The organism is Bradyrhizobium sp. USDA 241 (assembly GCF_049739505.1).
Classification (GTDB): Bacteria; Pseudomonadota; Alphaproteobacteria; order Rhizobiales; family Xanthobacteraceae; genus Bradyrhizobium; species Bradyrhizobium liaoningense.
Genome location: NZ_JBMGPZ010000005.1, coordinates 3,415,323 through 3,472,503, shown reverse-complemented (window position 1 = coordinate 3,472,503; position 57,181 = coordinate 3,415,323). Strand labels below are relative to the sequence as shown.

45 protein-coding genes and 3 pseudogenes (2 of these 48 only partly in view) are annotated in these 57,181 nt (G+C 65.4%); 23 read left to right on the top strand and 25 right to left on the bottom strand.

Going from position 1 to position 57,181, the window contains the following annotated elements; translation table 11 throughout:
• From accC to ABIF91_RS38575, 6 genes are all read right to left on the bottom strand, one after another.
• Window positions 1-1,079: the 5' portion of an acetyl-CoA carboxylase biotin carboxylase subunit gene (accC, locus tag ABIF91_RS38600; RefSeq protein WP_028177211.1), read on the bottom strand. Its footprint begins 280 nt before the window's first position; only the first 1,079 of its 1,359 coding nucleotides appear in the window; its start codon is at window positions 1,077-1,079; the stop codon falls past the left edge of the window.
• 97 nt (window positions 1,080-1,176) lie between these two features.
• Complete coding sequence (gene accB / locus ABIF91_RS38595) at window positions 1,177-1,665, bottom strand: acetyl-CoA carboxylase biotin carboxyl carrier protein (RefSeq protein ID WP_028177212.1); 489 nt, start codon at window positions 1,663-1,665, stop codon at window positions 1,177-1,179.
• Window positions 1,666-1,700: 35 nt separating this feature from the next.
• Window positions 1,701-2,168 carry a type II 3-dehydroquinate dehydratase gene (aroQ, locus tag ABIF91_RS38590; protein ID WP_028177213.1) on the bottom strand — a complete coding sequence of 156 codons (468 nt, stop codon included), beginning with the start codon at window positions 2,166-2,168 and terminating at the stop codon, window positions 1,701-1,703.
• Window positions 2,169-2,394: 226 nt separating this feature from the next.
• Entirely contained in the window at window positions 2,395-3,225 is an 831-nt protein-coding gene (locus tag ABIF91_RS38585) for a DUF1236 domain-containing protein (protein ID WP_028177214.1), read from the bottom strand.
• A gap of 225 nt (window positions 3,226-3,450) precedes the next feature.
• Complete coding sequence (locus tag ABIF91_RS38580; RefSeq protein ID WP_028177215.1) at window positions 3,451-4,218, bottom strand: DsbA family protein; 768 nt, start codon at window positions 4,216-4,218, stop codon at window positions 3,451-3,453.
• A gap of 98 nt (window positions 4,219-4,316) precedes the next feature.
• The gene (locus ABIF91_RS38575) at window positions 4,317-5,717 is read right to left on the bottom strand and encodes a M48 family metalloprotease (RefSeq protein WP_028177216.1); all 1,401 of its coding nucleotides are present in this window, start codon (window positions 5,715-5,717) and stop codon (window positions 4,317-4,319) included.
• Between the two features lie 192 nt (window positions 5,718-5,909).
• On the opposite strand from ABIF91_RS38575, the gene ABIF91_RS38570 reads away from it, so the two are divergent.
• The 3 genes from ABIF91_RS38570 to ABIF91_RS38560 all read left to right on the top strand — a co-directional run bounded on the left by ABIF91_RS38570 (window position 5,910) and on the right by ABIF91_RS38560 (window position 9,165).
• Window positions 5,910-7,097, top strand: coding sequence for a pyridoxal phosphate-dependent aminotransferase (locus ABIF91_RS38570; RefSeq protein WP_424579720.1), 1,188 nt, complete (start codon window positions 5,910-5,912; stop codon window positions 7,095-7,097).
• A gap of 92 nt (window positions 7,098-7,189) precedes the next feature.
• Window positions 7,190-7,747, top strand: coding sequence for a biotin transporter BioY (locus ABIF91_RS38565; protein WP_028177218.1), 558 nt, complete (start codon window positions 7,190-7,192; stop codon window positions 7,745-7,747).
• Window positions 7,748-7,830: 83 nt separating this feature from the next.
• Window positions 7,831-9,165: a dicarboxylate/amino acid:cation symporter gene (locus ABIF91_RS38560; protein WP_028177219.1), complete on the top strand. Its 1,335-nt coding sequence runs from the start codon at window positions 7,831-7,833 to the stop codon at window positions 9,163-9,165.
• A gap of 32 nt (window positions 9,166-9,197) precedes the next feature.
• On the opposite strand, the gene ABIF91_RS38555 is transcribed toward ABIF91_RS38560, so the two are convergent.
• Window positions 9,198-9,332: a hypothetical protein gene (locus ABIF91_RS38555; protein ID WP_283805371.1), complete on the bottom strand. Its 135-nt coding sequence runs from the start codon at window positions 9,330-9,332 to the stop codon at window positions 9,198-9,200.
• A 54-nt stretch (window positions 9,333-9,386) separates the two neighbouring features.
• Between ABIF91_RS38555 and ABIF91_RS38550 the strand changes: the two genes are divergently transcribed.
• Window positions 9,387-11,444, top strand: coding sequence for a tetratricopeptide repeat protein (locus ABIF91_RS38550; RefSeq protein WP_051052529.1), 2,058 nt, complete (start codon window positions 9,387-9,389; stop codon window positions 11,442-11,444).
• Here ABIF91_RS38550 and ABIF91_RS38545 read toward each other — a convergent pair.
• Both ABIF91_RS38545 and ABIF91_RS38540 read right to left on the bottom strand, forming a co-directional pair.
• Window positions 11,441-12,673, bottom strand: a complete 1,233-nt coding sequence (locus ABIF91_RS38545; RefSeq protein WP_028177221.1) for an NAD(P)/FAD-dependent oxidoreductase — start codon at window positions 12,671-12,673, stop codon at window positions 11,441-11,443. The genes ABIF91_RS38550 and ABIF91_RS38545 overlap by 4 nt on opposite strands.
• 63 nt (window positions 12,674-12,736) lie before the next feature.
• Window positions 12,737-15,886 (bottom strand): Rne/Rng family ribonuclease, encoded by a 3,150-nt coding sequence (locus ABIF91_RS38540; RefSeq protein WP_035672949.1) that lies wholly within the window; start codon window positions 15,884-15,886, stop codon window positions 12,737-12,739.
• A gap of 706 nt (window positions 15,887-16,592) precedes the next feature.
• Between ABIF91_RS38540 and ABIF91_RS38535 the strand changes: the two genes are divergently transcribed.
• The 4 genes from ABIF91_RS38535 to ABIF91_RS38520 all read left to right on the top strand — a co-directional run bounded on the left by ABIF91_RS38535 (window position 16,593) and on the right by ABIF91_RS38520 (window position 22,844).
• Window positions 16,593-17,888 carry an N-acetylmuramoyl-L-alanine amidase gene (locus ABIF91_RS38535; protein WP_424579719.1) on the top strand — a complete coding sequence of 432 codons (1,296 nt, stop codon included), beginning with the start codon at window positions 16,593-16,595 and terminating at the stop codon, window positions 17,886-17,888.
• 228 nt (window positions 17,889-18,116) lie between these two features.
• Window positions 18,117-20,618 carry a penicillin-binding protein 1A gene (locus ABIF91_RS38530; protein ID WP_028177224.1) on the top strand — a complete coding sequence of 834 codons (2,502 nt, stop codon included), beginning with the start codon at window positions 18,117-18,119 and terminating at the stop codon, window positions 20,616-20,618.
• Window positions 20,619-20,831: 213 nt separating this feature from the next.
• Window positions 20,832-21,963, top strand: a protein-coding gene (prfB, locus tag ABIF91_RS38525; protein ID WP_100213528.1) for a peptide chain release factor 2 whose coding sequence is annotated in 2 segments (ribosomal slippage) — window positions 20,832-20,900 and window positions 20,902-21,963 — 1,131 coding nt in all. Because the reading frame shifts where the segments join, the coding sequence is not laid out codon by codon here.
• A gap of 2 nt (window positions 21,964-21,965) precedes the next feature.
• Window positions 21,966-22,844 (top strand): NAD(P)-dependent oxidoreductase, encoded by an 879-nt coding sequence (locus ABIF91_RS38520; protein ID WP_028177226.1) that lies wholly within the window; start codon window positions 21,966-21,968, stop codon window positions 22,842-22,844.
• A gap of 31 nt (window positions 22,845-22,875) precedes the next feature.
• Here the strand turns inward: ABIF91_RS38520 and ABIF91_RS38515 are convergent, their stop codons facing one another.
• Window positions 22,876-23,145 carry a hypothetical protein gene (locus ABIF91_RS38515; RefSeq protein ID WP_028177227.1) on the bottom strand — a complete coding sequence of 90 codons (270 nt, stop codon included), beginning with the start codon at window positions 23,143-23,145 and terminating at the stop codon, window positions 22,876-22,878.
• Window positions 23,146-23,153: 8 nt separating this feature from the next.
• Entirely contained in the window at window positions 23,154-23,315 is a 162-nt protein-coding gene (locus ABIF91_RS38510) for a hypothetical protein (protein ID WP_162832034.1), read from the bottom strand.
• 123 nt (window positions 23,316-23,438) lie between these two features.
• Between ABIF91_RS38510 and ABIF91_RS38505 the strand changes: the two genes are divergently transcribed.
• Together ABIF91_RS38505 and ABIF91_RS38500 are read left to right on the top strand one after the other, a co-directional pair.
• Window positions 23,439-24,317: a DUF6502 family protein gene (locus ABIF91_RS38505; protein WP_035672920.1), complete on the top strand. Its 879-nt coding sequence runs from the start codon at window positions 23,439-23,441 to the stop codon at window positions 24,315-24,317.
• A complete protein-coding gene (locus tag ABIF91_RS38500; protein ID WP_028177229.1) occupies window positions 24,314-25,507 on the top strand; it encodes a DUF5666 domain-containing protein in 1,194 nt (397 codons plus the stop codon). The genes ABIF91_RS38505 and ABIF91_RS38500 overlap by 4 nt, the downstream gene beginning before the upstream one ends.
• A 133-nt stretch (window positions 25,508-25,640) precedes the next feature.
• Here ABIF91_RS38500 and ABIF91_RS38495 read toward each other — a convergent pair whose 3' ends face one another.
• Window positions 25,641-26,996 carry a M23 family metallopeptidase gene (locus ABIF91_RS38495; protein WP_028177230.1) on the bottom strand — a complete coding sequence of 452 codons (1,356 nt, stop codon included), beginning with the start codon at window positions 26,994-26,996 and terminating at the stop codon, window positions 25,641-25,643.
• 111 nt (window positions 26,997-27,107) lie between these two features.
• Window positions 27,108-27,797: a peroxiredoxin family protein gene (locus ABIF91_RS38490; RefSeq protein ID WP_080659875.1), complete on the bottom strand. Its 690-nt coding sequence runs from the start codon at window positions 27,795-27,797 to the stop codon at window positions 27,108-27,110.
• A 195-nt stretch (window positions 27,798-27,992) separates the two neighbouring features.
• On the opposite strand from ABIF91_RS38490, the gene ABIF91_RS38485 reads away from it, so the two are divergent.
• The gene (locus tag ABIF91_RS38485; RefSeq protein ID WP_424579718.1) at window positions 27,993-31,802 is read left to right on the top strand and encodes a DUF3971 domain-containing protein; all 3,810 of its coding nucleotides are present in this window, start codon (window positions 27,993-27,995) and stop codon (window positions 31,800-31,802) included.
• A 99-nt stretch (window positions 31,803-31,901) separates the two neighbouring features.
• Here the strand turns inward: ABIF91_RS38485 and ABIF91_RS38480 are convergent, their stop codons facing one another.
• The 5 genes from ABIF91_RS38480 to tyrS all read right to left on the bottom strand — a co-directional run bounded on the left by ABIF91_RS38480 (window position 31,902) and on the right by tyrS (window position 39,164).
• On the bottom strand, window positions 31,902-33,596 hold the full coding sequence (locus ABIF91_RS38480; RefSeq protein ID WP_284277876.1) for a methyl-accepting chemotaxis protein: 1,695 nt from the start codon (window positions 33,594-33,596) through the stop codon (window positions 31,902-31,904).
• Window positions 33,597-33,866: 270 nt separating this feature from the next.
• Window positions 33,867-35,561, bottom strand: coding sequence for a methyl-accepting chemotaxis protein (locus ABIF91_RS38475; RefSeq protein WP_284277878.1), 1,695 nt, complete (start codon window positions 35,559-35,561; stop codon window positions 33,867-33,869).
• Window positions 35,562-35,925: 364 nt separating this feature from the next.
• The gene (locus ABIF91_RS38470) at window positions 35,926-36,363 is read right to left on the bottom strand and encodes a DoxX family protein (RefSeq protein WP_028177234.1); all 438 of its coding nucleotides are present in this window, start codon (window positions 36,361-36,363) and stop codon (window positions 35,926-35,928) included.
• A 218-nt stretch (window positions 36,364-36,581) separates the two neighbouring features.
• Window positions 36,582-37,853 (bottom strand): MFS transporter, encoded by a 1,272-nt coding sequence (locus tag ABIF91_RS38465; RefSeq protein ID WP_028177235.1) that lies wholly within the window; start codon window positions 37,851-37,853, stop codon window positions 36,582-36,584.
• Between the two features lie 57 nt (window positions 37,854-37,910).
• A complete protein-coding gene (gene tyrS, locus ABIF91_RS38460; RefSeq protein WP_028177236.1) occupies window positions 37,911-39,164 on the bottom strand; it encodes a tyrosine--tRNA ligase in 1,254 nt (417 codons plus the stop codon).
• 165 nt (window positions 39,165-39,329) lie between these two features.
• Here tyrS and ABIF91_RS38455 point away from each other — a divergent pair, with 165 nt between their 5' ends.
• The 3 genes from ABIF91_RS38455 (at window position 39,330) to ABIF91_RS38445 (ending at window position 41,541) form a co-directional block, all read left to right on the top strand.
• Entirely contained in the window at window positions 39,330-40,433 is a 1,104-nt protein-coding gene (locus tag ABIF91_RS38455; protein ID WP_028177237.1) for an anhydro-N-acetylmuramic acid kinase, read from the top strand.
• 97 nt (window positions 40,434-40,530) lie between these two features.
• Window positions 40,531-41,208: a glutathione S-transferase family protein gene (locus ABIF91_RS38450; RefSeq protein ID WP_028177238.1), complete on the top strand. Its 678-nt coding sequence runs from the start codon at window positions 40,531-40,533 to the stop codon at window positions 41,206-41,208.
• Window positions 41,209-41,217: 9 nt separating this feature from the next.
• Window positions 41,218-41,541 carry a DMT family transporter gene (locus ABIF91_RS38445; protein ID WP_028177239.1) on the top strand — a complete coding sequence of 108 codons (324 nt, stop codon included), beginning with the start codon at window positions 41,218-41,220 and terminating at the stop codon, window positions 41,539-41,541.
• On the opposite strand, the gene ABIF91_RS38440 is transcribed toward ABIF91_RS38445, so the two are convergent.
• Both ABIF91_RS38440 and ABIF91_RS38435 read right to left on the bottom strand, forming a co-directional pair.
• The gene (locus tag ABIF91_RS38440; RefSeq protein WP_024337874.1) at window positions 41,538-42,185 is read right to left on the bottom strand and encodes an alpha/beta hydrolase; all 648 of its coding nucleotides are present in this window, start codon (window positions 42,183-42,185) and stop codon (window positions 41,538-41,540) included. The genes ABIF91_RS38445 and ABIF91_RS38440 overlap by 4 nt on opposite strands.
• Window positions 42,186-42,520: 335 nt before the next feature.
• Window positions 42,521-43,369 (bottom strand): LytTR family DNA-binding domain-containing protein, encoded by an 849-nt coding sequence (locus ABIF91_RS38435; protein ID WP_244430099.1) that lies wholly within the window; start codon window positions 43,367-43,369, stop codon window positions 42,521-42,523.
• Between the two features lie 182 nt (window positions 43,370-43,551).
• On the opposite strand from ABIF91_RS38435, the gene ABIF91_RS38430 reads away from it, so the two are divergent.
• The 9 genes and pseudogenes from ABIF91_RS38430 to ABIF91_RS38390 all read left to right on the top strand — a co-directional run bounded on the left by ABIF91_RS38430 (window position 43,552) and on the right by ABIF91_RS38390 (window position 52,423).
• Window positions 43,552-44,745, top strand: coding sequence for an acyltransferase family protein (locus tag ABIF91_RS38430; protein WP_028177241.1), 1,194 nt, complete (start codon window positions 43,552-43,554; stop codon window positions 44,743-44,745).
• A 48-nt stretch (window positions 44,746-44,793) separates the two neighbouring features.
• Window positions 44,794-45,933, top strand: coding sequence for a cysteine desulfurase family protein (locus ABIF91_RS38425; RefSeq protein ID WP_028177242.1), 1,140 nt, complete (start codon window positions 44,794-44,796; stop codon window positions 45,931-45,933).
• 113 nt (window positions 45,934-46,046) lie between these two features.
• Window positions 46,047-47,543 carry a Fe-S cluster assembly protein SufB gene (sufB, locus tag ABIF91_RS38420; RefSeq protein WP_028177243.1) on the top strand — a complete coding sequence of 499 codons (1,497 nt, stop codon included), beginning with the start codon at window positions 46,047-46,049 and terminating at the stop codon, window positions 47,541-47,543.
• Window positions 47,544-47,675: 132 nt separating this feature from the next.
• A complete protein-coding gene (gene sufC / locus ABIF91_RS38415; RefSeq protein WP_028177244.1) occupies window positions 47,676-48,425 on the top strand; it encodes a Fe-S cluster assembly ATPase SufC in 750 nt (249 codons plus the stop codon).
• A gap of 12 nt (window positions 48,426-48,437) precedes the next feature.
• A complete protein-coding gene (gene sufD, locus ABIF91_RS38410) occupies window positions 48,438-49,742 on the top strand; it encodes a Fe-S cluster assembly protein SufD (RefSeq protein WP_424579717.1) in 1,305 nt (434 codons plus the stop codon).
• Window positions 49,739-50,986 (top strand): cysteine desulfurase, encoded by a 1,248-nt coding sequence (locus ABIF91_RS38405; protein ID WP_028177246.1) that lies wholly within the window; start codon window positions 49,739-49,741, stop codon window positions 50,984-50,986. Before sufD ends, ABIF91_RS38405 begins: the two co-directional genes overlap by 4 nt.
• Window positions 50,983-51,354, top strand: a complete 372-nt coding sequence (locus ABIF91_RS38400) for an SUF system Fe-S cluster assembly protein (protein ID WP_028177247.1) — start codon at window positions 50,983-50,985, stop codon at window positions 51,352-51,354. The genes ABIF91_RS38405 and ABIF91_RS38400 overlap by 4 nt, the downstream gene beginning before the upstream one ends.
• A gap of 48 nt (window positions 51,355-51,402) precedes the next feature.
• Window positions 51,403-51,801 (top strand): HesB/IscA family protein, encoded by a 399-nt coding sequence (locus tag ABIF91_RS38395; protein ID WP_028177248.1) that lies wholly within the window; start codon window positions 51,403-51,405, stop codon window positions 51,799-51,801.
• Window positions 51,802-51,959: 158 nt separating this feature from the next.
• Window positions 51,960-52,423, top strand: a pseudogene (locus ABIF91_RS38390) (TfoX/Sxy family protein).
• Window positions 52,424-52,483: 60 nt separating this feature from the next.
• On the opposite strand, the pseudogene ABIF91_RS38385 reads toward ABIF91_RS38390, so the two are convergent.
• From ABIF91_RS38385 to ABIF91_RS38365, 5 genes and pseudogenes are all read right to left on the bottom strand, one after another.
• Window positions 52,484-53,032: pseudogene (locus ABIF91_RS38385) on the bottom strand (GGDEF domain-containing protein); the annotation flags it as partial.
• A gap of 33 nt (window positions 53,033-53,065) precedes the next feature.
• Window positions 53,066-54,334 (bottom strand): IS256 family transposase, encoded by a 1,269-nt coding sequence (locus tag ABIF91_RS38380; protein ID WP_038952271.1) that lies wholly within the window; start codon window positions 54,332-54,334, stop codon window positions 53,066-53,068.
• Window positions 54,335-54,428: 94 nt separating this feature from the next.
• Window positions 54,429-54,959: pseudogene (locus ABIF91_RS38375) on the bottom strand (GGDEF domain-containing protein); the annotation flags it as partial.
• A gap of 165 nt (window positions 54,960-55,124) precedes the next feature.
• Window positions 55,125-56,639, bottom strand: a complete 1,515-nt coding sequence (locus ABIF91_RS38370) for a DEAD/DEAH box helicase (protein ID WP_028181847.1) — start codon at window positions 56,637-56,639, stop codon at window positions 55,125-55,127.
• Window positions 56,640-56,937: 298 nt separating this feature from the next.
• Window positions 56,938-57,181: the end of a helix-turn-helix domain-containing protein gene (locus tag ABIF91_RS38365; RefSeq protein WP_028181846.1), read on the bottom strand. The gene runs 734 nt beyond the window's last position; the window shows 244 of its 978 coding nt (coding positions 735-978); the start codon falls outside the window, past its right edge — the gene reads right to left on this strand; its stop codon occupies window positions 56,938-56,940.

Below are 57,181 nucleotides of genomic sequence, written 5' to 3'. Positions count from 1 at the left end.
CCGGGCGGATGATATTGCAGGATCCGGCCAGGCGAGGGGCGGAAGGTCTGCGGATTCTCGGCGTTGATGCGGCACTCGATCGCGTGGCCGATGACCTGGATTTCGTCCTGCCTGGCGGGCAGGTCGCCGCCGGCGGCGATGCGGATCTGCTCCAGCACGAGGTCGATGTCGGTGATGCTCTCGGTGACGGGATGCTCGACCTGGATGCGGGTGTTCATCTCGATGAAGTAGAACTCGCCGTCCTCGAACAGGAACTCGATGGTGCCGACACCGAGATATTTCATCTCGCGCATCGCTTTCGCGCAGGTCTCGCCGATCCTGGCCCGCGCCGCGGCGGACAGCACGGGCGAGGGGCCTTCCTCCCAGACCTTCTGGTGACGGCGCTGCAGCGAGCAGTCGCGCTCGCCGAGATGGATCGCGCCGCCGCGGCCGTCGCCGAGGATCTGGATCTCGATGTGGCGCGGCTTCTGGAGATATTTTTCCAGATAGACGGACGCATCGCCAAAGGCGGACCTGGCCTCGTTGGCCGCCGTCGACAGCGCCAGCTGGAGGTCGGCCTCGCTGTGCGCGACCTTCATGCCGCGGCCGCCGCCGCCGGCCGCCGCCTTCACCAGCACCGGGAAGCCGATCTTCCTGGCGATCGCCATCGCGTCGTCATCGGGGCCGACCGCGCCATCGGAGCCGGGCACCACGGGAATGCCGAGGCGCTTCGCCGTCTTCTTGGCCTCGATCTTGTCGCCCATCAGGCGGATGTGCTCGGCCTTCGGGCCGATGAAATGCAGATTGTGCTCGGCGAGGATTTCCGCAAAGCGCGCGTTCTCGGAGAGGAAGCCGTAACCGGGATGCACGGCATCGGCGCCCGTGATCTCGCAGGCCGCGAGCAGCGCGGGTACGTTGAGATAGCTGTCCTTGGATGAAGGCGGCCCGATGCACACGCTCTCGTCCGACAGCCGCACATGCATGGCGTCGGCGTCGGCCGTGGAGTGCACGGCGACGGTCGCGATCCCGAGCTCCTTGCAGGCCCTGAGGATGCGAAGGGCGATCTCGCCGCGATTGGCTATGAGGATCTTGTCGAACATGGTGCCTCAGCGGGCGAATAGGGAGTAGCGAATGGCGAGTGGCGAATAGCGAGCAGCGATTGGTGACACCATTCGCTATTCGCTACTCCCCATTCGCCTACTCGATGATCACCAGCGGCTCGCCGTACTCGACCGGCTGGCCATCCTCGACCAGGATCTGCGTCACCGTGCCGGCGCGCGGCGAAGGGATCTGGTTCATCGTCTTCATGGCTTCGATGATCAGCAGCGTCTGGCCGACCGAGACCTTGGTGCCGACCTCGATGAACGGCTTTGCGCCCGGCTCCGGCGCCCAATAGGCGGTGCCGACCATCGGCGAGGTCACGGCGCCGGGATGCTTCGACAGATCGGAAGCGGCAGTGGCGGTCGCGCTTGCAGCCGCCGTCATGGCGGCAGGAGCGGCCGCCACCGGCAGCGGCATGGTCGCGGCCACGCTGATGTTGCGGGCGACGCGCAGGCGCAGCCCCGCCCGCTCGATCTCGATCTCGGTCAGGCTGGTCTCATCGAGCAGCAAGGCAAGCTCGCGGATGAGCGCCGAATCCTCGCTGGAAAACTTTGCGGCTGCTTTGTCGTCTGGCTGGCGCGCCATGTTGTTTGATCCGAATGTTCTGTTGGAAGGGAGCGTCAGGCGTTGGGCTTGATGCCGAGCTTGGCGGCAAGGCCCTGAATGGCGAGGCGGTAGCCTTCGATGCCGAAACCGCAGAGCGAGGCGAAGGCCGCGCGTGCGGTGTAGGAATGGTGACGAAAGCTCTCGCGGGCATGGATGTTGGTCACGTGCACCTCGACCGTCGGGATCTGCACCGCGAGCAGTGCGTCGTGCAGCGCGATGGAGGTGTGGGAATAGCCGCCGGCATTGATGACGATGCCCTTCATCTTGCGCCGGTGCGCCTCATGGATGAAGTCGATCAGCTCGCCTTCGCGGTTGGACTGCCGGCAGTCGGCCTTCAGGCCGAAGGTCGCCGCTGTCTCCCGGCACAGCGCCTCGACGTCGGCCAGCGTCGCATGACCATACTTTTCGGGCTCGCGCGTCCCCAGCATGTTGAGGTTCGGCCCGTTCAGGACGAGGATCGTGTCGGTTGCAGGTTCGGCCATTCCAATCCCGGAAGAGGTGTTTCGGCGTGGCGGGGTTATAGGTAACAAAGCGCGTGAGGGGAAGCCTCGAAGGGCCTCAGGGGCGGGTTCAGGTACCTCACCCAGTGCGCAAAAATCTGTGCGGAAACTACGGAAATTGCTTGTTAACCAGTCCGAAGCATGGCTGCGGGCCGAATGCAAAGGGGCGGGCATTGCTGCCCGCCCCCGAAGTTGCCGCTGTCCTGCCTTAGACGTTCAGGACCGCCACGATCTCGTAGGTGTCCGGATCGATGATCACGATCTCATCGCGGACCAGGACGTACCTGTAGCTCCGCCACTCCGGATAAATGCTCACGACCCGCGACGGCAGGGCGTGCAGCGTAATGCCCTCCCGCGGGATGCGGGTGCCGACCGAGATCGAGAAGTTCACGTTCGTCACCGGAGCGACGCGCTGCTCGCGGATCACCGACGTGATCTGCGTCCGCTGCTCGGTCGAGAGCTTTGCAGCGGCACCGGCCTGGCCGACCGTGGTCGAGCTCTGGCCCTGCGCATTCTGGTTGGTGCCGGTGCCCGGCCGGTTCTCGGCGTTGTTGGTCGAGGTGCCGCTCTTGCTGCCCTCAGCCTTCATGTCCTTCTGGTCCTTGCTGCCGGACTTGCTGGTGTCCTGGCTCATGCTCTTGGACTTGTCCTGCTGGGACTTGTCCATTTGACCCTGCGCGCGATCGTCGGTGCGCTGGCCCTTGGTGGCGCCGGCCTTGTCCTCGGCCGCGTTCTTGTTCATCGCGCCGCCCGGGCGCTCGTCCTTCATCGCACCGGACTTGTCTTCCGAGGCGCGATCGGACTTCATCGTGCTGGAGCCGCCGGCCTGGCCGACAGTACCCTTGTCATGGCTCATGGAATCGCGACCCATCGAGCCACCGCGCTCCGCGGCGCCGCCGGAAGGCTGCGATTGCTGCATCTGCTGCGAGCCACCGGCGCTGCCACCGCTGTCGCGGCCCATGGTGCCCTGTGCGTTTGCCAGACCGGTCCCCGCGACGAGTGCGACTGCGGCAACCGAGATCATAAAGCGGTTCAACATCGAAATTCTCCTCACGTGTTTCTTGCGTCATTGCCCGCGCCGACAACGAAAGGAGATTTGAGTTGTTCCGGAACTTCGTCTGTTCCGCGGCATTTGTTTGTTGAACGCCAGATGAACGACTTCGCACGAAGACGCCAACGTTTGGCGCGCGAAAAAAAAGAGGCCGGCTCTTCAGCCGGCCCTTTGCATGCACGAGTTGTGCAAGGCGCGATCAGCAAGTCGCCTTCAGCAAGTCGCCTTGCCGCAGCGGGCGATGCCGATCTTTTCCCTGAGGCCTTCGACACCGACGGCGCCGATCACGATCTGCTTGCCGATGACGTAGCTCGGCGTGCCGTTCATGCCCATCGCTTCGGCAAGCTTGAAGTTCTCCTCGATGGTGGCGCGCACCTCGGGGCTGGCGATGTCCTTCTCGATTCGAGCCGTGTCGAGGCCGGCTTCCTTCGCCGCCTGAATCGCGCGCGCCTTGTCGGCGGCGCCCCGGCCGCCGAGCAGTCTCTGGTGGAAGTCGAGATATTTCTTGCCCGAGGGATCCTGCATGCGCACCGCGACTGCGACCTGGGCCGCTTCGACCGACCCCTGGCTCAGCACCGGAAACTCTTTCAGCACGACCTTCAGCTTCGGATCGCTCTTCATGAGAGTGAGCATGTCGTCCATGGCGCGCTTGCAGTAGCCGCAATTGTAGTCGAAGAACTCGACGAAGGTGACGTCGCCGTCCTTGTTGCCGAGCACAACCTGGCGCGGCGAGTTGAAGATCGCATCGGCATTCTGCGCGATGCTGGCCTCGTGCTTCTGCGTTTCGGCCGCGGCCTGACGCTTGCTGAGCTCGGCCATGGCCTCCTCGAGCACCTCGGGATGGCTGACGAGGTAGTTCTTGATGATGGCCTCGATGTCGGTGCGCTGGGCATCGGAGAAGCTGTCGGCCGACGCGGGCACGGCTGCGCCGAACATGGCGAGCGCGAACAATGCGGGAGCAAGCAGGCGCAGCGAAGGCATAGGTAAATCCTCTTATCCAAAGCAGGTTTCGATAAACGTCCCGGCGGACTTAAGCTCGGTGTCGTGACGTCGTGGTATCGGGCGTCGTTCGAGTTGCGTCAGTTGCGCGGCGGCTTCGCCGCCACGATGTCGTCGGCCTTGACCCATCCGGGCGTGCCGATGGCGAAACGGGTTTTCGCGCGCGTTGCTAGCTCGCGGGCGGTCTTGTTGTCGCCGCGCAAGTAAGCGGCCTGGGCCGAGGCGAGATCTGCCTCGGCGTAATCTCCCTTCCGGCCATAGGCCATTGCGAGCTGGGTATAACCGAGCGATGCCTCGGGCTCTCGAGCTACCGCAGCGCGGAGAATCCGAACGGCATCGTCGGTGTAGGCTTTATTATCGGTTCCAACCAGAGCCTGCCCAAGTAACATCTCGATGAGGGGGGCATTGTTCGAGAGCTGCGCTGCCTTGCGCAGGGGAGCGATCGCTTCGCCCGGCTTGCCGCTCTCCAAAAGCGCCTGGCCGCGCACTTCGTAGAAGTACGGGTTGTTCGGCTGAACCTGGATCAGCGCGTCGATCTGAGTGAGCGCGCTGCGCAAATCCCCGTGCAGATAGGTGCTGATGGCGCGGGCATACCGCGCCGGCAGGCTGTCGTTGGTCTGGGGATAGCGGCGGTACACCGTCTCCGGCCGCTCCATGAAGGCTGATATCTTGGCGCGGACCATGTCGTGCCGGAGCTGAAGCGCGGGATCGTCCTTCTTGCTCCAGTATGGGCTGGTGCCTGCGAATTCCTGGAGTGCGGCGACGCGCTCGGCCGGCATCGGATGCGACTGGAGATAGGGATCGGCGCCGCGCGAAGCGAACAGGCTCTCGCTGGTGAAGCGCTTGAAGGTCTCGTACATGCCCTTCGGCGATTGCTGGGTCGCAGTCAGGAATTTCACGCCGGCGCGGTCGGCGTTCTCCTCCTGCTGGCGCTGGTAGGATAGCAGCGTACGGCGGATCATCTCCTGCGGAGCGGCGATCGCGGCTGCGCCGGCATTGGCCAGCCCGTTGTTGCCGGCGCTCGAGCTGCGGGTGCTGCCGGCGGCGATCGCGCCGGCGCCGAGCAGCATCGCAATGATCATCTGGGTCTGGGCCGTGGCGAGCTGCTCGCGCAGCTTGGACAGGTGACCGCCGGCCAGATGTCCGGTCTCGTGCGCGAGCACGCCGATGATTTGGTTCGGCGTCTCCGACTGGAGGATCGCGCCCCAATTGACGAAGATGCGGCGGCCGTCCGCGACGAACGCGTTGAACGAGCCGTCGTTGATGATCACCATCTGGATGTTCTGCTTCTCCAGACCCGCGACGCGCAGGATCGGACGGGTGTATTCGCGCAGCAGCTGCTCGGTCTCGGTGTCGCGCAGGACCGGCGGCCCCTTGGCCTGTGCCCGCGCGGCCGAGAACGGCGTCAGCGCGATGGCCGCAGCCGTGACGAGGGCGGTGAGAGCGGAGGCCTTCTGGCGCAATGCGATCCTGAGCAACATCGAGCGGTCTGGGTCAAACGGTCTTGGTCAGCAGTTTCGTGATTGGTTTGGCGATTGGCGGCGGACCGGATCCGCGATATGCCCCTTGTGAGCCGTGCCCTTTATGAGCCGTACAATACGGCCAGTCTGGGGCGCAAGCGCCCTGTTTTCCGGACCGGACGGATCCGGTCCGCCAGCGAATAGCAGAAATCGATGCACGATGCGACCTTGAGGAACCGGTTGGGGCAGTGGCTCGAGCCCTCCCGCCGCAGCGATGTTCCCCCGTTCATGGTGATGGACGTCATGGCGGCGGCAGCCCGAATCGAGGCCGCCGGTGGTCGTGTCATCCATATGGAGGTCGGCCAGCCCGCGGCCGGCGCGCCCAGGACCGCGATCGCAGCCGCTCATGCGGCGCTCGAGGCCGGACGGATCGATTATACCTCCGCGCTTGGCATCCCCAGCCTGCGCGAGCGCATCGCGCGCCATTATCGCGACACGTACCGCTGCGACGTCAGCCCCGAGCGGATCGTGGTGACCACAGGTTCCTCGGGCGGTTTCATCCTGGCTTTCCTGTCGATGTTCGAGCCCGGCGATCGCGTCGCCGTGACGGTGCCGGGCTATCCACCGTACCGTCATATCCTCACCGCGCTCGGCTGCGAGCCGGTGCTGATCGAGACCACGAACGAGACGCGCCACGCGCTCACCGGTGAGGCGCTCATCGCCGCCCATCGCAGGGCGCCGCTGAAGGGCGTGCTGGTCGGCAGCCCGGCCAATCCGACGGGCACGATGATGTCCCGCGAAGCGCTCGCCGGTCTCATCGCGGCCGCGGAAGACGCTGGCATCCGTTTCATCTCGGATGAGATCTATCACGGGCTCGACTACGCATTTCCAGCCGTGACGGCGGCGGCGCTGTCCGAGCACGCACTCGTGATCAACTCGTTCTCGAAGTATTTTTGCATGACGGGCTGGCGCGTCGGCTGGATGGTCGTGCCCGAGATCCTGGTGCGGCCGATCGAGCGGCTCCAGCAGAACCTCTCGATCTCGGTGCCGTCGCTGTCGCAGATCGCGGCAGAGGCTGCCTTCGACGGCGCGGCCGAGATGGAGGAGATCAAGCACGGCTATCAGGAAAACCGGCGTATCCTGATCGATGGATTGCCCAAGGCCGGACTGACGAGATTCCTGCCCGCCGATGGCGCCTTCTATCTTTACGCCGACGTCTCGGATTTCACCCCGGACAGTTTCGAGTTCGCCAAGCAAATGCTGGAGCTGGCACGCGTGGCGGCAACGCCCGGCGTCGATTTCGATCCCATCCATGGCCGTTCATTCATACGGTTTTCCTATGCCCGCTCGCCCGACGAGATGCGAGAGGCAGTTGACCGGATTGCTGAATGGCTTAAATAACTGCGCCAGTTTTCTTCAGCCTTCCGGAGTTCAACTTGTCAGACCGTTCCGTCCCGTCCGCCGCTGCGCCACATTCCTCTCTCGCCGCTTTGATGTGGCCGACCCGGCCGGGCGAAGCCGTCGGCGCGCTGCGTGCCGTCGTGCTGATTGCGCTCGGCACCGCGCTGATGGCGCTGTCGGCCAAGGTGAACCTGCCGCTGCCCTATGTGCCGATGACGCTGCAGACGCTGGTGGTGCTGATGATCGGCGCCGCCTATGGCTGGCGGCTTGGCAGCGCAACCATGATTGCCTACCTCGCCGAGGGCGCGATCGGGCTGCCGGTGTTCGCCGGTCCCGTGGGTGGGATTGCGCCGCTGGTCGGCCCGACCGCGGGCTATCTGTTCGGTTTCGTGCTGGCTGCCTTCGTGACCGGCTGGCTCGCCGAGCGCGGCTGGGATCGCAGCGTGATGCTGCTGTTTGCGGCGATGGCCGTTGGCCATATCGCCATTCTGGCCGCCGGCTTCGGCTGGCTGGCTTTTGGCCTGGGTCTCGGCGCCGCCAAGGCCTGGCAGGTCGGCATCGTGCCGTTCATTGCGGCCTCACTGGTCAAGAATGCGCTCGGCGCGGCCCTGATGCCGGCGGCGCGTCGGATCGTCGAGCGCCGCGGGTAAAACGCGCTACAACCAGCAGTTCCAATTGACAGGGCCGGCCAAGTTGATCTTGGCTGGCCGGTGTTTTGAGGGGGAGTGAAACCATGACGACGACAACGATGGCGGGAGCGCCGGTCGCGCCGCCCGTCGCCAAACCGTGGTACAAGGTCCTCTACGTCCAGGTGCTGATCGCGATCGTGCTCGGTGCCATCGTCGGCTGGCTATGGCCGCAGGTCGCCACCAACGAATGGATCAAGGCGCTCGGCGACGGCTTCATCAAGCTGATCAAGATGGTGATCGCCCCGATCATCTTCTGCACCGTCGTTTCCGGCATCGCGCACATCCAGGACGCCAAGAAGGTCGGCCGCATCGGCGTCAAGGCGCTGGTCTATTTCGAGGTCGTCTCGACCTTCGCACTGGTGATCGGTCTCATCGTCGGCAATCTCGTCAAGCCGGGCTCCGGCTTCGGCAATGCGGCGGCGAACGAGGCGGCCGTTGCAGGCTACGCCAAGCAGGCCGCCGGCCAGAGGTCCGTCGACTTCGTGCTGCACATCATTCCCGACACCGTGGTCGGCGCCTTCGCACAAGGCGAAATTCTGCAGGTGCTGCTGTTCGCGGTGCTGTTCGGCTTTGCTTTGATGAGCCTCGGCGAGCGCGGCCATACGATTCGCAGCTTCATCGACGATGCTGCGCACGCGGTGTTCGGCGTCATCTCGATCGTCATGCGCGCAGCGCCGATAGGTGCGTTCGGTGCGATGGCCTATACGATCGGCAAGTTCGGTACCGGCGCCATCCTCAACCTGCTCGGTCTCATCGCCACGTTCTATGTCACCGCGGCGCTGTTCGTGTTCGTCGTGCTCGGCCTCATCGCGCGCATGGCCGGCTTCTCGATCTTCAAGTTCCTGGCCTACATCAAGGACGAGTTGCTGATCGTGCTCGGCACCTCGTCCTCGGAAAGCGCGCTGCCGTCCCTCATGGAGAAGCTGGAGCGGCTCGGCTGCTCCAAGTCGGTGGTCGGCCTCGTGGTGCCCACGGGCTACTCGTTCAACCTCGACGGCACCAACATCTACATGACGTTGGCGACCCTGTTCATCGCGCAGGCGCTCGGCGTCGATCTTTCCTTCGGCCAGCAACTCACGATCCTGGTCGTGGCGATGCTGACCTCGAAGGGCGCCTCCGGCATCACCGGCGCGGGCTTCATCACGCTGGCGGCGACGCTCGCCGTGGTGGATCCACGCCTCGTGCCGGGCATGGCGATCGTGCTCGGCATCGACAAGTTCATGAGCGAGTGCCGCGCGCTGACCAATCTGTGCGGCAACGGTGTCGCCTGCGTGATCGTGGCCTGGTGGGAAGGCGAGCTCGACCGCGACAAGCTCAACGCGAACCTCGCCAAGCAGATCGATCCGACCGACATGGAGACGGCGATCACGACGGACTGATCCGGCGATCGCCTGCGGCGGCGCATGCGCCGTCAGGTCCTGAAGTAACCGGGCTGGTCGATATCCTCGATCAGCCCTTTTTCTTTGGGCGCTTGCTCCGGCGATTTCGATATTGCGCCGTGCGCGCGGACCGACGGAATTTTCGACCTCGCGCGTTCAACCTGCATCTCGGATCTCGAAAGGGTGGGGGTATCGTGGGCAATGCGGCTGTGAATCCGATCATGGTGCAGGCGGCGGAGCATTTTGCGGCGGGCCGGGCGGAGCAGGCGGATGCCTTGTGCGCGGAGGTCCTGAGGGCCGAGCCGGATCACCTCCCGGCGCTGCATCTGGCCGCCGTCGCCGCCTTCGTCACGGATCGTGCCGCCGACGGCGCGGTGCTGCTGGGCCGCCTCTTCGACATCGATCCCGACCACGCGCCGGCGCTGGTCACGCTGGGCGATGCGCTGGCGGTGAAGGGCGAACATGAGGGGGCCGTGGCCGCGTTCGAGCGGGCGCTCCGCCGACGCCCGGACGACGCCGGCCTTCACAACAAGCTTGGCGTGGCGCTCGGCGAGCTCGCGCGTTTCGGCGAGGCCGAGGTCGCCTATCGCCGTGCGATGATGCTCGATACGCATCTGACGCGGGCGTGTTTCAACCTCGCCGTCGCGCTGGCCGAGCAGGGACGGCTGGCCGAAGCGGAAGAGGCCTATCGCGCGCTGATTGCGCGCGAGCCCGCTTATCGCGGCGCCTGGCTCAATCTCGGCAACGTCCTTGCGGACCAGAACAGGCTGGGCGAGGCCGCGGCCGCCTATCGTCGCGCCCTTGACGCCGATCCGGACAATCCGGGGCTGCTCTGCAGTCTTGGCGCGGCGCTCTATCGGCAGGGTTTGCTCGGGGACGCCATCGAGCAGTACCGCCGCGCCGTCGCGCTTGCGCCGGACAACATCGCGGCGCTGCGCCTGCTCGGCCTCGTCCTGCACGAGGATGGTCAGCTGCGCGAGGCCGCCGAGGTCTACAGACGGACATTTGCGCTCGATCCGGCGGACCACGTGATCGCGACCAATCTCGGCGCCTGCTACTCCGAGCTCGGCGCGCTCGATGAGGCGATCGCATGCTGTGAACACGCTCTGCTGCTCAAGCCCGATCACGCGCCGGCCTACACCAATTTCGGCATCATCTGCGAAAAGCAGGAGCGCTTCGCCGACGCGGTTGCCGCCCATCGCTGCGCGGTTGCCGCGGATCCCGGCTATGCCAAGGGCCACGCCAATCTGGCGGTGGCGCTGCGCAATGCCGGAGAGATCGACGAGGCGCTCGCGGTCTCGCGCCATGCGGTTGCGCTCGATCCCGAGCAGCCGCTCGCCCAGTACAATCACGCACACTTCCTGCTGATGAACGGTGACTTCGCCAATGGCTTCGAAGCGTATCGGTGGCGGCACAAATCCAAGACGCTCTCGGACGGTGACCCCACATTCAGCGAGCCGGAATGGCAGGGGGAGCCGCTCGATGGCCGCACATTGCTGCTGTTTGCCGAATACGGGCTCGGCGACGCCCTGCATTTCGTTCGCTATCTGCCGATGGTGACGGCGAGGGGCGGAAATATCGTCCTCCAGGTGCAGCCCGCACTCGCCTCCCTGCTGCGAACGCTGCCCGATGTGATCGTGATCGCGCGCGGCGAGCCGCTGCCGCCGTTCGACCTGCAACTGCCGCTGATGAGCCTGCCGCGCGTGTTCGGCACTACGCTCGACACCATTCCGGCCGACGTTCCGTATCTGCATGCCGAGCCCGCAAGACTTTTGCGCTGGCGGTCTGCGCTCGCCGACGTGACGGCCCTGAAGGTCGGCGTGGCCTGGGCTGGGAATATCAGGCACAAGGGCGACCGGCAGCGCTCGCTGTCGGCCGAGGCCGTGCTGCCGCGCCTGGTGATGCCGGGCGTGCAGCTCTACAGTCTGCAAAAGGAGCCGCGCCCCGAGGATGGTCCGATCCTTGCGGCTCTCAACCGCGATATCGTCGATCTTGCCCCCGCCCTCGGCGATTTCGCCGATACGGCGGCGGCCGTCGCGTCGCTTGATCTCGTCGTCGCCGTCGACACTTCGGTCGCGCATCTTGCCGGCGCGCTCGGCCGTCCGGTGTGGATGCTCACGCCTTACGCGCTCGACTGGCGCTGGCTGCGCGATCGCGAGGACACTCCCTGGTATCCGACCATGCGGCTGTTCCGCCAGCGCAGGCCGCGCGAATGGGACGACCCGCTGATGCGCCTGTCGGCCGCGCTCGCAGTCGTCGCCGCGAAAGCAGGGAGTTAGAACCGCTCGGGCCGGTATGGCGTGGGATCGACCGCCGGCGTCTCGCCGCTCATGATCTCGGCGAGCAGGCGTCCGGTCGCGGGTCCCAGCGTAAAGCCCTGATGACCATGGCCGAAGTTCATCCAGAGGCCCGGGTGGCGCAGGGCGCGGCCGAGCACCGGGAGCATGTCGGGCGTGCAAGGCCGAGTGCCGAACCACGGGTCCGGCTCGACCCGCTTGCCGAGGTCGATCAGCTCGCGTGCCGAGGCTTCGGCGCTGGCGAGCTGCACCGGTGTTGCCAGCACATCCGGTCCCGTCAGCTCCGCTCCCGTCGTGATGCGAATGCCCTTGGCCATCGGACCCATGGCATAGCCGCCGGTCTTGTCGATCAGCGGCAGGTCGAGCGACGCGCCGCCGCTGTAATGCATGTGGTAGCCGCGCTTGCGCACCAGCGGGATGCGATAGCCGAATTTGTGGAGGAGGTCGGGCGACCACGGCCCGAGCGTCACGACGGCGTCGGGAGCATCGAGGCGTCCGCGGTCGGTATCGACCGACCAGCCGGTCGCGGTCTGCTGCAGCGACTGCGCATCACCGAGCACGATCGTGCCGCCGAGGCGCTCGAACAACTCGGCATAGGCGGTGACCAGTGCGCCGGGATCCGACACGGTCCAGGTATCGAGCCAATGGATCGCGCCGGGGAGATCGTCGCGCAGGATCGGCTCGGCCTTGGCAAGCTCGCTTCCGGACAGCACGCGAAAGTTCACGCCGAATTCGCGCTGATCCTCTTCCGCGGCCTTGATCGAGAGATCCAGTGAAGCGGGGTCGCGAAACAACGCTCGGTAGCCGGCACGGCGGATGAGATTATCGGCATGCGCCTCGCGGATCAGGATGTCGTGCTCGGCCGTCGCGTAGGCGATCAGCCGTGCCCACGCCTCGATCGCCTCGCGATGCCGCTTCGGCGCGGAATGCCACCAGTAGCGGAGCAGGGGCTCGATGTGGAGATGGAGGGAGGAGAGGCTGTAGCGCACGTCGTTGGTGCGGCCGGTCGCGATCTTCAAGAGCGAGGCGAGGTCGCGCGGCATGGGATAGGGGCGCACCGCTTCCGCCTGGATCATCCCGGCATTGCCGTAGCTGGTCTCGCGGCCCGGCTCCCTGCGGTCGACGAGCGTGACGGACCAACCGCGCTGCTGCAGGTGCAGCGCCGCGCTCACACCGACCATGCCGCCGCCGAGAACTATTGCACGTCGCATCGAAACTGACCTCGCCAACCAAAAACCGCCCGGTTTGGCCGGGCGGTTTCATGGATGTCCCTGTTATTCGCCGCCGCCGAAGCGGCGCGACCACCAGCCGGCGCGGCGCGGGGCCGCCGGGGTTTCGCTTGCGGACTCCGGCGCAGGCTCGGGTGCCGGCGCGGGCGCAGCGACCGGTTCTTCGGTCACCTGCGCCACCGGCTCGGGCTGGCTGTTCAGCAGGAAGCTCACCTTTTCCCGGACGGTGGAGCGGCGCCGCGCGGCCTTGTCGCCGGCGGACTCCTCTTCTGACGTTGCCGTCGTCGTGGCGGAAGCCGGCTCCGGCTGGGCCGGCGCCTCGGTCCGCACCTCGGCGCGCGGTTCGGACTGCACGATTTGCGGCTCGGCGATGTGCTCGGCCTCGATGTGCTCGGCCTGTGCGATGGAGGGCGCAGGCTCGCTGCCGAAGCCGTCGAAATCGGCAACCGCATCGGTCGCCTCCGACGGCTGACTGGCGCCGAGCTCGTCGCCGATGGAGCCGGCGAGACCTTCCTCGCCGCCACCGCGACGGCGGCGTCCGCCGCGGCGACCACGCCGACGCCGGCGCTCGCCGCTGCCCTGCTGCTCGCCACGGGCTGCCTGTTCCTCGCCGTCTTCGCCGTCCTGCTCGGACTCGGTATCGTCTTCACCTTCACCGGCCATCACGGCCGCTTCGGGAAGCGTGGGGGCGGTATCCTCGCGCAGCTCACCCTCGCGCGGGCCACCGCGGCCGCGCCGGCGGCGACGGCGCTTGCGGCGCTGGCCGTCCTGCTCGGAGGCTGCCTCGCCGGCAGCCTGCTCGTCAGCAAGACCTTCGGTCTCGTCGGTCTCAACCTCGGATTCGGTCTCCAGGTCGAAGCCATCCTCGTCGTCATAGGCTTCTTCGGCCTGTGGCGGCGGGCTCGCAGCAACTTGCGCAGCGAGCAGCGCCTTGGCGGCTTCGAGCGTATGCACCTGCTCGCCGCGGTCGATCACATATGCCTGCGGTCCGCTGACGGTGGGATCGGCGATGACCGACAGCGTGACCTTGAAGCTGTTCTCGAGGTCGCGCAGATGGCCACGCTTGTGGTTCAGCACGTAGAGCGCGACGTCGGTGCGGGTGCGGACCACGAGATTGTGGGTCGCGCCCTTCATCAGGATCTCTTCGAGGCCGCGCAGCAGCTGCAGCGCCACCGAAGACACCGAGCGGACGTGGCCGGTGCCGCCGCAATGCGGGCACGGATCGGTCGAGCTCTCCAGCACGCTGGCGCGGATGCGCTGGCGCGACATCTCGAGCAGGCCGAAATGCGAGATGCGGCCGACCTGGATGCGCGCGCGATCCTGCCGGAGGCAATCGGACAGCTTGCGCTCGACCGCGCGGTTGTTGCGCTTCTCGTCCATGTCGATGAAGTCGATGACGATCAGGCCCGCGAGGTCGCGCAGCCGGAGCTGGCGGGCGACCTCTTCAGCCGCCTCCAGATTGGTCTTGAGCGCGGTGTCCTCGATATGGTGCTCCCGCGTCGATCGTCCGGAGTTGACGTCGATCGAGACCAGCGCTTCGGTCTGGTTGATCACGATGTAGCCGCCGGAGCGCAGTTGCACGGTCGGCGAGAACATCGCGTCCAGCTGGCTCTCGACGCCCATGCGCGAGAACAGCGGCTGGCCGTCGCGATACTGCTTCACCGCGCCGACATTGGCGGGCATCAGCATCTTCATGAAATCGCGGGCTTCGCGGTAGCCGGATTCGCCGGCGACCTGAATCTCGTCGATCTCCTTGTTGTAGAGGTCGCGCAGCGAGCGCTTGATCAGCGAGCCTTCCTCGTAGACGAGGGTCGGGGCCTGCGACTTCAGCGTGAGGTCGCGTACCGTTTCCCACATCCGGATCAGATATTCGAAGTCGCGCTTGATCTCGGGCTTGGTGCGGGAAGCGCCTGCCGTGCGCAGGATGATGCCCATGCCCTCGGGCACGTCGAGATCCTGCACCACTTCCTTCAGGCGCGAACGATCCTGCGCGCTGGTGATCTTGCGGCTGATGCCGCCGCCGCGCGCGGTGTTGGGCATCAGCACGGCATAGCGGCCGGCGAGCGAGAGGTAGGTCGTCAGCGCGGCGCCCTTGTTGCCGCGCTCTTCCTTGACCACCTGCACCAGCATCACCTGGCGCCGCTTGATGACTTCCTGGATCTTGTACTGACGGCGCGGACGGAAGGTGCGCTCCGGCACTTCCTCCAGCACATCGTCGCCGCCGACGGATTCGACGACTTCCTCTTCGGCTTCCTCGCCTTCCTCGTCCTCGTCTTCGTCGTCTTCGTTGGTTGCTTCCGCAGCCTCGGCGGACGTCTCGGCATTCTCGCCGTCGGCGTACATCGCATCGGCCGGCTCGGCCGCCGATGTCACGGCCTCCGCCAGAGCTTCCGCATGCGCTTGGGGAACGTGAGCTTCGAAGGTTGGGGCATCCTGCGGCTCGGCAACGGCCTCGGTCGCGACCATGGGCTCGGCGCCGACGGCCGCGACAGGCGCGGGCGTCTCGTCGGCATGATCATGGTCGTGATGATCATGGTGGTGGTGATCGTGGTCGTGATGATCGCGCTGATGATCGTGATCACGGGCGTGCACGTCATCATGGGCATGATGATCGTCGTGATCATGCTCGCCATGAGCATGTTCGCCCTGATCGTGGTCGTGATCGTGGCCCTCGTGCTCGCCGCGGTGCTCCGCATCGGCGTGCAGATGCTCGCCCTCGTACGGCGCGCCTTCGGTGTGCGGGGCCTCGCCCTCCGAGGGCTGGGCTGCGGGATCGGCGCCGACCTCGAGTCCTTCGACGATGTCGCTGCGCACGCGCTCGCCATGACCGCGGCGGCGGGCGTTGCGGTGGCGCGAACGGCGGCGGCCGTGCGAGCGGTTCTCGCTCTCTTCCTCGGCCTCGCGATGGGCCTGTTCCTCGGCCTCGATCAGCGCCTGCCGGTCGGCGACCGGAATCTGATAATAGTCGGGATGGATTTCGCTGAAGGCGAGGAAGCCGTGGCGATTGCCGCCATATTCGACGAAGGCGGCCTGGAGCGAGGGTTCGACCCTTGTGACCTTGGCGAGGTAGATGTTCCCGCGCAGTTGCTTGCGTTGCGCGGTCTCGAAATCAAACTCTTCGACGCGATTGCCGCGGACCACGACGACCCGGGTCTCTTCCGGGTGGGTGGCATCGATCAACATCTTGTTGGGCATGTCTTAGCTCTTGGCGGCGGCGGACGCGATAAACCGTGGGCGCGTATGGCGCCGCCGGGTGACGCGACGGTCCACCTGATTCGGGGGTGAGGGGAAGGCCGAAACGCCGTCTCTCGCGCCTTGCCGAACCGGAAGCTTCTGGACCGTTGCGACGCGCGGGATTGTCACTCCGCAGCGTCGCGAATGGTCCTTCAGATTTCGTCGGCACAGTCTGGCGCATCAAGCGTCGGCCCGTATGAAACATTGGGCGGCGAGGCCGCCCTTCAATCAGTTGCTGCTGGCCAGGCACGGCGCGAGCGCGCTCGCCTTGGGGATCACGAACCGCTCCCTTGGGATCAAGGGACCGGGTAATGGGTTACGCCGCCGTCAGAACCGTCCCGGTAACATGAGTGGTAACCCGAGACCGTCCACCGCCGGTGCCTGACCCGCTCCACCTCGCTGCCGCGCACCGCGCTGGTCTTAGAGGGAAACGGAAAACGCTGGAATCCCCAAATCTTGGGAGTTCCGGCGCAGCGCCGGGAGGCTGAATGCGACACAACCTGAAATATCGGCCGTCAGCATTCCGTACATACGAGGAATGAGCCATCCGTGCAAGGGAAGCGTCGCACGGCGGTCACAGTCGCCGAGTTTCGCGCTTCTGTCATTAAGGAGCGATTAACCCTGCGGTTCTATTGCGTTAAGAGAGCTGCTCGGAGGCACGGAATCGGTGGCGAGTCGCACAAATCGACGGGTTTTGCTGGGAGGCGTGTTGCTGTGCACCGCGGCATTGCCGTGTGCTGATTCCTCGCGCCTCATTGCTGCGGAAAGTCAGCCGCAGCCCGTTGTTGCCGCAGCGAATTTTCCGGTAGCCTCGGCCGCCCGGCTGGCCGGCGATGGCAAGCAGACCCGCTTCATCCTCGACCTCGACCGGACCGTTACCCCCCGCACCGCCACGCTGGCCGACCCGTTCCGCGTGGTGGTGGACGTGCCGCAAGTCAATTTCCAGCTGCCCGCCGGCACCGGAAGCGGGGGGCGGGGGCTGATCAAGGCTTTCCGCTATGGGCTGGTCATGCCCGGCGGCTCGCGAATCGTGCTCGACCTGACGGGGCCGGCAAAGATCGCCAATTCCTACGTGGTCGAAGCCGCCAACGGCCAGCCGGCCCGGCTCGTGCTCGAACTGGAGGAGATCGAGCGCGCCGCCTTCGTGGCATCGCTTCCCCCTGAAAACCGTCCCGAGTTGCGGCCCGCGATCGCCGAGGCGCCGCCGGCCACGGTTCCCGCCAAGGCAACCGCGGACGCCGCGCAGCAGAAGGCCGACGGCCGTCCGGTGGTCGTGATTGATCCCGGCCATGGCGGCATCGACAACGGCACGCAGTCGGGGGGCGAGAGCGAGAAGAATCTGGTGCTCGCTTTTGGTCTGGCGCTCCGCGACAAGCTGGAAAAGGCCGGCAAATACCGCGTGGTGATGACGCGGGACGACGACACCTTTATCCCCCTCAATGACCGGACCAAGATCGCCCGCAACCACAAGGCGGCTTTGTTCGTCTCGATTCATGCCGATGCGCTGCCTCGTGCCGAGGGCGATGCGCAGGGCGCGACCATCTATACGCTCTCAGATAAGGCGTCCGACGCCGAGGCCCAGCGGCTGGCGGATGCCGAGAACCGGGCCGATGCGATCGCCGGCTTCAACCTCGCCGAGGAGCCCAACGACGTCGCCGATATCCTGATCGACCTCACGCAGAGGGAAACCCGCACATTTTCAAGCCGTTTCGCCCGCCTCTTGATGGGTGAAATGAAGGCGACGGTGCGGATGCACAAGCATCCCCTGAAGTCCGCAGGCTTCCGGGTGCTGAAGGCGCCCGACGTGCCCTCGGTGCTGGTCGAGATCGGTTATGTCTCCAACAAGGGGGATCTCGAGCACCTGGTCTCCGAGGGGTGGCGGTCGCGTGCCGTGGGCTCGATGGCACAGGCGATCGACGGATTTCTGACCAAGCGGATGGCCACGGCCGGAACTCCGAACTGAATGGGTTGATCCCGCCCGATCCAAAGGCCCTAGTTTGGCCACAGCGGACGCTCTATAAAAACCCCGCAGGGGGTCGGAATCGGCGAGAATCCTGCTCGGCAAGCGTCGGAAGTCCGGCACTGATGTGATTGCGTAGGCCGGCGAATTCGCGACGTGAGGTTGGCGGCCATTTGGGGCGCCATGGGGCTGATACTGGACTGATCCAGAGTTTGAACGGATAAACAGATAATGCGCTTGCTGGTGCGGTTCATGGGCTTCCTGTTCGCCGCGGGAACGGTGGTGTTCCTTGTCGGTGTCGGGGCCGTGGCAGGCCTGATCTGGCATTTCTCCAAGGACTTGCCGGACTACTCTCAGCTTCAGGATTACGAGCCGCCGGTGATGACCCGCGTGCACGCGGTCGACGGTTCGCTGCTTGGCGAATACGCCAAGGAGCGGCGGCTGTATCTGCCGATCCAGGCCGTGCCCAAGCTCGTGATCAACGCGTTCCTGGCCGCCGAGGACAAGAATTTCTACGAGCACGGCGGCATCGACTACACCGGCATGGCGCGTGCCGGATTGCTTTATCTCCAGAACTACGGCTCCAACCGCCGCCCGCAGGGTGCGTCCACCATCACCCAGCAGGTCGCCAAGAACTTCCTGCTGACCAACGAGGTCTCCTTCGCCCGCAAGATCAAGGAAGCCTTGCTGGCGATGCGCATCGAGAAAACCTACTCGAAGGACAAGATCCTCGAGCTGTACCTGAACGAAATCTATTTGGGCCTCGGCGCCTATGGCATCGCGGCCGCCTCGCTGGTCTATTTCGACAAGTCGGTGAACGAGCTGACGGTGGCCGAGGCGTCCTATCTGGCGGCACTGCCGAAGATGCCGGCGACGCTGCATCCGGTCCGCAACCGCGACCGCGCCATCGAGCGCCGCAACTACGTGATCGACCGTCTGCTGGAGAACGGCTGGATCAAGCAGGCCGACGCCGACAAGGCGCGCAAGGAGCCGCTGGCCGTCACCAGCCGGTCCAACGGCGCCCACACCTTCGCCGGCGAATATTTCGCCGAGGAAGTCCGCCGCGACATCTTCGAACGCTACGGCGAGAAGAAGCTGTATGAAGGCGGCCTGTCGGTTCGCACCACGCTCGATCCGAAGATCCAGGTCATGGCGCGCAAGGCCATGGTCGCCGGCCTCGTGAATTATGACGAGCAGCAGGGCTATCGCGGCGCCATGAGCAAGCTCGATGTTTCGGGCGACTGGGGCGTGAAGCTCGCCGAGATCAAATCGCTCTCCGACATCTCGCCATGGCGCATGGCGGTGGTGCTGGAGACCAGCGACCAGTCGGCGCGCATCGGCTTCCAGCCGAGCCGCGAGCTCGGCGGCGCCATCAGCAAGCAGCGCGAGACCGGCATCGTCACTGTCGACGGCGTGCGCTGGGCGCGGGCCTTGCAAGGCGGCACAAAGGGCAAGACGCCGACGGCGGTCTCGCAGGTGCTTCAGCCCGGCGACGTGATCTATGCCGACCCGCTCTACAAGGACGGCCAGCCCGTCGAGGGCCAGTACCGGCTCCGCCAGATCCCGGAGGTCTCCGGCGCCATGGTGGTGATGGATCCCTGGACGGGCCGCGTGCTCGCCATGGTCGGCGGCTTCTCGTTCGACCAGAGCCAGTTCAATCGCGCCACGCAGGCCTATCGGCAGCCGGGTTCGTCGTTCAAGCCGATCGTCTATTCGGCCGCGCTCGACAACGGCTATACGCCCTCGACCGTCGTGCTCGATGCGCCGATCGAAATCGATCAGGGCCAGGGCGCCGGCGTGTGGCGGCCTGAAAACTTCTCCTCGGGCAAGTTCCAGGGACCGGTAACGCTGCGCAACGCGCTGCGACAGTCGCTCAACACCGTGACGGTGCGCCTCGCGCAGGACATCGGCATGCCCCTGATCGGCGAATACGCCCGCCGTTTCGGCGTCTATGACGAGCTGCCGAACTATCTCTCCTATGCGCTGGGCGCCGGCGAGACCACGGCGATGCGCATGGTCACGGCTTACTCGATGCTCGCCAATGGCGGCCGCCGCGTGAAGCCGACGCTGATCGACCGCATCCAGGACCGCTACGGCCACACCATCTTCAAGCACGACCAGCGCGAATGCCGCGGCTGCGACGCGCCGGGCGGCTGGAAGAACCAGCCCGAGCCGCAGCTGATCGACCGTCGCGAGCAGGTGCTGGATTCCATGACCGCCTATCAGATCACCGAGCTGATGGAAGGCGTTGTGCAGGCCGGTACGGCCACGGTCATCAAGGACGTCGGCAAACCCGTCGCCGGCAAGACCGGCACCACCAACGAGGCCAAGGACGCCTGGTTCGTCGGCTTCTCGCCCGATATCGCCGTCGCCATCTACATGGGCTACGACAAGCCGCGTCCGCTGGGTCGGGGCAATGCCGCGACCGGCGGTCATCTGGCAGCTCCGATCGCGCGCGATTTCCTCAAGCTCGCGCTCGCCGACAAGCCGGCCGTTCCGTTCAAGGTGCCGGCCGGCATTAAGCTGGTCCGCGTCGTCGCCAAGACCGGCATGCGCGCCGGCCCGGGAGAAACCGGCGGGACCATCCTCGAAGCCTTCAAGCCGGGCACGGCCCCGCCGGACAATTATTCGGTTATCGGCGTTGCCGACGCCGACGGACGCATGCCGGCGTCGCAGCAGCAGCAGCCGGATTCCGGCTTCTTCATGCGGCCGGGCACCGGCGGGCTGTACTAAGCATGATCCGGAAAAGTGCGCAGCGGTTTTCCGAAAAGATCATGCTTAGACAACAACCTAAAGCGCGATGACGATTGATCCTGATCGCTTCGCGCTTTAAGGCTCAGGACAAGACAGACGATCGCGGTTCCGGCGGTTGCGCTTTGCAGCCGCCGCCGCTACATCCCAACCTCAATTGCTTGCGGAACCAGTTCCGCGAAACCAGAGAACGACATGCGCGCCGAAATCGAACGGTTGGTAGAAGAGATCAAGCAGTCAGTCGGGCTGCTGAGGAGGCATCTTTGACGTCGAGAAATCGACGGCGCGCCTCGCTGAGCTGAACAAGCTCGCAGAAGATCCCAACCTCTGGAACGATCCCCAGAAAGCCCAGAAGCTGATGCAGGAGCGCACCTCGCTCGAGGATGCGCTCTCAGGTATCGGCAAGGTCGAGCAGGAGCTCGAAGACGACATCGGCATGATCGAGCTCGGCGAGGCCGAGGGCGATGACGGCGTCGTCGCGGAAGCCGAAGCTGCGCTGAAGAACCTCAAGAAGGAAGTCGCGCGGCGCGAGCTCGAGGCGCTGCTGTCGGGCGAGGCCGACCGCTTCGACTCCTATCTCGAAGTCCATGCCGGCGCCGGCGGCACCGAGAGCCAGGACTGGGCGCAGATGCTGCTGCGCATGTACACGCGCTGGGCCGAAACGCACGGCTTCAAGGTCGAGTACCTCGAGGAGTCCGAGGGCGAAGAGGCCGGCATCAAGTCGGCGACCATCCAGGTCTCCGGGCACAACGCCTATGGCTGGCTGAAGACCGAGGCGGGCGTGCATCGCCTGGTGCGTATCTCGCCGTTCGATTCCAACGCGCGGCGGCACACCTCGTTCTCGAGCGTGCAGGTCTTCCCCGTCATCGACGACAGCATCAAGATCGACATCAAGGAATCCGATGTCCGCGTGGACACCATGCGTTCAGGCGGCGCCGGTGGCCAGCACGTCAACAAGACCGAATCCGCAGTGCGCCTGACGCACATTCCGACCGGTGTTGCCGTGGTCTGCCAGGCCGGACGCTCCCAGCACAAGAACCGGGCGCAGGCCTGGGACATGCTGCGCGCGCGGCTCTACGAGATGGAGCTGAAGAAGCGCGAGGAGAAGGCTGCCGCCGATCAGGCGGCCAAGACCGACATCGGCTGGGGCCACCAGATCCGCTCCTACGTGCTGCAGCCCTACCAGATGGTGAAGGATCTGCGCACGGGCGTGCAGACCTCCGACACCGCGGGCGTGCTCGATGGCGAGCTCGACGAGTTCATGGCCGCGACGCTGGCGCAGCGCGCATTCGGCACCGCGACCGGCGAGATCGAGGACGTGGACTAGCCATGCCCCGTGTCGCCTTCATCGGATTGGGGCGGATGGGTCATGGCATGGCCGGCCGCTATCTCGATGCCGGCTTCACGGTCAGCTTGTGGAATCGCAGCAAGGCCAAGGCGGAAGACCTGATCGCGCGCGGCGCGCATTGGGCGACCTCGCCGGAGGACGCGGCGATCGATGCCGACGCGGTCGTGACCATGGTCGCCGACGACGAGGCCTCGCGCGCAGTCTGGCTCGGACCCAAGGGTGCGGCCAAGACGGCGAAAGCCGGCACCATCGCGATCGAATGCTCCACCGTCTCCTATGACCACGCGCGCGAGATGGGCCGCGAGCTCAACGCGCGCGGGCTGATCTATATCGACTGCCCGGTGACGGGATTGCCGGACGCGGCGGCCGCCGGGAAGTTGACGCTGCTTGCCGGCGCCGATGCGGCCGATCTCGAGCGTGCGCGGCCTTATCTCGAACCGATCGGCTCGACCATCCGCCATTTCGGGCCGGTCGGTTCCGGCACGGTCTACAAGCTCATCAACAATCTCATGGGCGCGATCCAGATCGCCGGCCTGGCCGAGGGGCTTGCGATCGCCGAACAGGCCGGGCTCGACATGAACCTCGTGCTGGAATCGATCCAGGCGGGCGTGGCCGCAAGCCCGCAGGTGCAGCGTCACTCCAAGCGCATGGTCGCCCGCGATTTTTCCGGCGCGACGTTCACGACGGCGCTGCGGCACAAGGATGCCGCCTATGCCGTGAAGCTCGCCGAGAGCCTGCTGGCCGACAAGCCGCTGGTCGCGCGCGCCGCGGTCGAAGCCTATGCGCAGGCGAAGGCGGAGATGCCGGATGATGACGAAGGCAGGATGATCGAGCTGGTGTCACGGCCGAAGACGCCGTAGCTGCTCGACCCGGGCATTTGGATCGTCGCGTTCATTTTCGCGCATCGGTTTTGCAAACCTCTGTTTCATCGGAATTCGGGTGGCGCCCTCGATCGCGCCGGTCTACGCGGACGTCGTTGACGACGATCTCGCGCCGTTCGGCCGATTGCGAGCAGACCAGCACGGCGGAGGCGAAGGCATCCTTTAGGCTCGCGCAGATGTCGCGGATCACCGTGAGCGTCCCGCCGAACAGGTCGGGATAGTAGACCTTGAAGATGTGCAGCACCGACGGGCGGGGCGGGGCGTCGCTGGTGTGATGCATGATGGCGGTCAGCCTGCGAGAAGCGCTGCGAGGAACGGTGCGGCCAGCACCGAGATGAAGATGACGCCGCGCAGCAGCGCCGGCAGCATCGGCTCGATCGCGCCATGTCCCCAGTCGGGAGCCGGCACAGCACGCGGTGAACTGGAAATGCGGACCAAGCGGTCAGCCATGGTGAAGTCCTTCTATGTCGCGCCCTCAGTGCGTCTCGTATATGTGGGAAAATTTACCACGTCAATCGCAGCGCAGGAAAATGTGGGATTGTGTCCCACGTGTTGCATTGGTACAATTCAGACATGAATGCCAAGTCCGGGTCCAAAGCAGCGGCACCGCAGCCGAATGCCGCCGCGAAGCTGCACGCGCCGCTGGCGCGGCTGCTGCGCCCGCTCGTGCGGCTCTGCATCCGAAGCGGCATGACCTTTCCGGCGTTGGCGCAGCTGCTTCGCGAGCTGTTCGTCAACGTCGCCGAGCACGATTTCGCGCTGGAAGGAAAGGAGCAGACCGACAGCCGGGTCAGCCTGCTCACCGGCATACATCGCAAGGAAGTGGCGCGGCTGCGCGGCGCCGGCGCGCCTGTGCACGAGGCGCCGGCGGCGGTATCGCTGACCAGCGCGGTGATCGCGCGCTGGCTCGCCGCGCCCGAGTTCACCGATGCCAGGGGTGAGCCGCTCGCTTTGCCGCGCACGGCCGAGGGTGATGCGCCCTCGTTCGAACAGCTGGTCGCCTCGGTGACCAAGGACGTGCGCCCACGCGCGGTGCTCGACGAGTGGGTCGACCGCAAGCTCGTTACCATCAACGAGGCCGACGAGATCGAGCTGGTCGAGGCCGCGTTCGTGCCGAGCGGCGAGGACGACGGCAAATGGCACTATCTCGGCCGCAATCTGCACGACCACATCGCGGCCGCCGCGGAGAACGTCTCCGGGCCCGCGCCACGCTTTCTCGAGCGCGCGGTACACTACAACAACATCTCGCCGAAGCTGGCGCGGCGGCTCGAAGCGCGCTCGCGAGAGCTCGCCATGGACGCGCTGAAGACCGCCAACCGCGAGGCCAACCGCGCGCTGGCCAAGGACAAGGGCGGCAATGCCCGCTGGAATTTCGGCATCTACATCTACAGCGAGGGTGCCGACGAGGAGGGTGAAGGGAAGGTGCGTGGCAAGGAAGGTGATCCTTCATGAGCCGGCCGCCGGTCATCTCCCGTCGCCTGCTGCTGGCTGGATTCTGGCTCGCCGGCACGGCCATCGCCCGTGCACAGGTCAAGCGTGGCACCGATCAGGGCATCGGTGGCACCGGGATCACGCGCGGTGATGATCACGGCATCGGCGGCACCGGCATCGTCGGCGTGATCCAGCGTTTCGGCAGCATCTACGTCAATGGCGAGCGCATCACTTACGCGAGCGACGTGCCGGTCCGGATCGACGGGGAGGCGGCCAGCCCCAGGGCGCTGCGCATCGGCCAGCTCGTGCGTGTGGTTGCGATCCGTCAGGCCGACGGCACGCTCGTCACGCGCAACATCACGGTCGCGAGCGAGGTCTCTGGTCCGATTGAGCAGGTGAAGGGCAACGAGCTGACCGTGCTCGGCCAGAAGATCTTCGCCGGTGACAAGGCGAGCAAGCTGCGGACGGGTACGCAAGTCGCCGTCTACGGCTTGCGCCGGACTGACGGTGTCATCGTCGCAAGCCTGGTGGAGCCGAGGCGCAACGCGGCCGCGCGCGTGACGGGCTTGGTCGAGCGCGGGCCGGACGGCTTGCGAATCGGCGGATTGAAGCTGCGCGGCGTCGATCCCCTGCTGGTCGGCCAGCGCGTCCAGATCGAGGGCAGCGCGAGCCAGGGGGCGATGCAGGCGGCGCGCACGCGGATCGACGATTTTTCGGATCTCGTCGGCGCCAGCCGCCTGTCGATCGAGGCCTATGTGCAGCGGGCGGGTTCGAACCTCCAGCTCGGCTCCGGGCTCATTGCCCGTGACGGCTCGCGCTTCGGCCCAGCCGCCGGTGAAGCGCGCATGGTGGTCAATGGCGTGTTCGACCGGTCGCGCGGGCTTCAGCTCGATTCGGCGCAGGCTGTTGGGCAATTCCCGGGGTCGCCGGGGCAACCACCCGGCGGAGCGGGGCATCCCGGGCGCTCGCCGGGCGGCTCGATCCTGCATCCAGATCGCGGCACCACCCCTGGCGGCGGCCAGCCCGGCGCACCGGGTGCGCCTGCGCCAGGCGCGGGGCCTGGCGGGCCATCCGGCTCTGCGCCGACAGGACCGACCGGCCCGTCAGGTCCCGGCGGTCTGGGCGCGCCCGGCGGGCCCATGGGACCCGGTGGTGGAATGGGTGGTGGCGGCTTTGGCGGTCCCGGAGGCGGAATGGGTGGCCGGCGCTGAGGGCCGCTGACGGGACAGGGAGAAGCGCGGGACTAAGGCACGATCCGGAAAAGTGCGCAGCGGCTTTCCGGAAAGATCATGCTTGAACAACAACCTGAAGCGCGATGACGATTCATCCCAATCGCATCGCGCTTTAGCCCGCGCTGAGACGCACGCCGGCGCGCAGGAATTTCTGCGGGTCGACTGCTTCGCCCTCAATGCGGGTCTCATAATGCAGATGCGGACCGGTGGAGCGGCCGGTCGAGCCGACGAGGCCGACGACCTGGCCGATCTTCACGATCTCGCCGACCCTGACATTGATCTCGGAGAGATGGCCGTAGCGGGTCGACAGCCCGTTGCCGTGGTCGACCTCGACCATGCGGCCATAGCCGCCGGACCAGCCCGCCGAGACCACCTTGCCGTTGGCTGTGACACGAACAGGATCGCCGGAGGCGGCGCGGAAGTCGAGCCCGGTGTGCATCGCGGGCCGACCCAGGAAAGGATCGCTGCGCACGCCGAAGCCGGAGGTGAACTCGACCTCGCCGATGACGGGCTTGCGGTAGGGCACCAGCGCGAGCGTGCGGTTGAGACGGTCCATCTCGGCGCGCGTGGTGTTGATGCGATACAGCTGCTTCTCGAACGGTCCGGCATTGGCCGTCAACTTGACCGGTACGAAAGGCCCGCCCATCGCGCTGCGCGGCACGGCGGCTTCGAGACCGGCGAGGTTCAGGCCGAGATCGCTGACCACGCCGCGCATCCGGCGCATGCGTGAATCCATGCTTTCCTCGACGGCGTTGAGCGTCGCCATCTGGCGCCGCTCGACCTGATCGAGCGAGTTGGTGAGCCGGGCCAGCACGTTGTCGAAACCGTGGTTCCTGGCGAACTGGCTGGTCGGCGGCGCCGCGACGGTCGGGGCGCGCGTTTCGAGGCGAGCTTCGCGGTCCGGCGGCGCCACGAAAATGACGGTGTCGCTGATCGGCGATGGCTTCGGCGTGGCCTGGCTAGCATCGCCGCGCTGCGGGGCGGAGCGGGGAATCGAGCCGGTCACGTCGGGCATGGCTCCGAGCGCCGTGGCCCGGGACTCCAGCGCCGTTTGGCGCTTCATGATCTGGTCGAGCTTCTGGTCGAACTGTTCCTGGTCGAGCAATTGGCGGCTGGTGGCGCGGTCGACCTTGGCGCGCAGCTCGGCGATGCGGTCCTCATAGGCATATTGCATCTCGGCCTGTCGGGCGATCAGCCGGGTCAGGACGTCGTCACGGAACGCAAAATAGGTGGCCGTCGCGGCCGACCACAGCCCGAGCAGCACCACGGTGCCGACCACGATCCAGAATACCACAGGGCCAAAGCGGACCTGCTTGCCGGCATGGACGATGGTGTAGGCGTCGTCGGCGGCGGGCAGGGGAATCGCGGTTACCGCCGCCGGGGCGGCCGGACGGCGATGGAGGACGCGTCCGTGGTCATGAGGATGATGTTGGGGGTAGTGCGAGTATTGGGCAGAACTTTTCGACATCGGCACTCCCGCGCCGGTCGGATGGGCTCCTTGCGGCTCAATTGCCGCAGCAATCTGGGCCGGTCATGGTTAATTTTCTGGAAACGGGAACGAGCGAATTCAACGGACTGGTTAAAGGCTTCTTGCCGCTTCCAGCACCTCGTCGGCATGGCCGTCGACCCGGACATTGCGCCAGATCCGGGTCACCCGGCCATCGGGACCGATCAGTATCGTGGTGCGAAGAATTCCCAGGAAGCTTTTGCCATACATGGATTTTTGGCCCCAGGCGCCATAGGCCTCCAGCATCTCATGTTTCTCATCCGAGATGAGGGGTACGCCGAGCTTGTGCTTGTCGCGGAACTTCTCCTGGGCCTTTAACGGATCGGCGGAGATGCCGAGCACGGCCGTCCCTGCGGCAGTGAAGGCGCCGGCCAGGCGGGTGAAGTCGATCGCCTCCCGCGTGCAGCCGGGCGTGTCGGCCCGGGGATAGAAGAACAGGACGAGCTTTCGCCCGGCATAGTCCGCCAGCGTGACCACGTCGCCGCCGTCGCGGGGCAAGCGGAAGGCGGGGGCCTTCTGGCCCTCAGCCAGGCCGGACTTCGCCTGCGCGGGCGGAGACGCCGTTTTGGATGAATTTAACTGTTTCGACGCGGCCTTATGTGATCCTGCTTTTGCTATGGTCCCGGTTGATTTGCCTGCCGGTGTCCGCTGTGTTTTCGCGGACTTTGCTTGAGTCGATGCCCGCGTTTTCGCGGTCTTCTTTTTGGCGGTCGAACTGCCGGAGGACGTTTTGGACGATTTCTTTCGGGATTTCTGGGACATACGCCTTCCTTTCGACGCTTTCGGCGGGTCAATCGAAGCGGTATTGCAGCCCTCGTCCGGCGTGCCGGAATCGCGCCTTCGGCTGGGCAAGTCTGACGACGCCGGAGTATGGTTACAAGGAATTCCACCGACCACCCCACTGCTCGTTGAACGCGCTCCCGGGGCGAAATGACGAACAGCAGGAATATACGAGGTATGGCGGCAGTGCCGGCGCAGGGAGCATCACTTCCCGTGGCCGGCTGCGGTCCCGGCGGCGCTCAATCCTACGACGGGCGCCTGTATCGAGAAGCAATGGCAAGGAATACGTCGCCCCAGGACTACAACCGGGATTTCGATCGGCGCGGCGGCCAACATGAGCCGCAGGAATGGGACGACGCCGACTGGGATCCGGATCAGGAAGCGGCGGCGGGTCATCGCGCGCGGCGGCTGCTGGCGCGTTCCGGTTCGGGCTTCCATCGCTTCGGTGGCGGATTCGGCGGCTTGCGCCGCCGGCTGGGTGGTGGTCGCTGGCTGAAGCGCATCGCGGTGGTTCTCGGCACCCTGCTCGTCATCTTCGTCGGCTGTTTCGGCGCGCTGTGGTGGAGGCTCGGCGCCGGTCCCATCAATCTGGACATCGCAACGCCATGGCTGGCGGCCGCGATCGAGGACAATATCGGCCACGGCAACACGGTTGAGATCGGCGGCACCCAGATCGAGCGCGCCGGCCGGGTCCGCATCGCCGTCCGCATCCGAGACATCATCGTTCGCGACCGCGATCACGCCATCGTCGCCAGCGCGCCGAAGGCCGAGGTGAAGCTGTCGAGTGCGGGTCTCCTGATGGGGCACCTGCGCGCCGAAAGCCTCAATCTCGTCGATGCCGAGCTCGCGATCCGCATCGCGCCCGATGGCACCGTCACCGTGTCGGCCGGCGACATCGCGAAGCCGCTCGCGACCGGCGTCGCGTCCAAGAAGGACGCCGGCCTGCCGCCGACATTCCCGCGTGGCGGTGTCCCGCCGCCGCCATTTGCGACCGCGCCCGCGAGCCCGGAGGTGTCGCAAGCCGCCCCGCAGGCGACAGCACAGAGTGTCATTCTCCAGGGCCTCGACTGGCTCGACAGCCTGAGCATGACCGGCCTCGACGGCCAGAACCTCAACGAGATCGGCCTCAAGAACGGCAACCTGGTCGTCGACGATCAGCAGCGCGGCAGCAAATGGTCGTTTGAGAACATCACGCTCAGCCTGCGCCGGCCGAGCCGCGGCGGCGTCGCGCTCAGCCTCGGCGAGGAGGGCGCGCGCCCGTGGATGCTGCGCGCCACGATCGGTCCCGCCGAGAATGGCGTGCGCTCCGTCGACATCAAGGCCGACAAGGTCTCGACCTCCAACATCCTGCTGGCGCTGCGGGTGAAGGACTTCACCTATACCGCCGACCTGCCGCTGACCGGCGAACTCAAGGGCGAGCTCGGCCGCGACGGCGTACCGACCTTCTTCCGCGGCAAGATCGCGGTCGGCGCCGGCAACATCATCGACACCGACACGCCCGACTATCCGATGGCAATCGACTCGGCCGAGATCAATGTCGAGTGGGACGCCAACCGGCGCGTGCTGGTCGCTCCGTTCAAGATTCTCTCCGGCGCGAACCGCCTGACGCTGCTGGCTCATCTCGAGCCGCCCAACGGCACCACCAACGACTGGCAGCTCGGCTTCAGCGGCGGTTCGATTCTTCTCGGCGGCATCGACAACGAGCCGCCGCTCGTCTTCAACCGCATTGCGATCGGAGTCCGCTTCGACACGGATCACAAGCGCCTCTTGCTGACGCAGGCCGACATCAGCAATGGCGAGATCGGCGTCGCCGGCACCGGTGCCATCGACTATTCCGGCGAGCCGCGGCTGACGCTGGGCTTTGCGGGAACGCCGATGTCGGCCTCAGCCTTGAAGCGGATGTGGCCGACGCTGATCGTTCCCGAACTGCGCGAATGGGTGATCGAACGGATCGAGCGCGGTACGCTCCAGCGCATCGAGATCGGCATCAACTCGCCGACGAAGAACCTCCCGCGCAGAGGCCCGCCGATTCCGGACGACGGCCTGTCGGTCAACATCGTGGCGAGCGGTGTCGCGGTCCGCCCCGTGGACGGCATGCCGGTGGTGCGCGATGCCGATTTGAAGGCGCGCGTGACCGGGCGCACTGCGACCGTGAACATCGGGCAGGGCGTTGCGGATACGCCTTCGGGGCGCAAGGTCACGATCTCCGACTTCGTCTTCGAGGTGCCCGATATGGCGCCCAAGCCGTCGCCGTCGCGGAGCAGGTTCCGGGTCGATGGCCCGGTGCCTGCGGCCGCCGAAATGCTCGCCAATGATCGGCTGAGCGATCTGTCGTCGACAGTCGTCGATCCCAACACCAGCAAGGGGACGTTCTCGGCGAACATCCAGCTCGGCATGCCGGTCAAGGGCGAATTGACCAAGGCTGACACCACCTATGCCGTCACCGCCGACCTCAACGGCTTTGCCGCCGAGAAGCTGGTGATGAACCAGAAGCTGGAGGCCAACAACCTCAAGATCGTCGCCAATAACCAGGGCTATCAGGTCAAGGGCGACGTCAAGATCAACGGCCAGGCGGCCTCGCTCGATTATCGCAAGCCGGCCGAGGGCGATGCGGACGTCCGATTGCAGGCGACGCTGGACGATGCCAGCCGCGCGCGCCTGGGATTCGATCTGAGCCCCGCCGTCAGCGGATCGTTGCCGATCAAGCTCTCGGGCAAGATCGCAAGTGGCGCGGATCAGACGACCAAGCTCGGCGTCGAGGCCGACCTGACCTCGGTCAAGCTCGACAACATCCTTCCCGGCTGGGTCAAGCTGCCGGGCAAATCCGCCAAGGCGAGCTTCAAGGTGGTGCCGACGGCGCAATCGACGCGATTCGAGGACATCGTCATCGACGGTGGCGGAGCCTCGATCAAGGGCTCGCTCGAGATCGACGCGAACGGCGATCTCATGAACGCCAACTTCCCGACCTATGCGCCGTCCGACGGCGACAAGGCGTCGCTCAAAGTGGAGCGCAGCCAGGACGGCGTGGTGCGCGGCACCATGCGCGGCGACGTGTTCGACGGCCGCGGTTTCCTGAAGTCGGCGATCTCAGGCAATTCCAGGGACGACGGCAAGAGCAAGCTGAAGAACGTCGATTTCGACATCGACGTGAAGCTCGGTGCCGTCGCCGGATTCAACGGCGAGGCCATGCGCAGCGTCGATGCCAAGATGTCGAAACGCAACGGCGCCGTCAAAGCCTTCACGCTGAGCGGCAAGATCGGCCGCGACACACCGGTGGCAGCCGATCTGCGCGGCGGCCGCGCGCAGGGCAGCCGCGAGGTGATCTATCTGCAAACCAACGATGCCGGCGCGCTGCTGCGCTTCACCGACACCTACACCAAGGCGGTCGGCGGCCAGATGGTGGTGGCGATGGAGCCGCCGACGTCCGAGTCGAACGCCTCGCGCGAGGGCCTGATCAATGTGCGCGACTTCATGGTGAAGGGCGAGGCGCAGCTCGAACGCGTTGCCGCCGGCGCGCCCAACGGCACCGGGAATGGCGTCTCCTTCAGCGCGCTTCGCGCCGAGTTCACGCGGCAGAACGGTGCGCTCACGGTCCGCGACGGCGTGGTCAAGGGGCCGATGATCGGTGCCACCATCGAGGGCTCGATCGACTATCCCGGCAACCAGGTGTGCATGAGCGGCACCTTCGTGCCGATGTACGGCGTCAACAACATCTTCGGCCAGATCCCGTTGTTCGGCATCTTCCTCGGCGGCGGCAACAACGAGGGACTGATCGGCGTGACCTACGAGGTCGTCGGCACCCCGGCGGCCCCGGTGATGCGCGTCAATCCGATCTCGGCGATGGCCCCCGGCCTGTTCCGGAAGATCTTCGAGTTCAACACCGGCAAGCAGAACTCGCCGTTCGACGAATTCCCATCGCAGTCCAACGACGGCTCGACGGGATCGACGCGCCAGCTGTCGAGCGGTTGCAGCCTCGCGCGGCGATAAACGCCCACATTCCCAAGTGCTCGTCATGCCCGGGACAAGCCCGGCCATGACGAATGTGGCGACGCTTTCGCGCTAAACGTCTCGAGTCGGGGTGGCGCGTTAGGCGGCGCGCACGCCTGCCAGGAACGTTCCGACTTCGCCGGAGAGCTGCTCGGCCTGCTTGGAGAGGTTCGAGGCCGCAGCGAGCACCATGCCGGCGGCATTGCCGGTCTCGTTGGCGGCGGTGGAGACGACACCGATATTGGTGGTGACCTCCTTGGTCGCCTCGGCGGTCTGCGAGACGCTGCGGGCGATCTCGGCGGTGGCGGCGCCTTGCTCCTCGATCGCGGCGCCGATCGAGGTCGCGATGCGGCTGACCTCCTCGATGGTGGCGGTGATGCCGCCGATGGCGTCCACCGCTTCCTTGGTCGCGCCCTGGATCTGGGCGATCTTGTCGCCGATCTCGCGGGTGGCTTCCGCAGTCTGGCTCGCCAGCGACTTCACCTCGGAGGCGACGACCGCAAAGCCGCGGCCGGCTTCGCCGGCGCGGGCGGCCTCGATGGTGGCGTTGAGCGCAAGCAGATTGGTCTGTGCCGCGATGCTGGAGATCAGCTCGGCGACGTGCTCGATCTGCTGCGCGCCGTCGGACAATGCACGCACGATGGTGTCGGTGCGGCGGGCGCTGTCGACGGCGCGCCCGGTGACCTCGGCGGATTGCGCGACCTGACGGCTGATCTCGGTGATGGAGGAGGAGAGCTCTTCGGCGGCGGCCGCGACGGTCTGGACGCGCTGGCTGGCCTCGGTGGCGGCGGAGCCGACCACGGCGGCACGGCGGTTGGTGCCTTCGGCGGTCGAGGACATCGACTTGGCGGTATTCTCGAGCTCGCCGGAGCCGGAGGCCATCAGGCCCACGAGCTGGCCGACGGAGGCATCGAAGCGGTCGGCAAGTGCGATCAGCGCCTCGCGCTTCTCCTGCTCGGTGCGCGTCTTGGTGGCGGCCTGTTCGGCCTCGAGCGCGCGCGCCGTCAATGCCGTCTGGCGCAGGATTTCGAGGGTCTCGGCCATGCGGCCGATCTCGTCGCCGCGATCGGTCTCCTCGACCGGCTTGTCGATGGCGCCTTCGGAGATCGCCTGCATGCGGGTCTTCTGGCGCTCGAGCGCGCCGAGCACGTCGCGGGCGATCAGCCAGGACAGCGTCGCCATCAGCAGCATCAGGCCGAGGCCGATTGCGCCGAGCTCGAGTGTCAAGGCGCGCACATCGGCGTCGATGTCGTCGACATAGAGGCCGTAGGCGATCGCGACGTTCCAGGGCGCAAAGTGGCGCGCGAACACCAGTTTGCGAACCGGAACGGTCTCGCCCGGACGCGGGAAGAGATAGGACAGGATCGCGCCTTCAGCCGCCTGCTTGGCCGTGCTGACCGTGGCATCGCCGATCACGATGCCATTGGCATCCTTGATCCCGTTGTTCTTGCCCTCGAGCTGAGGCGCGCCGCCGTTCATCATAACGGTTGAATCGGCGGTGTAGACGACGGGATAGCCCTGGCCACCGTTGAACTTCATCTGCCGGCCGCGCAGCTTGAACTGGGCTTGCGCATCGGCGAGCGTCATCTTGCCGGCGGTCACATCGTCCTGAAGCGATTGCGCGAAGCCGTGCAGCAGATCGACCGCCGTCTGCATCTGGCGTGCGCGATCTTCGAGCATGCGGGTCTTGCTGAGATAGCTCGACCCGACGATGAGAGCGGTGACGGTGAGCGCCGCGAGACAGACCATGCTGGCGAGCTTGGTGCGGATCTTCAGGTGACTGAGCAGCGACATGACGGCCTCGGGAACGGTTGTAGAATGCTTGTTCTCGCGCAGCCGTATCAGGAAATTCTTACCATTCCTGAACGTAGAGGATGGCGTGTTCAGGCGCAGCGCAATCTGCGCAGTCGTGGACAGGCATACGCAGGCGAAAAGCCGGCGCTTGCGACGACGTAGTCAAGAAAAAATGGATCGTGCCTGCGTTCGCGCGATCAGGCGGGTTCGATCGAGTATCGATTCGCCGATGCACGGCGTCGCGGTGAACCGCCCCAGATGCTGCGCAGCTTACGCCGCGCGCACACCTGCCAGGAACGTTCCGACTTCGCCGGAGAGCTGCTCGGCCTGCTTGGAGAGGTTCGAGGCTGCGGCGAGCACCATGCCGGCGGCGTTGCCGGTCTCGTTGGCGGCGGTGGAGACGACGCCGATATTGGTGGTGACCTCCTTGGTCGCCTCCGCCGTCTGCGAGACGCTGCGGGCGATCTCGGCGGTGGCGGCGCCTTGCTCCTCGATGGCGGCGCCGATCGAGGTCGCGATGCGGCTGACCTCCTCGATGGTGGCGGTGATGCCGCCGATGGCGTCCACCGCTTCCTTGGTCGCGCCCTGGATCTGGGCGATCTTGTCGCCGATCTCGCGGGTGGCTTCCGCAGTCTGGCTCGCCAGCGACTTCACCTCGGAGGCGACGACCGCAAAGCCGCGGCCGGCTTCGCCGGCGCGGGCGGCCTCGATGGTGGCGTTGAGCGCAAGCAGGTTGGTCTGTGCCGCGATGCTGGAGATCAGCTCGGCGACGTGCTCGATCTGCTGCGCGCCGTCGGACAATGCACGCACGATGGTGTCGGTGCGGCGGGCGCTGTCTACGGCACGGCCGGTGACCTCGGCGGATTGCGCGACCTGACGGCTGATCTCGGTGATGGAGGAGGAGAGCTCTTCGGCGGCGGCCGCGACGGTCTGGACGCGCTGGCTGGCCTCGGTGGCGGCGGAGCCGACCACGGCGGCACGGCGGTTGGTGCCTTCGGCGGTGGAGGACATCGACTTGGCGGTATTCTCGAGTTCACCGGAGCCGGAGGCCATCAGGCCGACGAGCTGGCCGACGGAGGCATCGAAGCGGTCGGCGAGGGCGATCAGGGCCTCGCGCTTCTCCTGTTCGGTGCGCGTCTTTGTGGCGGCCTGCTCGGCCTCGAGCGTGCGGGCCGTCAGCGCCGTCTGGCGCAGGACTTCGAGGGTCTCGGCCATGCGGCCGAGCTCGTCGCCGCGGTCGGTCTCCTCGACCGGCTTGTCGATGGCGCCTTCGGAGATCGCCTGCATGCGGGTCTTCTGACGGTCGAGCGCGCCGAGCACGTCGCGGGCGATCAGCCAGGACAGCGCCGCCATCAGCAGCATCAGGCCGACGCCGATCGCGGCGAGCTCGAGTGTCAAGGCGCGCACATCGGCATCGATGTCGTCGACATAGAGGCCGTAGCTGATCGTCACGTTCCAGGGCGCGAATTTACGCGCGAACACGGTCTTGCGGAGCGGCTCGGTCTGGCCGGGACGGGGATAGAGATAGGAGGTGACGCCGCCCTGCGCGGTCTCGCTGCCGGCCTTGATGATGGCCTCGGCGATCAGCACGCCGTTGGAATCCTTGGCGCCGGTGATCTTGCCTTCGAGCTGCTGATTGGCGCCGTTCACGACCAGGGAGCCATCCTGATTGTAAACCACCGGATAGCCCTGGTTGCCGTTGAAGTTCATGCGGCGGCCGCGCTGGTGGAACAGGCTCTTGGCCTCGGCCGGCGTCAGCTTGCCGGCGGTCACTTCGTCCTGGAGCGCTTGGGCGTAGTTGTAGAGGAGCTCGACGGCGGTCCGCATCTGCTGGACGCGGTCCTCCATCATGCGGCTCTTGCTGAGCACGGCCGATACGCCGATGATGGCCGTGACTGTGAGAGCCGCAAGGCAGACCATGCTGGCAAGCTTGGTGCGGATCTTCAAATGGCTCAGCAGCTTCATCACAGCCCCTACGGAATGATTGTTATTGCTCGCATGGGTAGCAGGAAGTTCTTACCAAACGTGAACATGCGCGCGCAGGACCGCGCCGCGCGAAAGCTGCGGTGCGGTCCTATGCGCAAGCCTGCAACCAAACCGACGACAGGCGTCGGTGCAGGCCAATGCGGATGCCGGAGAGAATTGGTTTTTCGCTTTGGTCAACCTGCGTCGCAGGAGCGCTCATGAATCGATTCGTTCACCGAATCATCATGTCCGTGCTGCTCGTGGCGGTCCTCGTTCTCATCTGGAACGTGCTGGGGACGCGCTGACCGGCACCGGCAAATCCGCCGGTGCCGTCTTACTTTCAGGTTAACCGGCGAAGCGCGCGTCAGCGCCGCGCATAGGCGTCGCCGCCTGCGCCGCTCTCCTTGCCCATCGCGGCATCGACGCTCACCGAGCCGCCGCCGGCCGCCGAGAGATAGAGACAGGCGAAGCAGAACAGGATCGCGGCGGTGCCGCCGTTCAGCAGCGGCAGGAACACCGGCGTCTCGCCCTTGAACATGTGGCCCATGAAGTAGGCGAAGGCCATTTCACCCGCGAGGATGAACGCGGTGAGCCGCGTGAACAGGCCGAGCATCAGGAGCGCGCCGAGCACGAGCTCGATCGCGCCGGCCGTCCAGATCAGCGGCGGAATGTTGGCGAAGTAGGGAAGCACCGGAAACTTGAACAGCTTGGCGACGCCGTACTGGAACAGCAACAGGCCGGTGACGAAGCGAAACAGGCTCAGCAGAACCGGTTGAAAGCGAGAGAGATAAGGAAAGTCCATTGGTTTGCCCTCCATCCAATGCTGCGACTTGGACCGCATTCAGTTTCGTCTCGCAAGCCACCTACGATCAATTCCGCGCTGACATTTTTGTCATGTCGGACAAAACACCGCAGGCCCGGCTTTTCAGCCGCGCGCGATCCGCCTTTTTTGCGCGTTCGCCTGGGGCTCGTACGTAATATCCCGGTGACGCCAAGGGATGCAGGTTACGTCGGGGAGACCTACTCCCGCAAGGCGGGGACGATCAGGAATGGAATCATTCCGAGGATCACGCTCGCAAGCGCGAAGACCAGCAGGAGATTGTAGCCGTGTGTTGCGTCGTGAATCAGACCGCCGCTCCATGAGCCGAAGGCCGAGCCCAGGCCGCTGCCGATCGAGATCGTGCCGAAGATGGTGCCGACGCGCTTGCCGCGAAAAATCTTCATCGCGGTGGCGGTGATCAGCGGCCCGCGGGAGCCCATCATGCTGCCGAAGCAGACGACGAAACCGGTGAGCAGGATGACGTTCGGATAGTACTGCAGCAGCCAGAGCAGAACGATGCCGAGGATCGAGATCGCGTAGCTGAGCAGCACCGACGGCCGGCGTCCGATCAGTCCGTCGAGCGCGGAGACGCCGAGCATGCCGAACACCAGCACGACGCCGGAGAAGCCCCAGGCGGTCGCAGCCTGGAGCGGCGGAAAGCCGGCGTCGATCAAATAGGCCACGATCTGCGCCGCGATGGAATACATTCCGACCGCGGTGAAGAAGAAGGTCGAGAACAGCGCCCAGAAGGCATGGTGACGCATCGCGCTCACAAGGGTCCAGCCGCCGTCGACGAAATCCGGATCGGTCTTCTTGGCGACGTGCGGTGAGCCGGCCGCAAACATGCGCCAGGGCAGGAGCAGCAGCGGCACCAGCAGCCCGAGCGCGGCGAGGCCGTAGACCTGATAGGTTTCGCGCCAGCCGAGATGATCGATCAGAAGCTGCGAGGCCGGAAGCAATGCCAGCACGCCGCCGCCCATCGCCGAATAGACCACGGCCATGGCGGTCGGCAGCTTTGGGCCGAACCAGCGGCCGAGCAGGATCGAGTTGGGCACATTGCCGATGAAGGCGACGCCGATGCCGAGGCAGATGCCGATCAAGAGCTGGAATTGCCAGAGGGCTTGCGCATGGCTCGCGATCAGAAAGGCCGAACCGAGCAGGACCAACCCGAGCGCATAGACGATACGCGGTCCGGAATGATCGAAGAGGCGCCCGACCAACGGTGCGGTCAGGCCGCTGACGAGCCAGGTCAGTGAATAGATCGAGACGGCCTGGGCACGGTCCCAGCCAAGATTTTCGGAGATCGGCTTGAGGAAGACGGTGAAGCTCTCGCTGAGCCCGCGCCCAAGAACCGCCAGCGTAAAGCACAGGCCGAGCACGACGAGAGCGGTGCGCACCGCGGTCGGCCTGGTGCTTCCGGCGTGTTCCTTGCTCGCTTCCGCTGTCGTTTCCTTGGTCGCGTTCTGGTCCATTGCCGGTCAGGAGGCGCGCTTCGGCGCGACCTGACAAGCAGTGAAAAGCTCATACGCCTATGCAGGCTTGATGAGCACGTGCTTCTTCTTGCCGAAGGACAGCTTGATCACACCTTCCGGCGTCAGATTGCCAGTCGACAGCGCCATCTTCTCGTCGGTAATTGGCGCGTCGTTGACGCGCAGGCCGCCGCCCTTGATCTGCCGCCGGGCTTCACCGTTGGAGGCAACCAAGCCTGCCTTGACGAAAGCGTTGAGCACGCCGAGGCCGGCGTCCAGCTCGCCACGCGGAATTTCCACGGTCGGCAGGCTTTCAGCGAGCGCGCCTTCCTCGAAGGTGCGGCGCGCGGTCTCCGCCGCTTCGTTCGCGGCGTCCCGGCCGTGCAGCAGCGCGGTTGCTTCGGTCGCGAGCACCTTCTTGGCCTCGTTGATCTCCGAGCCGCCCAGCGCCTCGAGCTTCTTGATCTCGGCGATCGGCAGCGTCGTGAACAGCTTCAGGAACTTGCCGACGTCGGCGTCCTCGGTGTTGCGCCAGTACTGCCAGAAATCATAGGACGAGAACTGGTCGGCATTGAGCCACACCGCGCCTTGCGCGGTCTTGCCCATCTTGGCGCCCGACGCGGTCGTCAGCAGCGGTGTCGTCAGCGCGAACAGTTGGTGGGTGCCCATGCGGCGGCCGAGATCGACGCCCATGATGATGTTGCCCCACTGGTCCGAGCCGCCCATCTGCAAGCGGCAGCCGGTGCGCTTGGCCAGCTCGACGAAGTCGTAGGCCTGGCAGACCATGTAGTTGAACTCGATGAAGCTCATCTCCTGCTCGCGCTCGAGACGCAGCCGCACGGAATCCATGGTCAGCATGCGATTGACCGAGAAGTGCCGGCCGACATCGCGCAGCATCTCGATCCAGTTCAGCTTGGTCAGCCACTCCGCATTGTCGAGCATGATGGCGTCGCTCTTGCCCTCGCCATAGCGGAGCACCTTTGCGAACACGCCGCGGATCGATTCCTTGTTGGCCTCGATCTCGGCGACGGTGCGCATCGCGCGCGTCTCATCCTTGCCGGAGGGGTCGCCCACCATGGTGGTGCCGCCGCCCATCAGCGTGATCGGCTTGTTGCCGGACTGCTGGAGCCAGTGCAGCATCATCATGGTCAGGTAATTGCCGATGTGCAGCGAGCGGGCGGTGCAATCGTAGCCGACATAGGCGATGGCTTCGCCCTTGGCGGCAAGCGCATCCAGCCCCTCGAAATCGGAGCACTGGTGGATAAATCCACGTTCCTGCAGGATATTGAGGAAATCCGATTTAAATGCAGTCATCTGTCGGCGTGCCTGACAATTCTTGGTTTACTGTTTTGAGGGCAATTTAAGGGTCTTCCGCGGGAACCCGATGACCGCCCGCCACCTGGCGCGTTGGCATTATAAGATGTGTCCCTCTGGCACAAGATCGGCAGGCCAGGGCGGGTCTCTTGAGGACGCTGATCCATGATGTTGACGGCACTCGGTCTGATGAGCGGCACCTCGCTGGACGGGGTGGATGTCGCGCTGATCGAAACCGACGGAAAACAGGTGAAGGCGTTCGGGCCGACCGGCTACCGGGCCTACAGCCCGGCCGAGCGCAACCTGCTGCGCCAGGCGCTGAGCGAGGCCGTGCATCTGCCGCAACGCGACGCCCGCCCGGGCATTCTGGCCGATGCCGAGCGCGCGGTGACGCGGGCCCATGCCGAGGCGGTCACTGCCTTCCTCGCCCAGAACCGCATGAGGCCGGAGGACATCGACATCGTCGGCTTCCACGGCCAGACCGTGCTGCACCGGCCCGAGAAGCGGCTGACGGTGCAGATCGGCGATGGGCCGGCACTGGCCAAGGCGATCCATATTCCCGTCATGTATGATTTCCGCGCGGCCGACGTCGAGGCCGGCGGGCAGGGTGCGCCCTTCGTGCCGGTCTACCACCGGGCGCTCGTCCAATCGCTGCAGCGCGAGGGGCCGATCGTCGTGGTCAATATCGGCGGCGTCTCCAACATCACCTATATCGACGGCAACGACGCGCTGATTGCCTGCGACACCGGCCCGGGCAATGCGCTGCTGGACGATTTCATGTACCGCACCATGAACCAGGCGTTCGATGCGGAAGGCAAATTCGCAGCGCTCGGCAAGGTGGATGATGCCTGGATTGCGCGGGCGCTGGAACTTCCGTTCTTTGCGCTGCCCCCGCCGAAATCGCTCGACCGCAACGATTTTGCCGCTCTGAAACTCGGCGACGTCGCTCCGGCCGACGGTGCCGCGACGCTGACCGCCTTCACCGCAGCGGCGATTGCCCGCATCATTCCGCTGTTGCCGCGGCGGCCGCGGAGCTGGATCGTCTGCGGCGGCGGCGCCCGCAACCTGACCATGCTGCGGATGCTGCGGGAGCGCGTGGGCTCGGCGACCGTCGAGGCCGCCGACACGCTCGGCTGGGCCTCCGACGCCATCGAGGCGCAGGCCTTCGGATTCCTCGCCGCCCGCGGCTTGAAGGGCCTGCCGCTGTCCTATCCGTCCACCACGGGCGTGCCGATGCCGATGACGGGCGGGGTCATGGCGCGGCCCTGAGATCGCGGCCAATTAATGCAGATGCATTGATCTTGACGAATACATGCAAATGCATCTATACTGGATGCAATTGCATCAACCCGTCGGGATCGCTGCCATGACCGCCTCGCTCAAACTGATCAGCCACAAGCTTTGTCCCTATGTGCAGCGCGCGGTGATCGCGCTGAAAGAGAAGGGCGTGCCGTTCGAGCGGATCGACATCGATCTCGCCAGCAAGCCCGACTGGTTTCTGAAGCTGTCTCCGCTCGGCAAGGTGCCGGTGCTTGTGGTGACGACGGAGAAGGGCGAGGTCGCGCTGTTCGAGAGCAACGTCATCTGCGAGTACATCGAGGAGACGCAAGGCGGTGCGAAGCTGCATCCGGCGGATGCTTTGAAACGCGCCGAGCACCGCGCCTGGATGGAGTTCGGCTCGGCGATCCTCGGTGATCTCTGGGGCCTGGAAACCACGACCGATCCGGCGACGTTCGAGAACAAGCGTCAGGCGCTCGCGGCGAAATTTGCGCGCGTCGAGGCCGCGCTCGACGCAGGCCCATTCTTTTCCGGCGACGCGTTCAGTCTCGTCGACGCCGTGTTCGCGCCGGTCTTCCGCTATTTCGATCTGTTCGACGAATTGACCGAGCACGGCATCTTCCGCGATGTACCGAAGGTCCGTGCGTGGCGCGCCGAACTCGCGAAACGTCCGAGTGTGCGCAGCGCGGTCGGCGCGGACTATCCGCAATTGCTGCGCGCCTTCCTCGTGCGGCACGACGCGCATCTGCTCAGGCTTGCGGCCTGAGCGCGCGCCATGTCGCCGTCATTGGCTTGGGCCATGCTCATGCTCGCGGGCCTGCTCGACGTCGGCTGGGCGATCGCGATGAAGAATGCGGAAGGCTACACGCGACCCGGCTGGAGCATCGCGTCGCTCGTGCTGCTCGCTGCCTTCGTCTTCCTGCTGGGACGCGCCTTGAAGGTGCTCGAGGTCGGCGTTGCCTATTCGGTCTGGACCGGCATTGGCGCCGCCGGCACCTTCCTGATGGGCGTGGTGCTGTTCGGCGAGTCCTTGAGCGCGATGAAGCTTGCGGGCATCGCGCTCGTCTTGATGGGGATCGTCGCGCTCAAGCTGGCTTAGCGCACGTTGGCGAGACGCATGTCCAGATACGCCGTGATGGTTTCCATCAGCGGCTCGAGCTTGGCGTCGAAGAAATGGTTGGCGCCGGGGATGATCTGCTGGTCGATCACGATGCCCTTCTGCGTCTTCAGCTTCTCGACCAGCGTGTTGACGTCCTTGGGCGGCACCACCGCATCCTTCTCGCCATGCACGATCAGGCCCGACGACGGGCAGGGCGCTAGGAACGAGAAGTCATAGAGGTTCGCGGGCGGCGCGATCGAGATGAAGCCTTCGACCTCGGGGCGGCGCATCAGCAGCTGCATGCCGATCCAGGCGCCGAACGAGAAGCCGGCGACCCAGCAGGCGCGCGCTTCGGGATTGATGGTCTGCGCCCAGTCGAGCGCGGCGGCTGCATCCGACAATTCGCCGGTGCCGTGGTCGAACGAACCCTGGCTGCGGCCGACGCCGCGGAAATTGAAGCGCAGCACCGAGAAGCCGCGATGCGCGAAGGCGTAGTAGCACTGGTACACGATCTGATGGTTCATCGTGCCGTGGAACTGCGGATGCGGATGCAGGATCATCGCGATCGGCGCGTTCTTCTGCTTGGCCGGGTGATAGCGGCCTTCGAGACGGCCCGCAGGGCCGGTAAAAATGACTTCAGGCATGGATGTCTCTGATTGAGTCCCTTGGAGGTGATCCCTGCGCAATCAACCGACTGTGGCTCCATCAGCGTTGCTGCCGACGGGAGCACGAATGAGGGTGGAGAGGCGCGCCCTCGGATGATGCGCGAGTGGCGCGCAGGTGAACTGACGCGCGCGTTCTAGCACGAGGCAAGGGTCAAAAAGCAAGCATCTTCGACATCTCTCAATGGGCTCAAGAGCTTAGTCAGTCATGGCAGCGTCATCTTCGGCCTGCCGCCCCTGATCGGGACCTGCCCGAGGTCAACCGGAGAACGGCAGGAGCCGGCCGCCGCCGGAGGGCAGCGCTCAACCAATTGGAATCACGACTGTTTCGCCGGTCGATCGGCAATGTTGATTCCGGGGTCGGTTCGGCTTCCGAGCGAGACGACCGCCGGCCGGTAGCGTCGGCTGCCCCCGAGCGACTGCCCGTTGTCGAAGGCGAGCTCGAAATCTCCTGAAGGCTTGAGGTCCACGCCGCGCACCCGGTCGAGATTGGCAAGCCTGGTCCGATGAACGCGGACGATGGAAAATCGCGCCAGCTCGCTTTCCGCGGCCGCCAGCGTGCCCCGGATCAGGTGCTGGCTGCCGTCGGCGAGGCTGTATTCGATATAGTTGCCGGCGGACGCGACCCAGAGGATGTCGTGCGGCACCACGCGAAGGCGGCGCGTACCGTCGCGCAGCCAGATCACATCCGGCGATGAAGCCTGTTGGGGGCCCTGTGGTGCCGGCGGAGCGGCCGCGGCGCTCTTCAGCTCGCGGCGGCTTTCGAGCAGCCAGATCGTGCCGGCGATCAGGACGACCGCCACGGCATCCTTGCGGAATTCGTAAAGGACCGTCGCAAGCGAAAAACGGAAATCGTAGGCCCCGCCGGCGAGCCAGAGCGCAAGCTTCCGCACCCAGACCATGCCGGTGATGTGGAGCGCCGAAAAGCCGAGCAGGGTGATCGCCCCGATTGCTGCGCGGACGGCAAGGCCGGGCGTCCGGCGCATGCGGCGGACCGCCAGCACCAGGATCGGCAGCAGCAGCAGGATGACGGCAATGCTCGACATCTCCCAGAACAGCCGCCGGCCGATGTCGTAGCGGTCGCCGCGCCAGGCGGCGTCCTGAGCGCCCGAAAACGCGTTGACGATTCCGATCGCGAGCGCAACCGCCGCAATCGCGGCGAACATCGTCTGGTCGCCGCCGCTGGTCCCAAAAGGCCCGCGACTCGTCCCGGCCGCGGGCGGCTCGTCCCCCCGCGTCCGATTCTGATCCCAAACCGGCTCGACGCGCGCCGCCGGCGGAGCATTTTCGGTGTCAGCAGCCATGGCCCGGAAACCGCGTTCGTCGTCCCGTCAAGGAGCAGAATACCATGACAACACCACAGCAGTTCCAAAGCTCGGACAGGCGCATCGATCTGGACTGGGTGCGAATTTTAGCCTTTGGGCTGCTGATCTTCTACCACGTCGGCATGCTTTACGTGTCCTGGGGATTTCACATCAAGAGCGTGCACCGGCTCACCTGGCTGGAACCGGTGATGCTGTTTCTCAACCCCTGGCGGCTGTCGCTTCTGTTTCTGGTGTCCGGGGTTGCCACACGCTTCATGCTGGACAAGTCGAGTCTCGCCTCGCTGGCCGGTGCGCGGTCGGCGCGGCTCTTGATCCCGCTGATCTTCGGCATGCTCATCATCGTGCCGCCGCAGTCCTACCTCCAGATCGTCGAGAGCCTCGGCTATTCCGCGGGCTTTTTCGATTTCTACACCCGGCACTATCTTGCCTTCGGGGCGCAGTTCTGTCCGAACCCCTGCATCGTGTTGCCGACCTGGAACCATCTCTGGTTCGTGGTCTATCTGTGGGTCTACACGATGGCCTTGCTCGGCGTGCTCGCGCTTTGGCCGGCCGGCGCCGACTGGCTCGGCCGCAAGCTGGCCGTCTTGCTCGCCGGGCCATCGCTCCTGATCGTGCCGTGCCTGCTGTTTGTGGCTTGGCGTCTGGTGCTGTTCCCGGCCTTCCCGTCGACGCATGCGTTGTTCGGCGACTGGTACAACCACGGGGACCACGCCACGGCCTTCCTGATCGGCTTTCTGCTGGCGAAGCAGGAAGGGATCTGGCGCAACGTCGAGGGCTGGCGTTGGGTGGCATTGGTCGCTGCGGCCGTCTGCTTCTCGGCCTTCATCCTGGTTCGCGCCGGTCTGTTTGCGCCATCGCCGGCGCTGAAGTGGGCCGCCGCCTCGGCCTATGGTGGCTACCAATGGCTCGCGATTGCAGCCGTGCTCGGCTTTGCGCGGCGCTACTTCACAGCCGACGGACCCGTGCGTCGCTATCTGACCGACGCGATCTTCCCGTACTACATCGTGCATCAGACCGCGATCATCGTGATCGCCCATCAATTGCATGACACCGGTATGCCGGCCGGGATCGAGGCGTTCATCGTCATCATCGGGACCGCACTCACATGTGTGACGACCTACGAAATCGTCCGGCGCATCGCCTGCCTGCGGCCGCTGTTCGGATTGCGGGCGGTGCCGCGGACAGTGCTCAGGACGGAGCAGCACCAGCCGGTCTGATACGCTCCGTCCCGTTGGTCCGCTGGCAAAAGGTGCTATGAGGGCGAGATGCCGACACGTGTCTATCTCGACTGGAATGCGACCACGCCGCTGCGCCCCGAGGCGCGGGCGGCGATGGTCGCGGCCTATGACCTCGTCGGCAATCCGTCATCGGTCCATGCCGAGGGGCGGGAGGCGCGACGGCTGGTCGAGGAGGCGCGTGCCGCGCTGGCGGCCGCGGTCGGCGCGCTGCCGCGGAACGTCATCTTCACCTCCGCTGGAACCGAGGCCAATGCGCTGGCGCTCTCGCCGGGTCTGCGGGGGCCGTGGGGAGGCCCCGTCGAGCGGCTGCTGGTCTCGGCGGTTGAGCATGCCTCGGTGCTGGCAGGCGGCCGGTTCCCGTCGGACAGGATCGGCCAGATCCGGGTTACGCGCTCCGGCGTGGTCGATCTCGATGATCTGAAGGCACAGCTCGAGGACGGCCCGCCAGCTTTGGTTTCAATCATGGCTGCCAATAACGAGACCGGCGCGCTCCAGCCCGTCGCTGAGGCCGCAAGCGTCGTCCATGAGGCCGGCGGCCTCCTGCACGTGGATGCGATCCAGGCGCTGGGTAAAATCCCTTTCGATATCAATTCCGTAGGCGCAGACCTTGCCACCTTTTCTGCGCACAAGATCGGTGGCCCCAAGGGGGTCGGCGCATTGGTGATGACCGAGGGGATCGGCGGCCTGGAGCCGGTGCTGCGGGGTGGCGGGCAGGAGCTCAGCCGTCGGGCCGGAACCGAGAATGTCGCGGGGATCGCCGGCTTCGGGGCGGCGGTGAAAGCCGCGCTTCAGGCTCTGCCGGAGGATGTGAAGCGAATGGCAACTCTCAGAGATCGTTTGGAAAATGGCCTTCGCGACCTTGCCGGAGCGACGGTCTTTGCAGATGACGTGGAGCGATTGCCAAATACCGTGCTCTTCACCGCGGCGGGCCTGAAGGCCGAAACTGCCGTAATCGGCTTCGACCTGGAGGGGATCGCCGTCTCCTCCGGCTCCGCCTGCTCCTCCGGCAAGGTCCAGCCGTCCCACGTCCTGTCTGCCATGGGCTACGCCCCCTCGGTCGCCCAGGGAGCGGTGCGCCTCAGTCTGGGCTGGTCCACGGAGCCAGATGACATCAATAGGGCGTTAGAGGCTTGGCGAACGCTTGGTAATACCCTACTTAAGGGCTAAGCGATGAAACACGGCTCGAACGGTTCTAAGCCCGTGCTTTCCGCAGAGAAATATCGTAATACTCGACCGAGTTTGATCCACCGCGGTCCTTGAAACCGCGAGCGGAGGATGAAATGCCAGCCGTACAAGAGACGGTCGAGCGCGTGAAGCGCATCGACGTCGACCAGTATCGTTATGGGTTTGAGACCCTGATCGAGTCCGACAAGGCCCCCAAGGGGCTGTCGGAAGAAACCGTCAAGTTCATCTCCGGGAAGAAGAACGAGCCCGCCTGGATGCTGCAGTGGCGGCTTGAAGCCTATCGGCGCTGGCTGACCATGACGGAGCCGACCTGGGCGCGCGTCGACTATCCCAAGATCGACTTCCAGGACCTCTATTACTATTCGGCGCCGAAGCCGAAGAAGACGATCTCCTCGCTCGACGAGATCGATCCGGAGATCCTGAAGACCTACGAGAAGCTCGGCATCCCCTTGCGGGAAGTCGCCATGCTCGAAGGCGTCGAGCCCAAACCTGGCGAGGAAGACCCGGCCCGGCGCAAGATTGCGGTCGATGCGGTGTTCGACTCGGTGTCGGTTGCCACCACGTTCAAGGCCGAGCTGAAGAAGGCCGGCGTGATCTTCATGCCGATCTCGGAGGCGATCCGCGAGCATCCTGAGCTGGTGCAGAAGTATCTCGGCTCGGTGGTTCCGACCTCGGACAATTTCTACGCGACGCTGAACTCGGCGGTGTTCTCCGACGGCTCGTTCGTCTACGTGCCGCCCGGCGTGCGCTGCCCGATGGAGCTGTCGACCTATTTCCGCATCAACGAGCGCAACACCGGCCAGTTCGAGCGCACGCTGATCATCGCCGACAAGGGTTCCTACGTCTCCTATCTCGAAGGCTGCACCGCGCCGCAGCGCGACGAGAACCAGCTGCACGCGGCCGTGGTCGAGCTCGTCGCGCATGACGATGCCGAGATCAAATATTCGACGGTGCAGAACTGGTATCCCGGCAATTCGGAAGGCAAGGGCGGCATCTACAATTTCGTCACCAAGCGTGGCGACTGCCGCGGCAACAACTCCAAGATCTCCTGGACCCAGGTCGAGACGGGATCGGCGATCACCTGGAAATATCCGAGCTGCATCCTGCGCGGCGACAATTCGCGCGGCGAGTTCTATTCGATCGCGATCTCGAACGGCTATCAGCAGGTCGACAGCGGCACCAAGATGATCCATCTCGGCAAGAACACGACGAGCCGGATCATCTCCAAGGGCATCGCCGCCGGCAAGTCGCAGAACACCTATCGCGGCCTCGTCACGGCGCACCGCAAGGCGACCGGCGCGCGCAACTTCACGGCCTGCGATTCGCTGCTGATCGGCGACAAATGCGGCGCGCACACCGTGCCGTACATCGAGGCGAAGAACTCGTCGGCGACGTTCGAGCACGAGGCGACCACCTCGAAGATCTCCGAGGACGTGCTGTTCTACTGCATCCAGCGCGGGCTCAGCCAGGAAGAGGCGGTCGGCCTCGTCGTCAACGGCTTCGTCAAGGACGTGCTGCAGCAGCTGCCGATGGAATTCGCGGTAGAGGCGCAGAAGCTGATCTCGATCTCGCTCGAAGGGTCGGTCGGCTAGCTCCGGCCTCATCCTGAGGAGGCCGCGTCAGCGGCCGTCTCGAAGGATGGATTTCGGAAAGATTGGTGGCCTCAATCCTTCGAGACGCGCCTTCGGCGCTCCTCAGGATGAGGGGATAGATGGAAAAACATTATGGCTTTGCTTGAAGTGAAAGACCTCAAGGTTCGTGTCGAGGAGCGTGAGATCCTCCATGGGCTGACGCTGACCGTGAACGAGGGCGAGGTGCATGCGATCATGGGGCCGAACGGCTCCGGCAAGTCGACGCTCTCGCACGTCATCGCCGGCAAGCCCGGCTATGAGGTCACCGACGGTCAGATCCTGTTCAAGGGCGAGGACCTCCTGGAGATGGCGCCGGAGGAGCGCGCCGCGAAGGGCGTGTTTCTGGCATTTCAGTATCCGGTCGAGATTCCCGGCGTTGCCACCATGACCTTCCTGCGCACCGCGCTCAACGCGCAGCGCAAGGCGCGCGGCGAGAGCGAATATTCGACGCCTGATTTCCTGAAGAAGGTCCGTGAAGTCTCGAAGTCGCTGAACATCCCGCAGGACATGCTCAAGCGCGGCGTCAATGTCGGCTTCTCCGGCGGCGAGAAGAAGCGCAACGAGGTGCTGCAGATGGCGCTGTTCGAGCCGAGCCTGTGCATCCTCGACGAGATGGATTCCGGCCTCGACATCGACGCGCTGCGTATCGCGGCCGACGGCGTCAACGCGCTGCGCTCGCCCAAGCGCGCGATGGTCGTGATCACCCACTATCAGCGGCTGCTGAACTACATCGTGCCCGACGTCGTGCACGTGATGTCGAGAGGCCGCGTCGTGAAGAGCGGCGGCAAGGAGCTGGCGCCGGAACTGGAAGCGTCCGGTTACGCCCAGTTCGAGGCCGCGTAAGGATTTTTGAAGATGAACGTTGCTGTGGCAAAGACCGGAAGCGGCCGCGCGGTGAGCGATCTCTTCGCCAGCGCAGAAGGCCGGCTGCCGGGTTCGCCCGCGGTTACTGCAGTGCGCCGCGAGGCATTCGAGACTTATGAGCGTCTCGGCCTGCCGCACCGCCGGATCGAGGAATGGAAATATACCGACCTGCGCGCGCTGGTCGGCGAGGTGCTTCCGCTGGCAGCTGCACCCGATGCGGCCGCGCTGAAACGTGCCGCCGACGCGGTGAAGGCGCATGGGATCGCAGGCGCCCGCAAGCTGGTGCTGGTCGACGGCGTTTTCGCGGCCGAACTCTCCGACGTGAAGGCGCTCGCATCCGAAGTGAGCCTCACGACGCTGCGGGAGGCGCTGGAGAAGGATGCCGGCCTCCTGAAGACCGTATCAACCGATGCCGTGATCGCGCTGAACGCGGCGCTGGCGACCGACGGCGTAGTGCTGTCGATTGCGGATGGTGCGCAGCTCTCCGCGCCGGTCCAGATCGTCCATGTGGCGACCGCCGCGTCGGTCTCGGTCTTCACTCGCTCGCAGGTGAAGGTCGGGAAGGGCGCCCGCGCCACCATCATCGAGAGTTTCGTCGCGGCCGGTGCAAAGACCTACCAGGTCAATGACGCCGTCATTATCGCGGTCGGCGACGACGCCGACGTCGCCCATATCCGTCTGATGGACGACGCGCCCGATGCGGTGAACATCACCTCGCAGTTCGTCACCGTGGGTGCCAACACCAAGCTCAATTTCTTCAACATGACCAGCGGCGCCTCGGTCAGCCGTTTGCAGGGCTTCATCACGCTGGCGGGCGAGGGCAGCGAGCTCTCCATCAATGGCGTGAACCTGTTGCAGAAGACCGAGCACGGCGACACCACGCTGGTGGTCGACCATGCCGTTCCGAACTGCGTCAGCCGCGAGATCTTCCGCGCCGTGATCGACGACCGCGCCCATTCGGTGTTCCAGGGCCGCATCATCGTCCGTCCCGACGCGCAGAAGACCGACGGCAAGATGATGACCCGCGCGCTGCTGCTCTCGGACGAGGCCGAGGCGGACAACAAGCCCGAGCTCGAGATCTTTGCCGACGACGTCTCCTGCGGCCACGGCGCCACCGCCGGCGCGCTGGACGACAGCCTGCTATTCTATCTCAAGGCGCGCGGCCTGCCGGAGAAGCAGGCCCAGGCGCTGCTGATCCAGGCTTTCGTGGGCGAGGCGATCGAGCAAATCGCCGATGACGACCTGCGCGAGCATGTGATCGGCATCGCCGAGCGCTGGCTGGAGCGGCGATCATGAGCACGCATCCGGCGGTCAAGAACGGCGCTTATGACGTCGCGCGCGTGCGCCACGATTTCCCGGCGCTCGCTTTGCAGGTCTACGGCAAGAAGCTGGTCTATCTCGACAACGCGGCATCCGCGCAGAAGCCGCAGTCGGTGCTCGATCGCATGACGCAGGCCTATACGAGCGAATACGCCAACGTGCATCGCGGCCTGCATTACCTCGCCAATGCCGCGACCGAAGCCTACGAGGGCGGCCGTACCAAGGTGGCGCAGTTCATCAACGCCCCCCGAACCGAAGAAGTGATCTTCACCCGCAACGCGACGGAGGCGATCAATCTGGTCGCCTCGTCCTGGGGCGGACCGAACATCGGGGAAGGCGACGAGGTCGTCATCTCGATCATGGAGCACCACTCCAACATCGTGCCCTGGCATTTCCTCAGGGAACGCCAGGGTGCCGTGATCAAGTGGGCGCCGGTCGACGACGAGGGCAATTTCCTCATCGACGAGTTCGAGAAGCTGCTGACGCCGAAGACCAGGCTGGTCGCGATCACGCAGATGTCGAACGCGCTCGGCACCATCGTGCCGGTCAAGGACGTCGTGAAGATCGCCCATGCGCGCGGCATTCCGGTGCTGGTCGACGGCAGCCAGGGCGCGGTGCATCTGCCGGTCGACGTCCAGGATCTCGGCTGCGATTTCTACGTCTTCACCGGTCACAAAGTGTATGGCCCGACCGGCATCGGCGTGCTCTGGGCCAGGTACGACCACCTCGTCGCGATGCGCCCCTACAATGGCGGGGGCGAGATGATCCGCGAGGTCTCGCGCGACATCGTCACCTACGGCGACCCGCCGCACAAGTTCGAAGCCGGCACCCCGCCCATCGTCGAGGCCGTCGGCCTTGGCGCCGCCATCGACTATGTCAATTCGATCGGCAAGGAGCGCATCGCCGCGCACGAGCACGATCTCACCACCTATGCCCAGGAACGCCTGCGCGAGATCAACTCGCTGCGGCTGATCGGGACGGCGCGGGGCAAGGGCCCGGTGATCTCCTTCGAGCTCAAGGGCGCGCATGCCCATGACGTCGCCACCGTGATCGACCGCCAGGGCATCGCGGTGCGCGCCGGCACCCATTGCGTGATGCCGCTTTTAGAGCGGTTCAACGTGACCGCGACATGCCGGGCCTCGTTCGGCATGTATAATACGCGGGAAGAAGTCGATCATCTGGCACAGGCGCTGCTGAAAGCGCGGGATTTGTTCGCATGAGTGACACGGCCGAAATCAAAGCCAATCCGATGGAGACCCATTCGGCGCTGCCGCCGGAGGAGACCGAGCGTCTGACCACCGAGATCATCGCCGGGCTCAAGACCGTCTTCGATCCGGAGATTCCGGCCGACATCTACGAGCTCGGCCTGATCTACAAGGTCGAGATCAAGGACGACCGCTCGGTCGACGTGCTGATGACGCTGACGACGCCGAACTGCCCGGCCGCCGGCGAACTGCCGACCATGGTCGAGAACGCGGTCGCCAGCGTCCCTGGCGTCGGCGTGGTCGACGTCAAGGTCGTCTGGGAGCCGCCGTGGTCGCCGGAACGCATGAGCGACGAGGCGCGGCTCGTGCTCAACATGTGGTGACGCCACCACCGGCATTGAATTCGCGCCGCAACGGACCACATCACTGATATGACCCAGATAACACCAGTATCCACCCCGAAGCCCCGGCGTCCGCGCCCGCAGGTGATGCGTTTGACGGATGCCGCTGCCCAGCGCATCACCGAGCTGACCCAGCGTGCAGACTCCGAGATCGTGGGCCTCCGCGTCGGCGTGAAGAACGGCGGCTGTGCCGGTCAGTCCTACTCGGTTGAATACGCCCACGAGATCCGGCCGACCGACGAGGTCGTCGAGGACAAGGGCGTCAAGATCCTCGTCGATCCCAAGGCCGTGCTGTTCCTGCTCGGCACCGAGATGGACTACAAGGCCGACAAGATGCAGGCCCAGTTCGTCTTCAACAATCCCAACCAGGTCTCCGCCTGCGGCTGCGGCGAATCGGTCGAACTGCGTCCGGCCAAGATCGACGGATAGCGCCTTCTCAATACTCTCGTGTCCCGAACGCGCAGCAGCGCCCTCGCGCTGCTGCGCAGAGCCGCGACCCACGCTATAGTAATGGATGCAGACGACTGGGCCCCGGCTCAGCAGCGCATCGTTACACGCTGCGCTGCGTCCGGGGCACGAGGGTGCGTATGGATCGCGAATTCCTGATCGACCTGTTCGCCGATTTCGGCCCCGTCACCATCCGCAAGATGTTCTCGGGCTACGGCATCTCCGCCGACGGCGTCAATTTCGCGCTGTCCTTGCGCGCCGGCCTGTTCTTCCGTGCCGACGACGTGACCATTCCGGACTTCGAGGCCGAAGGCTCAAAGCCGTTCCAGTATTCGACCCGCGCCAAGACCGTGGTGGTCAATTCCTACTGGGAGTTGCCAGCACGCCTGTTCGACGATTCCGCAGAGCTTGCACAATGGGGGCGAGGGCGGCCCTCGCCGCGGCCCAACGCGCCAAGGTGAAGAAGCGGCCGAAGGCGAAGAAGCCGGCGGCGAAGAAAGTGGAGCCGAAGAAGCCCGTTGCGAAGAAGCGTCCGGCCAGGAAGACCGCCAAGAAGGCCGTTCGCAGCGTGGGCAAAGCAAAGCGTGCCCGCCGTCCAGGATAGAGATGCTGGGCATGGCTTGCGCCCCTATGCGCCCCCCGCCCACAGGAGCCCAGTAAAAACCTACGCCACGCGGCTGGGTGTCTCGGCCGCGTATTCCGGATCGGCTTCGCAGATCACGCGGTTGCGGCCATTGCGCTTGGCGGCGTAGAGGCAGGCATCCGCACGCTCGATCAGCGCGTCGGTGTCGTCGCCCTCCTTGAGCATGGAGACGCCGACGGAGATGGTGACGCGGCCGAGGATCTCGCCCGTCGACTTCTTCTTCAATTCCTTCGACATCACGGCGCGACGGATGTGGTCGGCCACCGTGAGAGCCTGGCGCAGCGCGGTGTTGGGCAGCACGACCGCGAATTCCTCGCCGCCATAGCGTGCGGTGATATCCTGGCCCTTGATGGTCTGCTTCATCGAAAGACCGACGAGCCGCAGCACCTGGTCGCCGGTGAGATGGCCGTAGGAATCGTTGAACGACTTGAAGTGGTCGATGTCGAACAGCAGCAGCGACAGCGGCTCGCCCGAGGCGAGCGCGTTCTGCACGGCCATGCCGATCATGCGGTCGAAATATTTGCGGTTGCCGAGGCCGGTGAGGGGATCGGTCAGGCTCTCGGCGCGGATGAGCTATGGCTGATTTTGGGTGACGCGGCCTGATCAGGCGGCGTGGCTTTCAGTGTTCGGAATGACTTCGATTCCGTCGATGAACTTTACACCGGCGATGACTTTCGGCAACTGGTTCGTGCTCTTCAATCGCCGCCAGGTCTTCGATGCGGCGTCGATGAGCTTGAACACCATCAGCTTCGCAGTTTGTTGCGACAGCGATCCCTTGGTCCGCACCGTTCGGTGGCGCACCGTGGCGAAGACGCTCTCGATCGGGTTCGAGCTGCGTAGGTGGATCCAGTGCTCAGCAGGGAAGTCGAAGAAGGCGAGCAGCGCATGGCGATCCTTGATCAGGCACTCCACCGCACGTCCGTATTTGACGTGGTATTTCTCGACGAAGACGTCGATCGCGGTTTCAGCTTCGGCCCGGTGTGGGGCCAGATAGATGTTCCGCAGGTCGTTCTTCATGGGGCCCTGCACGGATTTGGCGACCTTGTCGAGTACGTTGCTCACTTTATGGCACCAGCATCGTTGGTGCCGCGTGCCGGGAAAGGCCTCGTCCAGTGCCTTCCAGAAGCCGAGGGCGCCGTCGCCGATGGCGAGTTGCGGGGCAATCCGTAACCCGCGTTGCCGCAGGTCGATCAGGAGTTCGCGCCAGCTCTGCGCGCTCTCGCGCACGCCGACCTGGAAGCCGATCAGCTCCTTCTTGCCTTCCGGCGTGGTGCCAATCAGCACCAGCATGCATTCGCTGTGATCTTCCATGCGGGCCTGCAGGTACACGCCATCGGCCCAGATGTAGACATAGCGACGCGCCGACAGATCGCGTCTCTGCCAGCGTTCGTACTCGACCTGCCAATCGGCCTTCAGGCCGGCGATCACCGAAGGCGACAGGTTCGGCGCATCCTTGCCGAGCAGCGCCGAGAGCGCCTCCTGGAAGTCGCCGGTCGAGATGCCGCGCAAATAGAGGACCGGGATCAAGGCATCCAGGCTCTTCGTCCGCCGCGCCCATAGCGGCAGGATTGCCGAACTGAAGCGGAGGCGGTCGCCTGGCCCGCTCGCTCCGCGGTCGCGGACCTTGGGACGAGCGACCTCCACCGGACCGATGCCGGTCGCAATCTCGCGCACCGGACCGTGCCCATGTCGGACCAGGCGCGCTCGACCGTCGGGCAGCGTCAGATTGGCCGTGCTGGCCAGAAACGCGCCAACCTCGATCTCGATCGCCCTGGCAAGCAGGTCCCGCGCGCCGGCACGAACGATATCGGTCAGTGGATCATCAACCGCGGACGGCTGACGGAAAGCAAGAACATTGGTAGTCTCGGTCATGGCGTATCGCTCTCCTCGAGAGATTCTGGCAGGCTCGTCACCCGCCTCGATACGCCGCCTTCCTCACACCGTCATCACCCAGATTCCGCCATAGCTCGGCGCGGATCGCTTCCAGGCTCTGCTGGAGATTGCTGATCTCGTTCTTCGACAGCGTGAGCCGGTCTTCCAGCGCCTTGTTGGTCTCGCGCATCTCGCTGGTCGAGCGCAGCAGGGCCTCGACGATCGTCTTGAGCTGGTCGCGGCTCTTGGCCGACGACAGTTTCGCGGTCGCGCCCGACAGGCTGGCGTCGTAGGCGCTGGTCATGCCGAGCGCGTCGCCCAGGACCTTCATCACGTCGTCGATCTCGCCGATGACGCGCGCGCCGACCTTGTCGATGCGGTCGGTGGTCTTGATGTGGGAGAGATAGGTCTCGTAGATCTGCTCGAGATCGGCTTCGGTCAGCTTGCCGCTGCGCGCCAGCGTCTCGTTGATGATCTTGTTGAGCGGCGCGTTGTAGCCGGTGGCGTAGACGTACCAGATCTCGTAGTTGCGGGGAATTGCCGTCTGCCGAAGCGATCGGATCTGACCGAGCGCTACCTCGGCGAACGCCATCGTGCGTTCGTGTTCATCGAGCACCTTGATCACAGAACATACCCCACAGCGGCCGGCGCGCCCCCGACCGCAGCAATGCTTAAATTATGTTCGTAGGCTAACGGACGATCGTGAACGCCCCGTAAATATACGTTCACGAAGGCGTCTAATAAGGTGTGTCGCGGGTTTGCTCAACCGGAATCTGAAGCGCGTTGCGCTTCAGGCGCCGGCGGGCGAGCGTACGGGGCGCAGCAGAAACGCCGGCAGATGCGAGTGATCGCCCGGCTCGGTGTCGACTTCGCGCTGGCGGCGCGGTTCGGGACGGCCGATCGAGGGGACATGCGAGATGTTGGCCTGCTGGCGCGCCTCGCGACGCGGCTCCGCCCGGCGCTTGTCGTCTGACCGATGCCGTGATTCGGCGGGCTGTCGCGCCTCCGAAGGCGGCCTCGCTTCGGAGGCGTGTCTTGCCTCGCCTCGCGCCTCGCGCGGCTCGAGGCTGCGCTCACGATCGCGGCCGCGCTGCGGCTTGCCGCGACCGCCGCGTGAACGTTCACGGCCGCGCTGCTCGCGCGGACGCTCGCTCGCATCGGATGCCTCGGCCGAGACTTCGTAATCGCCTTCGGCACGCGGAATGCTCTGGCCGATCAGCTTTTCGATCGCGACCATCGACTTCTGGTCGAGTGGTGTCACGATCGAGATCGCGGTGCCGGTGCGGCCGGCGCGGCCGGTGCGGCCGATACGATGAACGTAGTCGTCGGCGTGATGGGGAACGTCGAAATTGAAGACGTGGCTGACCTCGGGAATATCAAGGCCGCGGGCGGCGACGTCGGAGGCGACGAGCAGCGGCAGCTCACCCTTTCGGAACTGTTCAAGTGCCGCCGTGCGGGCCGACTGGTCCATGTCGCCGTGCAGCGCGCCGACGCTGAAGCCGTGCTTCTGAAGCGACTTGTGAACGATGGCGACCTCGCGCTTGCGATTGCAGAAGATGATCGCGTTCTTGAGGTCCTTGGCCTCCCGCAGCAGGCGACGAAGCAGCTCGCGCTTCTCGTGCGCCTCGCGTCCGGCAGGCACCTGGGCTTGCGTGACGGTGACGGCGGTGGTGGCGGGCCTGGAGACCTCGATCTTCTGCGGATTGTGCAGGAAGGCTTCGGTGATGCGCCGGATTTCCGGCGGCATGGTCGCGGTGAAGAACAGGGTTTGCCGCGTGAACGGGACGAGCTTGCAGATGCGTTCGATGTCGGGGATGAAGCCCATATCCAGCATGCGGTCGGCTTCGTCGATGACGAGCAGCTCGACGCCGGTGAGCAGCAGGCCGCCGCGCTCGGTGTGATCGAGCAGGCGGCCGGGGGTTGCGATCAGCACGTCGACGCCGCGCATCAGCTTGGCATCCTGGTCGCCGAAGGAGACGCCGCCGATCAGGAGGGCGACGTTGAGTTTCTGGCCGGCGCCGTAGCGGTCGAAGTTTTCCTTCACCTGAGCCGCGAGCTCGCGGGTCGGCTCGAGGATCAGCGTGCGCGGCATGCGCGCCCGGGCTCTGCCCTTCTCGAGGATGGTGAGCATCGGCAGCACGAAGGCCGCGGTCTTGCCGGTGCCGGTCTGGGCGATGCCGAGCACGTCCTTGCGTGCGAGGACGTGAGGGATCGCCTGTTCCTGGATGGGGGTGGGAGTGGTGTAACCGGTGGCCGCCACTGCGGCGAGGACTTTTTCGGATAGTCCGAGATTTGAAAAGGACATTGAGCCTCTGGTCGAAACCGCCGTTCGGAATCGAGGGTAATAAGGCTGTCGCGTTCCACCCCGAAACGGCGCGCTCTCGAAGAAGCTGGGGGTGCTGACTCACGCGAACAAAGCGCAAGGCTCAGGAATCGCTCGTCGATCTGAGCCGCGTCGCACTGGAACATAGGGGGGAACTGGCCAAAGTCAATGGAGCAGGCGCGGGAAGACCCTAAAAAACCTGAGGTTTTTGCCCAAATCGCGGGCGCTGCTGGGATTTTCCTCTCTGCCCTCGGTCCGGCGGCAATCGCCGAACGACGGGCTAAAGGCCATCCGAAGCCCTGGCCCGGAAGTCGCCGGGCGCCATGCCATAGGCGGCGTTGAAGACCCGGTAATAGGTCGCCAGGCTCTCGAAGCCGCAGGAGGCCGCGATGTCGGCGATCAGCCGCTCCGGCGCCTCCCGCATCAGGCGGCGGCTCTGTTTCAGGCGCTCGTCGGTCACGGTCTGCGAGAAGCTCTTCTCGGCTGTCTCGAACAGCATGTGCAGGTGACGCACGGAGACGCCG

Excerpts from the sequence above, each read along its gene's own strand:
- accB (WP_028177212.1), bottom strand. The coding sequence starts at position 1,665 with ATGGCGCGCCAGCCAGACGACAAAGCAGCCGCAAAGTTTTCCAGCGAG.
- aroQ (WP_028177213.1), bottom strand. The coding sequence starts at position 2,168 with ATGGCCGAACCTGCAACCGACACGATCCTCGTCCTGAACGGGCCGAAC.
- ABIF91_RS38585 (WP_028177214.1), bottom strand. The coding sequence starts at position 3,225 with ATGTTGAACCGCTTTATGATCTCGGTTGCCGCAGTCGCACTCGTCGCG.
- ABIF91_RS38580 (WP_028177215.1), bottom strand. The coding sequence starts at position 4,218 with ATGCCTTCGCTGCGCCTGCTTGCTCCCGCATTGTTCGCGCTCGCCATG.
- ABIF91_RS38575 (WP_028177216.1), bottom strand. The coding sequence starts at position 5,717 with ATGTTGCTCAGGATCGCATTGCGCCAGAAGGCCTCCGCTCTCACCGCC.
- ABIF91_RS38570 (WP_424579720.1), top strand. The coding sequence starts at position 5,910 with ATGCACGATGCGACCTTGAGGAACCGGTTGGGGCAGTGGCTCGAGCCC.
- ABIF91_RS38565 (WP_028177218.1), top strand. The coding sequence starts at position 7,190 with ATGTGGCCGACCCGGCCGGGCGAAGCCGTCGGCGCGCTGCGTGCCGTC.
- ABIF91_RS38560 (WP_028177219.1), top strand. The coding sequence starts at position 7,831 with ATGACGACGACAACGATGGCGGGAGCGCCGGTCGCGCCGCCCGTCGCC.
- ABIF91_RS38555 (WP_283805371.1), bottom strand. The coding sequence starts at position 9,332 with ATGCAGGTTGAACGCGCGAGGTCGAAAATTCCGTCGGTCCGCGCGCAC.
- ABIF91_RS38550 (WP_051052529.1), top strand. The coding sequence starts at position 9,387 with ATGGTGCAGGCGGCGGAGCATTTTGCGGCGGGCCGGGCGGAGCAGGCG.
- ABIF91_RS38545 (WP_028177221.1), bottom strand. The coding sequence starts at position 12,673 with ATGCGACGTGCAATAGTTCTCGGCGGCGGCATGGTCGGTGTGAGCGCG.
- ABIF91_RS38540 (WP_035672949.1), bottom strand. The coding sequence starts at position 15,886 with ATGCCCAACAAGATGTTGATCGATGCCACCCACCCGGAAGAGACCCGG.
- ABIF91_RS38530 (WP_028177224.1), top strand. The coding sequence starts at position 18,117 with ATGCGCTTGCTGGTGCGGTTCATGGGCTTCCTGTTCGCCGCGGGAACG.
- ABIF91_RS38520 (WP_028177226.1), top strand. The coding sequence starts at position 21,966 with ATGCCCCGTGTCGCCTTCATCGGATTGGGGCGGATGGGTCATGGCATG.
- ABIF91_RS38515 (WP_028177227.1), bottom strand. The coding sequence starts at position 23,145 with ATGCATCACACCAGCGACGCCCCGCCCCGCCCGTCGGTGCTGCACATC.
- ABIF91_RS38510 (WP_162832034.1), bottom strand. The coding sequence starts at position 23,315 with ATGGCTGACCGCTTGGTCCGCATTTCCAGTTCACCGCGTGCTGTGCCG.
- ABIF91_RS38505 (WP_035672920.1), top strand. The coding sequence starts at position 23,439 with ATGAATGCCAAGTCCGGGTCCAAAGCAGCGGCACCGCAGCCGAATGCC.
- ABIF91_RS38500 (WP_028177229.1), top strand. The coding sequence starts at position 24,314 with ATGAGCCGGCCGCCGGTCATCTCCCGTCGCCTGCTGCTGGCTGGATTC.
- ABIF91_RS38495 (WP_028177230.1), bottom strand. The coding sequence starts at position 26,996 with ATGTCGAAAAGTTCTGCCCAATACTCGCACTACCCCCAACATCATCCT.
- ABIF91_RS38490 (WP_080659875.1), bottom strand. The coding sequence starts at position 27,797 with ATGTCCCAGAAATCCCGAAAGAAATCGTCCAAAACGTCCTCCGGCAGT.
- ABIF91_RS38485 (WP_424579718.1), top strand. The coding sequence starts at position 27,993 with ATGGCGGCAGTGCCGGCGCAGGGAGCATCACTTCCCGTGGCCGGCTGC.
- ABIF91_RS38480 (WP_284277876.1), bottom strand. The coding sequence starts at position 33,596 with ATGTCGCTGCTCAGTCACCTGAAGATCCGCACCAAGCTCGCCAGCATG.
- ABIF91_RS38475 (WP_284277878.1), bottom strand. The coding sequence starts at position 35,561 with ATGAAGCTGCTGAGCCATTTGAAGATCCGCACCAAGCTTGCCAGCATG.
- ABIF91_RS38470 (WP_028177234.1), bottom strand. The coding sequence starts at position 36,363 with ATGGACTTTCCTTATCTCTCTCGCTTTCAACCGGTTCTGCTGAGCCTG.
- ABIF91_RS38465 (WP_028177235.1), bottom strand. The coding sequence starts at position 37,853 with ATGGACCAGAACGCGACCAAGGAAACGACAGCGGAAGCGAGCAAGGAA.
- tyrS (WP_028177236.1), bottom strand. The coding sequence starts at position 39,164 with ATGACTGCATTTAAATCGGATTTCCTCAATATCCTGCAGGAACGTGGA.
- ABIF91_RS38455 (WP_028177237.1), top strand. The coding sequence starts at position 39,330 with ATGATGTTGACGGCACTCGGTCTGATGAGCGGCACCTCGCTGGACGGG.
- ABIF91_RS38450 (WP_028177238.1), top strand. The coding sequence starts at position 40,531 with ATGACCGCCTCGCTCAAACTGATCAGCCACAAGCTTTGTCCCTATGTG.
- ABIF91_RS38445 (WP_028177239.1), top strand. The coding sequence starts at position 41,218 with ATGTCGCCGTCATTGGCTTGGGCCATGCTCATGCTCGCGGGCCTGCTC.
- ABIF91_RS38440 (WP_024337874.1), bottom strand. The coding sequence starts at position 42,185 with ATGCCTGAAGTCATTTTTACCGGCCCTGCGGGCCGTCTCGAAGGCCGC.
- ABIF91_RS38435 (WP_244430099.1), bottom strand. The coding sequence starts at position 43,369 with ATGTTCGCCGCGATTGCGGCGGTTGCGCTCGCGATCGGAATCGTCAAC.
- ABIF91_RS38430 (WP_028177241.1), top strand. The coding sequence starts at position 43,552 with ATGACAACACCACAGCAGTTCCAAAGCTCGGACAGGCGCATCGATCTG.
- ABIF91_RS38425 (WP_028177242.1), top strand. The coding sequence starts at position 44,794 with ATGCCGACACGTGTCTATCTCGACTGGAATGCGACCACGCCGCTGCGC.
- sufB (WP_028177243.1), top strand. The coding sequence starts at position 46,047 with ATGCCAGCCGTACAAGAGACGGTCGAGCGCGTGAAGCGCATCGACGTC.
- sufC (WP_028177244.1), top strand. The coding sequence starts at position 47,676 with ATGGCTTTGCTTGAAGTGAAAGACCTCAAGGTTCGTGTCGAGGAGCGT.
- sufD (WP_424579717.1), top strand. The coding sequence starts at position 48,438 with ATGAACGTTGCTGTGGCAAAGACCGGAAGCGGCCGCGCGGTGAGCGAT.
- ABIF91_RS38405 (WP_028177246.1), top strand. The coding sequence starts at position 49,739 with ATGAGCACGCATCCGGCGGTCAAGAACGGCGCTTATGACGTCGCGCGC.
- ABIF91_RS38400 (WP_028177247.1), top strand. The coding sequence starts at position 50,983 with ATGAGTGACACGGCCGAAATCAAAGCCAATCCGATGGAGACCCATTCG.
- ABIF91_RS38395 (WP_028177248.1), top strand. The coding sequence starts at position 51,403 with ATGACCCAGATAACACCAGTATCCACCCCGAAGCCCCGGCGTCCGCGC.
- ABIF91_RS38380 (WP_038952271.1), bottom strand. The coding sequence starts at position 54,334 with ATGACCGAGACTACCAATGTTCTTGCTTTCCGTCAGCCGTCCGCGGTT.
- ABIF91_RS38370 (WP_028181847.1), bottom strand. The coding sequence starts at position 56,639 with ATGTCCTTTTCAAATCTCGGACTATCCGAAAAAGTCCTCGCCGCAGTG.